49 protein-coding genes, 2 tRNA genes and 1 pseudogene (1 of these 52 only partly in view) are annotated in these 57,328 nt (G+C 62.7%); 28 read left to right on the plus strand and 24 right to left on the minus strand.

Annotated elements, in window-relative coordinates; all coding sequences use genetic code 11:
- Positions 1–63: 63 nt before the first annotated feature.
- The 6 genes from lon to FN835_RS04685 form a co-directional block, all read right to left on the minus strand.
- A complete protein-coding gene (gene lon / locus FN835_RS04660) occupies positions 64–2,481 on the minus strand; it encodes an endopeptidase La (RefSeq protein WP_142662036.1) in 2,418 nt (805 codons plus the stop codon).
- A gap of 203 nt (positions 2,482–2,684) precedes the next feature.
- A complete protein-coding gene (locus tag FN835_RS04665) occupies positions 2,685–2,885 on the minus strand; it encodes a CsbD family protein (protein ID WP_142662037.1) in 201 nt (66 codons plus the stop codon).
- 115 nt (positions 2,886–3,000) lie between these two features.
- On the minus strand, positions 3,001–3,819 hold the full coding sequence (locus FN835_RS04670; protein WP_142662038.1) for a glycosyltransferase: 819 nt from the start codon (positions 3,817–3,819) through the stop codon (positions 3,001–3,003).
- Positions 3,820–3,890: 71 nt separating this feature from the next.
- A tRNA-Leu gene (locus FN835_RS04675) sits at positions 3,891–3,974 on the minus strand.
- Between the two features lie 50 nt (positions 3,975–4,024).
- Positions 4,025–4,981 carry a lipoyl synthase gene (gene lipA / locus FN835_RS04680; RefSeq protein WP_142662039.1) on the minus strand — a complete coding sequence of 319 codons (957 nt, stop codon included), beginning with the start codon at positions 4,979–4,981 and terminating at the stop codon, positions 4,025–4,027.
- Positions 4,982–5,122: 141 nt separating this feature from the next.
- On the minus strand, positions 5,123–5,869 hold the full coding sequence (locus FN835_RS04685; protein ID WP_142662040.1) for a TerC family protein: 747 nt from the start codon (positions 5,867–5,869) through the stop codon (positions 5,123–5,125).
- A 195-nt stretch (positions 5,870–6,064) separates the two neighbouring features.
- Between FN835_RS04685 and FN835_RS04690 the strand changes: the two genes are divergently transcribed.
- Positions 6,065–6,610 carry a peroxiredoxin gene (locus tag FN835_RS04690; RefSeq protein ID WP_142662041.1) on the plus strand — a complete coding sequence of 182 codons (546 nt, stop codon included), beginning with the start codon at positions 6,065–6,067 and terminating at the stop codon, positions 6,608–6,610.
- A 76-nt stretch (positions 6,611–6,686) separates the two neighbouring features.
- On the opposite strand, the gene FN835_RS04695 is transcribed toward FN835_RS04690, so the two are convergent.
- Positions 6,687–7,880: a DUF6456 domain-containing protein gene (locus FN835_RS04695; protein ID WP_142662042.1), complete on the minus strand. Its 1,194-nt coding sequence runs from the start codon at positions 7,878–7,880 to the stop codon at positions 6,687–6,689.
- Between the two features lie 203 nt (positions 7,881–8,083).
- On the opposite strand from FN835_RS04695, the gene FN835_RS04700 reads away from it, so the two are divergent.
- Positions 8,084–8,428: a DUF6477 family protein gene (locus tag FN835_RS04700; protein WP_142662043.1), complete on the plus strand. Its 345-nt coding sequence runs from the start codon at positions 8,084–8,086 to the stop codon at positions 8,426–8,428.
- Here the strand turns inward: FN835_RS04700 and FN835_RS04705 are convergent.
- Positions 8,391–9,992: a helicase HerA-like domain-containing protein gene (locus tag FN835_RS04705; protein WP_142662044.1), complete on the minus strand. Its 1,602-nt coding sequence runs from the start codon at positions 9,990–9,992 to the stop codon at positions 8,391–8,393. The genes FN835_RS04700 and FN835_RS04705 overlap by 38 nt on opposite strands.
- A 453-nt stretch (positions 9,993–10,445) precedes the next feature.
- On the opposite strand from FN835_RS04705, the gene FN835_RS04710 reads away from it, so the two are divergent.
- Positions 10,446–11,216: an invasion associated locus B family protein gene (locus FN835_RS04710; RefSeq protein ID WP_142662045.1), complete on the plus strand. Its 771-nt coding sequence runs from the start codon at positions 10,446–10,448 to the stop codon at positions 11,214–11,216.
- Between the two features lie 78 nt (positions 11,217–11,294).
- Here the strand turns inward: FN835_RS04710 and FN835_RS04715 are convergent, their stop codons facing one another.
- From FN835_RS04715 to FN835_RS04740, 6 genes are all read right to left on the minus strand, one after another.
- Entirely contained in the window at positions 11,295–12,863 is a 1,569-nt protein-coding gene (locus FN835_RS04715) for a DegQ family serine endoprotease (protein WP_142662046.1), read from the minus strand.
- Between the two features lie 233 nt (positions 12,864–13,096).
- Complete coding sequence (locus FN835_RS04720) at positions 13,097–16,681, minus strand: vitamin B12-dependent ribonucleotide reductase (protein WP_142662047.1); 3,585 nt, start codon at positions 16,679–16,681, stop codon at positions 13,097–13,099.
- A gap of 400 nt (positions 16,682–17,081) precedes the next feature.
- On the minus strand, positions 17,082–17,630 hold the full coding sequence (locus tag FN835_RS04725; protein WP_142662048.1) for a 5-formyltetrahydrofolate cyclo-ligase: 549 nt from the start codon (positions 17,628–17,630) through the stop codon (positions 17,082–17,084).
- Positions 17,627–19,012 carry a magnesium transporter gene (gene mgtE, locus FN835_RS04730; RefSeq protein ID WP_142662049.1) on the minus strand — a complete coding sequence of 462 codons (1,386 nt, stop codon included), beginning with the start codon at positions 19,010–19,012 and terminating at the stop codon, positions 17,627–17,629. Before mgtE ends, FN835_RS04725 begins: the two co-directional genes overlap by 4 nt.
- 78 nt (positions 19,013–19,090) lie before the next feature.
- Positions 19,091–19,912 (minus strand): inositol monophosphatase family protein, encoded by an 822-nt coding sequence (locus tag FN835_RS04735; RefSeq protein ID WP_142662050.1) that lies wholly within the window; start codon positions 19,910–19,912, stop codon positions 19,091–19,093.
- 103 nt (positions 19,913–20,015) lie between these two features.
- Positions 20,016–20,375, minus strand: a complete 360-nt coding sequence (locus tag FN835_RS04740; protein WP_142662051.1) for a helix-turn-helix domain-containing protein — start codon at positions 20,373–20,375, stop codon at positions 20,016–20,018.
- Between the two features lie 165 nt (positions 20,376–20,540).
- On the opposite strand from FN835_RS04740, the gene FN835_RS04745 reads away from it, so the two are divergent.
- Together FN835_RS04745 and FN835_RS04750 are read left to right on the plus strand one after the other, a co-directional pair.
- Complete coding sequence (locus FN835_RS04745; protein ID WP_142662052.1) at positions 20,541–21,509, plus strand: NADPH:quinone oxidoreductase family protein; 969 nt, start codon at positions 20,541–20,543, stop codon at positions 21,507–21,509.
- A gap of 123 nt (positions 21,510–21,632) precedes the next feature.
- Complete coding sequence (locus tag FN835_RS04750) at positions 21,633–22,376, plus strand: Bax inhibitor-1/YccA family protein (RefSeq protein ID WP_142662053.1); 744 nt, start codon at positions 21,633–21,635, stop codon at positions 22,374–22,376.
- A 70-nt stretch (positions 22,377–22,446) separates the two neighbouring features.
- Here the strand turns inward: FN835_RS04750 and FN835_RS04755 are convergent, their stop codons facing one another.
- Entirely contained in the window at positions 22,447–24,084 is a 1,638-nt protein-coding gene (locus FN835_RS04755) for a hypothetical protein (RefSeq protein WP_142662054.1), read from the minus strand.
- 208 nt (positions 24,085–24,292) lie between these two features.
- Between FN835_RS04755 and FN835_RS04760 the strand changes: the two genes are divergently transcribed.
- Both FN835_RS04760 and FN835_RS04765 read left to right on the plus strand, forming a co-directional pair.
- Positions 24,293–25,510, plus strand: coding sequence for a Hint domain-containing protein (locus tag FN835_RS04760; protein ID WP_142662055.1), 1,218 nt, complete (start codon positions 24,293–24,295; stop codon positions 25,508–25,510).
- Between the two features lie 261 nt (positions 25,511–25,771).
- A tRNA-Ile gene (locus FN835_RS04765) sits at positions 25,772–25,847 on the plus strand.
- A 184-nt stretch (positions 25,848–26,031) separates the two neighbouring features.
- Here the strand turns inward: FN835_RS04765 and FN835_RS04770 are convergent.
- Positions 26,032–28,227, minus strand: coding sequence for a ComEC/Rec2 family competence protein (locus tag FN835_RS04770; protein WP_246098651.1), 2,196 nt, complete (start codon positions 28,225–28,227; stop codon positions 26,032–26,034).
- Between the two features lie 118 nt (positions 28,228–28,345).
- Here FN835_RS04770 and gltX point away from each other — a divergent pair, with 118 nt between their 5' ends.
- The 4 genes from gltX (at position 28,346) to FN835_RS04790 (ending at position 32,271) form a co-directional block, all read left to right on the plus strand.
- Positions 28,346–29,752 (plus strand): glutamate--tRNA ligase, encoded by a 1,407-nt coding sequence (gltX, locus tag FN835_RS04775; protein WP_142662056.1) that lies wholly within the window; start codon positions 28,346–28,348, stop codon positions 29,750–29,752.
- Between the two features lie 57 nt (positions 29,753–29,809).
- Positions 29,810–31,102 carry a citrate synthase gene (gltA, locus tag FN835_RS04780; protein WP_142662057.1) on the plus strand — a complete coding sequence of 431 codons (1,293 nt, stop codon included), beginning with the start codon at positions 29,810–29,812 and terminating at the stop codon, positions 31,100–31,102.
- A gap of 71 nt (positions 31,103–31,173) precedes the next feature.
- Positions 31,174–31,551 carry a DUF1284 domain-containing protein gene (locus FN835_RS04785; RefSeq protein ID WP_142662058.1) on the plus strand — a complete coding sequence of 126 codons (378 nt, stop codon included), beginning with the start codon at positions 31,174–31,176 and terminating at the stop codon, positions 31,549–31,551.
- A 66-nt stretch (positions 31,552–31,617) separates the two neighbouring features.
- A complete protein-coding gene (locus tag FN835_RS04790) occupies positions 31,618–32,271 on the plus strand; it encodes an SDR family NAD(P)-dependent oxidoreductase (RefSeq protein WP_142662059.1) in 654 nt (217 codons plus the stop codon).
- Here the strand turns inward: FN835_RS04790 and FN835_RS04795 are convergent.
- Positions 32,268–33,701: a cobyric acid synthase gene (locus FN835_RS04795; RefSeq protein ID WP_142662060.1), complete on the minus strand. Its 1,434-nt coding sequence runs from the start codon at positions 33,699–33,701 to the stop codon at positions 32,268–32,270. The genes FN835_RS04790 and FN835_RS04795 overlap by 4 nt on opposite strands.
- Positions 33,702–33,755: 54 nt before the next feature.
- Here FN835_RS04795 and secG point away from each other — a divergent pair, with 54 nt between their 5' ends.
- The 11 genes from secG to FN835_RS04850 all read left to right on the plus strand — a co-directional run bounded on the left by secG (position 33,756) and on the right by FN835_RS04850 (position 43,231).
- Positions 33,756–34,316 (plus strand): preprotein translocase subunit SecG, encoded by a 561-nt coding sequence (gene secG, locus FN835_RS04800; protein ID WP_142662061.1) that lies wholly within the window; start codon positions 33,756–33,758, stop codon positions 34,314–34,316.
- Positions 34,317–34,464: 148 nt separating this feature from the next.
- Entirely contained in the window at positions 34,465–36,108 is a 1,644-nt protein-coding gene (locus FN835_RS04805; RefSeq protein WP_142662062.1) for a CTP synthase, read from the plus strand.
- Positions 36,109–36,153: 45 nt separating this feature from the next.
- Positions 36,154–36,606, plus strand: coding sequence for a hypothetical protein (locus FN835_RS04810; protein WP_246098652.1), 453 nt, complete (start codon positions 36,154–36,156; stop codon positions 36,604–36,606).
- Between the two features lie 68 nt (positions 36,607–36,674).
- Positions 36,675–37,583: a polyphosphate kinase 2 gene (gene ppk2 / locus FN835_RS04815; protein ID WP_221930397.1), complete on the plus strand. Its 909-nt coding sequence runs from the start codon at positions 36,675–36,677 to the stop codon at positions 37,581–37,583.
- Positions 37,584–37,679: 96 nt separating this feature from the next.
- Complete coding sequence (locus tag FN835_RS04820; RefSeq protein WP_142662064.1) at positions 37,680–37,982, plus strand: DUF1330 domain-containing protein; 303 nt, start codon at positions 37,680–37,682, stop codon at positions 37,980–37,982.
- A 73-nt stretch (positions 37,983–38,055) separates the two neighbouring features.
- Entirely contained in the window at positions 38,056–38,517 is a 462-nt protein-coding gene (locus FN835_RS04825; RefSeq protein WP_142662065.1) for a tellurite resistance TerB family protein, read from the plus strand.
- A 78-nt stretch (positions 38,518–38,595) separates the two neighbouring features.
- Positions 38,596–39,399 carry an ABC transporter ATP-binding protein gene (locus tag FN835_RS04830; RefSeq protein ID WP_142662066.1) on the plus strand — a complete coding sequence of 268 codons (804 nt, stop codon included), beginning with the start codon at positions 38,596–38,598 and terminating at the stop codon, positions 39,397–39,399.
- Between the two features lie 18 nt (positions 39,400–39,417).
- Positions 39,418–40,146, plus strand: coding sequence for a transporter substrate-binding domain-containing protein (locus tag FN835_RS04835; protein ID WP_142662067.1), 729 nt, complete (start codon positions 39,418–39,420; stop codon positions 40,144–40,146).
- Positions 40,147–40,193: 47 nt separating this feature from the next.
- Positions 40,194–41,072, plus strand: a complete 879-nt coding sequence (locus tag FN835_RS04840; RefSeq protein WP_142662068.1) for an ABC transporter permease — start codon at positions 40,194–40,196, stop codon at positions 41,070–41,072.
- On the plus strand, positions 41,069–41,896 hold the full coding sequence (locus tag FN835_RS04845) for an ABC transporter permease (RefSeq protein ID WP_142662069.1): 828 nt from the start codon (positions 41,069–41,071) through the stop codon (positions 41,894–41,896). The genes FN835_RS04840 and FN835_RS04845 overlap by 4 nt, the downstream gene beginning before the upstream one ends.
- Before the next feature lie 3 nt (positions 41,897–41,899).
- A complete protein-coding gene (locus FN835_RS04850) occupies positions 41,900–43,231 on the plus strand; it encodes a glutamine synthetase family protein (RefSeq protein WP_142662070.1) in 1,332 nt (443 codons plus the stop codon).
- Between the two features lie 30 nt (positions 43,232–43,261).
- Here the strand turns inward: FN835_RS04850 and FN835_RS04855 are convergent, their stop codons facing one another.
- The gene (locus FN835_RS04855; RefSeq protein WP_142662071.1) at positions 43,262–44,389 is read right to left on the minus strand and encodes an aminotransferase class V-fold PLP-dependent enzyme; all 1,128 of its coding nucleotides are present in this window, start codon (positions 44,387–44,389) and stop codon (positions 43,262–43,264) included.
- Between the two features lie 140 nt (positions 44,390–44,529).
- On the opposite strand from FN835_RS04855, the gene FN835_RS04860 reads away from it, so the two are divergent.
- The 3 genes from FN835_RS04860 to FN835_RS04870 are packed head-to-tail and all read left to right on the plus strand — an operon-like array spanning position 44,530 to position 47,887.
- On the plus strand, positions 44,530–45,228 hold the full coding sequence (locus tag FN835_RS04860) for a type 1 glutamine amidotransferase (protein ID WP_142662072.1): 699 nt from the start codon (positions 44,530–44,532) through the stop codon (positions 45,226–45,228).
- The gene (locus FN835_RS04865; protein WP_142662073.1) at positions 45,225–46,583 is read left to right on the plus strand and encodes a glutamine synthetase family protein; all 1,359 of its coding nucleotides are present in this window, start codon (positions 45,225–45,227) and stop codon (positions 46,581–46,583) included. Before FN835_RS04860 ends, FN835_RS04865 begins: the two co-directional genes overlap by 4 nt.
- Positions 46,580–47,887 (plus strand): NAD(P)/FAD-dependent oxidoreductase, encoded by a 1,308-nt coding sequence (locus FN835_RS04870; RefSeq protein WP_142662074.1) that lies wholly within the window; start codon positions 46,580–46,582, stop codon positions 47,885–47,887. Before FN835_RS04865 ends, FN835_RS04870 begins: the two co-directional genes overlap by 4 nt.
- On the opposite strand, the gene FN835_RS04875 is transcribed toward FN835_RS04870, so the two are convergent.
- From FN835_RS04875 to folK, 3 genes are all read right to left on the minus strand, one after another.
- Positions 47,884–50,001, minus strand: coding sequence for a RelA/SpoT family protein (locus tag FN835_RS04875; protein WP_142662075.1), 2,118 nt, complete (start codon positions 49,999–50,001; stop codon positions 47,884–47,886). The two genes, FN835_RS04870 and FN835_RS04875, sit on opposite strands and share 4 nt — an antisense overlap.
- Positions 50,002–50,026: 25 nt before the next feature.
- Positions 50,027–50,383 (minus strand): DNA-directed RNA polymerase subunit omega, encoded by a 357-nt coding sequence (gene rpoZ / locus FN835_RS04880; RefSeq protein ID WP_142662076.1) that lies wholly within the window; start codon positions 50,381–50,383, stop codon positions 50,027–50,029.
- A 68-nt stretch (positions 50,384–50,451) separates the two neighbouring features.
- Positions 50,452–51,042 (minus strand): 2-amino-4-hydroxy-6-hydroxymethyldihydropteridine diphosphokinase, encoded by a 591-nt coding sequence (gene folK, locus FN835_RS04885; protein ID WP_142662077.1) that lies wholly within the window; start codon positions 51,040–51,042, stop codon positions 50,452–50,454.
- Between the two features lie 12 nt (positions 51,043–51,054).
- On the opposite strand from folK, the gene FN835_RS04890 reads away from it, so the two are divergent.
- Together FN835_RS04890 and FN835_RS04895 are read left to right on the plus strand one after the other, a co-directional pair.
- The gene (locus FN835_RS04890; RefSeq protein WP_142662078.1) at positions 51,055–51,609 is read left to right on the plus strand and encodes a LabA-like NYN domain-containing protein; all 555 of its coding nucleotides are present in this window, start codon (positions 51,055–51,057) and stop codon (positions 51,607–51,609) included.
- A gap of 78 nt (positions 51,610–51,687) precedes the next feature.
- Positions 51,688–52,662 carry a glycosyltransferase family 8 protein gene (locus FN835_RS04895; protein WP_142662079.1) on the plus strand — a complete coding sequence of 325 codons (975 nt, stop codon included), beginning with the start codon at positions 51,688–51,690 and terminating at the stop codon, positions 52,660–52,662.
- Here FN835_RS04895 and FN835_RS04900 read toward each other — a convergent pair.
- The 3 genes and pseudogenes from FN835_RS04900 to FN835_RS04910 form a co-directional block, all read right to left on the minus strand.
- Positions 52,659–54,116: a peptidoglycan -binding protein gene (locus FN835_RS04900; RefSeq protein WP_142662080.1), complete on the minus strand. Its 1,458-nt coding sequence runs from the start codon at positions 54,114–54,116 to the stop codon at positions 52,659–52,661. The genes FN835_RS04895 and FN835_RS04900 overlap by 4 nt on opposite strands.
- A gap of 571 nt (positions 54,117–54,687) precedes the next feature.
- Positions 54,688–55,581, minus strand: a pseudogene (locus FN835_RS21865) (hypothetical protein); the annotation flags it as partial.
- Positions 55,582–55,920: 339 nt separating this feature from the next.
- A complete protein-coding gene (locus tag FN835_RS04910) occupies positions 55,921–56,481 on the minus strand; it encodes a gamma-glutamylcyclotransferase (protein ID WP_142662081.1) in 561 nt (186 codons plus the stop codon).
- 81 nt (positions 56,482–56,562) lie between these two features.
- On the opposite strand from FN835_RS04910, the gene FN835_RS04915 reads away from it, so the two are divergent.
- Positions 56,563–57,328, plus strand: partial view of a DUF2125 domain-containing protein gene (locus tag FN835_RS04915; protein ID WP_142662082.1) — the 5' portion only. 308 nt of this gene lie beyond the right edge of the window; only the first 766 of its 1,074 coding nucleotides appear in the window; its start codon is at positions 56,563–56,565; its stop codon lies beyond the right edge, outside the window.

The raw sequence follows: 57,328 nt of genomic DNA on the forward strand, positions 1-57,328 counted from the left end.
GGTTGAACGCAGCATACTGGTTAAAAAGAACCGCGCGAGGCTTCCCCCGCGCGGTCCATTGGCTCAATGAGCGACCTTACTGCCGCCGCTGCCCTGATCGCGGGCCGCGGCGAGTCTACTGGCCTCGGCTGCCTCTTCGGCGGCTTCGTCCCATTCGATCGCCTCGGGCTTGCGGATCAACGCATGTGCCAGAACTTCGCGCACATGGCTGACCGGAATGATCTTTAGCCCTTCCTTCACATTGGCCGGAATGTCGGCCAAGTCTTTTTCGTTATCTGCCGGGATCAGCACCGTCTTGATGCCACCGCGCAAAGCGGCCAGCAGTTTTTCCTTGAGCCCGCCAATCGCCAGCGCATTGCCGCGCAGCGTGACCTCGCCCGTCATGGCGACATCCTTGCGGACCGGGATCTGCGTCAGCACCGACACGATCGAGGTGACCATGGCCAGACCAGCCGAAGGACCATCCTTGGGCGTCGCGCCTTCGGGCACGTGGACGTGGATGTCCACCGTTTCGAACTTGGTGGGCTTCACGCCGATTTCCGGGCTGATCGAGCGGACAAAGGACGACGCGGCATCGATCGATTCCTTCATCACCTCGCCCAGCTTGCCGGTCGTCTTCATGCGGCCCTTGCCGGGCAGTTTCAGCGCCTCGATCTGCAGCAGATCGCCGCCGACCTGTGTCCAGGCCAGCCCCGTGACCACGCCGACCTGATCGTCTTTTTCGGCCAGACCATAGCGGAAGCGGCGGACGCCCAGATATTCCTCGGCCTTTGCCTCATCCACGGCGACCGAGGTGACCTTACCTTTCAGGATTTCGGTCACGGCCTTGCGGGCCAGCTTGGCGATCTCACGCTCCAGCGACCGCACACCGGCTTCGCGGGTGTAGTAGCGGATCACATGGGTCAAGGCTTCGTCGCTGACCGAGAATTCGCCCTTGCGAAGACCGTTGGCCGTGATCTGCTTGGACAGCAGGTGGTGGCGCGCGATCTCGCGTTTCTCATCCTCGGTATAGCCGGACAGCGAAATGATCTCCATGCGGTCCAGCAGGGGGCCGGGCATGTTATAGCTGTTGGCCGTGGTCACGAACATCACGTTCGACAGGTCGTATTCCACCTCAAGGTAGTGGTCCACGAACGTCGCGTTTTGTTCCGGGTCCAGCACCTCCAGCATCGCCGAGGCCGGGTCGCCACGGAAATCCTGCCCCATCTTGTCGATCTCATCGAGCAGGATCAGCGGGTTCGTGGTCTTGGCCTTTTTCAGCGCCTGAATGATCTTGCCGGGCATCGAGCCGATATAGGTCCGGCGGTGGCCGCGGATCTCGGATTCGTCGCGCACGCCGCCAAGGCTGATGCGGATGAATTCGCGACCCGTTGCCTTGGCGACCGAACGCCCCAGCGAGGTCTTGCCGACACCCGGAGGGCCGACGAGGCACAGGATCGGACCTTTCAGCTTGGCCGAACGGTTCTGCACGGCCAGATATTCGACGATCCGTTCCTTGACCTTTTCAAGGCCATAGTGATCGGCGTCCAAAACCTCTTCTGCCTTGCCCAGATCCTTGCGGGTGCGCGACTTCACGCCCCACGGCAGCGCCAGCAGCCAGTCCAGATAGTTGCGCGACACCGTGGCTTCGGCCGACATTGGCGACATCGACTTCAGCTTTTTCAGCTCGGCATCCGCCTTTTCGCGGGCTTCCTTGCTGAACTTGGTCGCGGCGATCTTTTCCTCAAGCTCGGTCAGCTCGTTCGAGCCATCCTCGCCATCGCCCAGTTCCTTCTGAATGGCCTTCATCTGCTCATTCAGATAGTATTCGCGCTGCGTCTTCTCCATCTGGGTCTTGACGCGAGATTTGATCTTCTTCTCGACCTGCAGCACGGACATTTCGCCCTGCATCAGGCCATAGACCTTTTCCAGACGCTCGGCAGTGTTCAGCGTCTCAAGCAATTCCTGCTTTTTATCCAGCGAGATACCCAGATGGCCGCTGACCAGATCGGCCAGACGCGCAGGTTCGCGCGCTTCGGCCACGGCCGAGACGACTTCTTCGGGGATGTTCTTGCGGACTTTGACGTAACGCTCGAATTCCTCGGCCACGGCGCGGGTCAGCGCGGCGCGGGTATCGGGATCGCCATCCTCCTCGGAAAGCGGCTCGCAGCTGGCTTCGAAGTAATTTTCATTCGACACGAAATCGGTGATCCGCACGCGCTCGCGCCCTTCGACCAGCACCTTGACGGTGCCATCGGGCAGCTTCAGCAGTTGCAGCACATTGGCCAGAACGCCAGTGCGGAAGATTCCGTCATCTGCGGGCTCATCGACCGCAGCGTCTTTTTGCGCCGCAAGCAGGATCGGACGATCCTGCTCCATCACGGCTTCCAGTGCCCGAACGGATTTCTCGCGCCCCACGAAAAGCGGCACGATCATGTGCGGGAAAACCACAATGTCCCGCAACGGCAGGACGGGATGGGTGGTTTGGGCGAATTCGTTCATGGAATCAGTCCTTTCTCGCCAGAAGACGTGGCCCCGGAATAGGCAGCACAGGTCTCCTGCTTTGAGACAAGATAAGAAGGCCGGGCTTCGGGTTCAATGGCTTCTTGGTTCCCCCTCTGTTCGTTCGCTTTTTGCCAATGAAACAGGCCCCCGGCGGAACCGGGAGCCTTGCAATACTCCGAAACATGATTGCTGCGTTCAGATCAGACTTTTTCGCGGAAGAAATCGTCCACCTGACGTTCGGCCTCTTCCTTGGTCCAGCCGTATTTCTCTTGCAGCTTGCCTTCCAGACGGTCGCGGCGTCCGCCCATTTCGGTCAGTTCATCATCGGTCAGGTCGCCCCATTTCTCTTTCACGGAGCCTTTGACCTGATTCCATTTGCCTTCGATAATATCCCAGTTCATCGCGCATTCCTTTCCGTTGCTGGATCGTTTGCGATCATGGAAAGAAAACGCCCGCGACCGGGTGGGGTTCCAGCCGTTTCGCACCAGACAATCACGCCCGCGCGAGGTGTGCTGGTCAACCGGCGACCAGATCGGACAGCACGCCAGCGGAAAGGAACGGGAAATCGCGTTGCAGGATGCGGGCGAAACGCGCGTCATCCATTGGTGCGATGCCCGCCACGGCATTTTCGCGGATTTCCAGCGAATCGTGCCCGGAAAACTTGGTTTGCAACGATCCATAAGGCACGGGGTCGCACAGGCTGGGAAAGCGGCGCCCCAGCCCATAATGGCCAAAGGCAAAGATCGGCTTGCGATCCGGCAGACGCGCCGCGACCCCTGCCCCGTGGAACGGTTTCAGCAGCTCATATCGTTGCAGCCCGTTGCCGTAGTGCGTCGCCAGCAAGGCACGCGGCAGCGAATAGGCAAAGGCCGCATAATCGCGCATGACGACCGACGCACGGCGAAGACGGGCGATGTAATCCACCGACAGGCAATCATCATCATCCAGGCGGAACTGCACCAGCGGGCCGGGATATTCCGCCAGCACGGATTGCAAGGCACGCCCGATGTCGTTGGCGTCCGAGACCCGCAACTCGGCCTGCGGCACCGCATCACACAGCGACCGAAGCCGCGCCAGCCATTCCGGCGGCAATTCGGGCGAGGTCAGGACCAGAAAGCGAAAATCACCATCCGTCTGCGCCGCGACCGAGGGCAGCGTCAGCGTCTCGAAGCTGCGAAAGCGTGCCACCAGACGTTCGGTCCGGTATAGTGCGCGGGCGACGTCCTGGCGTGCCGCCTCCTGCTCGGGCGAATCCGGTGCGGTGCCTTTATAAGCACCCCAATCCCCCCGCCCCAGAAAGGAAAATCGGCAAATGCCAAGAATGGGTTCAGCCAATTAAGCAATACCTTGCGGGGAAAATCGAAGCCAATTCCAATCAACGGCGCCGCGCGCCGCATATGGTATTGTGGTACCCGAGGTCGGACTCGAACCGACATGCCTTGCGGCGGCGGATTTTGAATCCGCTACGTCTACCATTCCGTCACTCGGGCCTTCTGCATTCCGCCCTAAGGCGCAATGCGGGGGTTTGCAAGGGGTCGGATCAGGCCCGGCCCAGTTTCTTCAGGCGCGCGTCGCGCAATTGCGCGAAATCGTCGCCTGCATGATACGAAGAACGCGTCAAAGGCGTTGCCGACACCATCAGGAAGCCCTTGCCATAGGCGGCCTTTTCATAGCCCGCGAATTCTTCGGGCGTGACGAAACGGTCCACGCGGTGGTGCTTGGGCGTCGGCTGCAGATATTGCCCGATGGTCATAAAGTCGATGTCGGCAGCGCGCATGTCATCCATGACCTGCAGGACGCTTTGCCGATCCTCGCCCAGTCCGACCATGATGCCCGACTTGGTGAACATCGCGGGGTCCAGTTCCTTGACCTTTTGCAGCAGGCGCAGCGAGTGGAAGTAGCGCGCACCGGGCCGCACGGTGGTGTAAAGATGCGGCACCGTCTCAAGGTTGTGGTTGAAAACGTCGGGACGTGCCTCGACCACGGTTTCCAACGCGCCGGGCTTGGATTTCAGGAAATCCGGGGTCAGCACCTCGATGGTCGAGGAAGGTGAGCGATGACGAATCGCGCGGATGGTCTGGGCAAAGTGATCAGCGCCGCCATCGTCCAGATCGTCGCGATCGACCGAGGTGATGACCACATGGTTCAGCCCCAGCTTTTGCACGGCATGGGCGACGCGGCCCGGCTCGAACACGTCCAGCGCATTGGGCTTGCCGGTGGCAACGTTGCAGAAGGTGCAGCCGCGCGTGCAGATCTCGCCCATGATCATCATGGTGGCGTGGCCTTGGGACCAGCATTCACCGACGTTCGGGCAGCCGGCTTCCTCGCAGACGGTGGACAGGCGGTTTTCCCGCATGATGTCGCGGGTCTGCTTGTAGCCTTCCGAAGTCGGCGCCTTGACCCGGATCCAGGAAGGCTTCTTTGGCTGTTCCTGATCGGGCCGGTGGGCCTTTTCGGGATGGCGTTGATCGGGCATCCGAAGATCGCGCAAGGTCATGGTCCTTTCGGTCGCGGTTCCATGACAGATAGACCCTCATATCCCGGAACGCAACGCCATGCCGATATGCGAAAAAGGCGGGGATCGACCCCGCCTTTTCATCTTTGTGACCGGGCCACAGGCCCGCGTCGGAAAAGGGCCTCAATGGCCCGCGTTCCGGCGCGCCTTCCTGCCGTTTCTGGCCCACATGTTCAGCGCCTCGACGATGGCCGAGAACGCCATGGCCGCGTAGATATAGCCTTTGGGCACATGCACCCCGAAGCCTTCGGCGATCAGCGTTGTGCCGATCAGCAGCAGGAACGACAGGGCCAGCATCACGATGGTCGGGTTCTTCTCGATGAAGTTCGCCAGCGGGTTCGCGGCCAGCAGCATCACCGTGACGGCGGCGACGACGGCCACCACCATGATCTCGACATGCGGGGTCATGCCGACCGCCGTGATGATGCTGTCGATCGAAAAGACCAGATCCAGCACAAGGATCTGCACGATCGCGGCGCCAAAGGTGGCCGTGGCCGTGCCCACCATGCTGTCCTCGTGATCGGTGGGATCGACGTGGTGGTGGATTTCCTTGGTCGCCTTCCAGACCAGAAACAGGCCGCCCGCGATCAGGATCAGATCCTTCCACGACAATTCGTTGCCAAGGATGGTTATGACGGGTTCGGTCAGCCGGACGATCCATGCGACCGTCGCCAGCAGGCCAAGCCGCATGATCAGCGCAAGACCGATGCCGATGCGGCGGGCGCGTTCGCGCTGCGACTCGGGCAGCTTGTTCGTCAGGATCGAGATGAAGATAAGGTTGTCGATGCCAAGAACCACCTCCATGACCACAAGCGTGGCCAGCGCCACCCAGGCGGCGGGGTCCTGCATCAGGGCAAGAATATTCTCCATTGGTCCTTTTCCGGTTTCAGGTCCGCGACATGCGTGACGTCAAACCCCTAATACGGCATGGCTTGTTTAGGTTCCATGTCGCTTGTACGGAACATGCTGCCATGCGGCGTTGCGCATTCTGCGTCGCGGCACTAGGTTGCGCGCGAACAGCCGCAAAGAGGCGCGGGACCGCCCGCGCCGAACCAGGAGAATGACATGCAAATCGGTAACAAACTGCCGCAAGTGACCTTCCGCACCCGCGTCCGCGACGAATCCATCGAGGGGCCGAACCCCTATCGCTGGCAGGACGTGACCAGCGACGAATATTTTGCGGGCAAGCGCGTCATCCTGTTCTCGTTGCCGGGTGCGTTCACGCCCACCTGTTCGACCTACCAACTGCCGGGCTTTGAAAAATCGGCTGCGGAAATGGCGGGTCTGGGCATCGACGCGATCTACTGTATGTCGGTCAACGACAGCTTCGTGATGAACCAGTGGGCCAAGTCGCAGAACCTTGAAAACGTCTCGGTCATCCCGGACGGCTCGGGCGAATTCACCGACAAGATCGGTATGCTGGTGCGCAAGGACAATCTGGGCTTCGGCGCGCGCAGCTGGCGCTATGCCGCCGTCGTCAAAGACGGCGTCATCGAAGCATGGTTCGAAGAGCCGGGCCGCTGCGACGATTGCGGCGACGACCCCTACAGCGAAACCTCGCCCGAAACGGTCATGGCTTGGCTGAAGGCCAATGCAAACGTGGCTGCATGATCGGCTGCAAGCTGCATCTACATGCGAAAGGGCGCCCGGTCTGGGCGCCCTTTTTCGTTTACAGCGTTCCGGCGCGTCAGCCGATCAACGGCGCGCCCAGGCCATAGTTTTCGCGGTAATGCCGCTCCAGCCGCATCAGCGCCAGCCGCAGCACGATCTTGCCCGAACGTGCCGACCATCCCAGCCGCCGCTCGGTCATCTCGATCCCTTCCAGAAAACAGCAGACGCGCAGGCACATATCGCCCAGCCCCGGACCCAACTCGCGCAGCGCCGAGGCGACGCGGTTGCGCGCACTGTCCGAACCGCCACCAAAGCCCGCCCCGCCCCGAGACACATCCACGCCCGAGGTCAGAAAGCCGTCCCAGTTCTGCGTGACACGCGGCCCCATCTGCGCCAGCTCGAAATCCTCGCGCAGCCGCTCGCCGGCCGACACCATGCCGGCGGTCAGGAACGGGCTGCCATCCGGCTCGCGTCGGCGGGCCAGCATCAGCAGCGGGCTTTCCGCGATGTTGATGCGCGCGCGGCGGCGACGGCCGTCTTCGGGATCGTTGATTTCACGCGCGTCCCAGATGCGATGCTTGTCGGCATGATCAAACCCTGCGGCTTCTTCGGCCATGCCGGCGGTCTTGGGTTGCACTGGCTCGGCCAAAGCGAAATCCCGGCCCTGCGGCAATGGCCCGCCACGACGCGCGGCCAGCAGACCCCGCAGCGCCTCGCGCCCCTGCGACGAAATCACATAGCGCCCCATCCGCCCTTGCGCGACAAGCTGGACCCATCCGCGGATCGCCATATGTTCGGCCAGCGCGCGGTCAAGGATCGCGGTGCGGATTTCGTCGCGGACCACGATGGCCTTGTCCATGCCATCGGCCACGACAAGCTGCGCGCCGGGTTCGGCAAGGCGGCGCAGAATGCGGGCGATCAGGTTCATGCCGGTGCGCCCCAGCGCCACCCCTTCGGTTCCCGGAGCGGCGGGCTGCGGCTGCAGCGCCGCGCGTTCCACGCCCTGATCGACCAGCGGATCGTCGCGCCGCATCTCGAACCGGCGAATGCGGCGCATGACGGTCGAGGCGTGGCAACCCAGATCGCGGGCGATGGCGCGGATCGACTCGCCGCCTTCGACATGACGCAGATACAGACCCAGATCGCCGTCATTTTCTGCATCGGGGGCTGCGATGGGCTGTTCAGGCGCGTCGCCCAGCTTGACGCGCAGATCGCCGGGAAGCCCGGCCAGCATCGCGCCATGGGCGAACTCTCCCGTCTGAATCGTCATGGTCTTTCCTTCGTTTCCTAAGGGAGAGCGGATCGGCACTCACCCATCAATTTGCCCGAGACTGTGGGCCCGGCTTCCGATGGTTGAGTATTTGCTAAGAATTCCTAATGAATCCTTGCCAAGCCGCGCGGAGCTTGCCCGCTGCGCGCAACACACGTTCCAGTTGCAGATATTCCGCTGGCCACCCCTTCAGGAGCTTGCCCATGATGATGCAGCCGAACGTGATCTTTTTTCAGCCCCGCCCGCGCCAACCCGGCTTTCGCCGCCCGCGGGTGCTGGTGCAGGCCGCACGGATCGGGCTTCGCGGATGGAACCGCGACCGTGACCTGCGCCGGTTGCTACGGTGCGAGGAACTGCCGATGACAGGCGCAGCCCTGCCCCGGCTGCGCACCGAAGAAGAGCGGCTGAACCACGCCCGTTGCGAAAGGCAGGCCGATTACGACCTGCAACGCCACGTGCTTTTGCTTATCGCGATCATGGCAGAAACGGCTGCGGCTGCGCCGCGCCCGGTCATTTTCCCCGGAACAGCGATCCAAGCACGCCCCTGACCAGCGCCTGTCCGGTCTTGGTGCCCAATTGCCGCGCAAGGCTTTTGCCGAAAGCCGTGGCGATGGTGTCGCTTGATGACGCCCGGCTGGTGCGCTGACGTGGCGCAGGCGCTTCGTCCCGGATCTGGATCGAGGCGTCATAGCGCCGTCCCCGGTTGTGTTCGCGCGGGATGGCAAAGATGTCGTCGTTCCCCTTGGCCGTGCCGGTTTCCGCCGCAGCCTTGTCGGCGGCCTCCTGCGCGGCAAGCTCGGCCCGCTTGGCCAGCAATTCGGCAGCGGATTCGCGGTCCAGCGACTTGCCATATTTCAGGCCCATCGGTGAGGCGGCGATGATTGCCGCACGTTCGGCATCGGTGATCGGACCGTTCTGCGCCAATGGCGGGCGGATCAGCGTGCGCTGCGCAATACCGGGCACGCCCTTGGCTTCCAGAAGCGAGGTCACCGCCTCACCCGTGCCGACCGCCTGAATGGCCTCGGCTATATCGAAATCCAGGTTCGGACGATAGTTCTGGGCGGCCAGCCGCAGCGCCTTTTGATCCTTGGCGGTAAAGGCGCGCAGCGCGTGCTGCACGCGGTTGCCAAGCTGTCCCAGCACCGATTCCGGCAGATCGGCGGGGTTCTGGCTGATGAACCAGATGCTGACGCCCTTGGACCGGATCAGCCGCGCCACCTGTTCGATCTTGTCGATCAGCGCGGCGGGGGCATCGTCGAATAGCAGATGCGCCTCGTCGAAGAAAAAGGCGATGCGCGGTTTGTCGGGATCGCCCACCTCGGGCAGCTGCTCGAACAGTTCGGACATCAGCCACAAAAGGAATGTCGCGTATAGCCGGGGCGAGTTCATCAGCTTTTCCGCCGACAGGATATTCACCATCCCCTTGCCCGAAGCGTCCAGCCGCATCATGTCGGCCAGTTCCAGCGCCGGTTCCCCGAACAGCAGGTTGCCCCCCTCGTTCTCCAGCACCATCAGCGCGCGCTGGATCGCGCCCACCGATGCGGTCGAGACATTGCCATATTTCAGGCTAAGATCCTTGGCGTTCTGGCCGACCCAGACCAGCATGGCCTGCAAGTCCTTCATGTCCAGCAGCGCCAGACCTTCTTCGTCCGCCACGCGGAACGCGATGTTCAGCACGCCTTCCTGCGCATCGGTCAGGTTCATCAGCCGCGACAGCAGCAGCGGCCCCATCTCGGCAGGCGTAGTGCGGACAGGATGGCCACGCTCACCCCAGATGTCCCAGAACGTGACCGGAAAAGCCTGATAGTCCAGCGTGATGCCAATCTGCGTCGCGCGTTTCTGGAAAGGTTCGTTCAGCGGCGCGTCAACGCTGCCCGCTTTTGCGATTCCCGCCAGATCGCCTTTCACATCCGACAGGAAAACTGGGATGCCTGCGCGCGAAAACGATTCGGCCAGCGTCTGCAGCGTCACGGTTTTGCCGGTCCCGGTGGCGCCCGCAATCAGGCCGTGGCGGTTTGCGTATTTCAGCAGCAGCTTTTGCTGGGTCGCGTAATCCGCGCCGCCACCCCCGACGACCACGGTTCCAGCATCCAGATCGACGATATCGGCCATGATGTCCCTCGGCATGACAAACAGAAAACAAGGCAATACCAAAGGACAATACAAGCGAAACAGATTTGCGCCAGTGTTCGACTGCCCAGCGGCCTCAGTTTGCGGTGCAGGTCGCACAGATGAAATCCGAACGATTCAGTCCAGACAAATGACAGCCTTATGACGAAAGATGACGATTCGGACAGTTGACGCCGCTCTCGGCGCATTCTAGCTTCCGAGGCAATGACGACCGGCCAGTCCGGCAGGGATGTAAATCTTGGAAACCCGGCGCGCGGAAAATCGCGTTCCGGGTTTCTTCGTTTCTGGCGATCGGCATCGGCACGGTCCCGCTTGTGGGCGGCTATCGCACGGCAAGGAAACATAAAGTTGACAGTTTCGCGGGGGATCGCCCCTGACAAGCCGCAGGCCGCGTGTTACCACCACCGCGACAACTTGGACCAAAGGAAGAGAACCATGGCCAACAGGACGTCCGCGGCACTGCTCGCCGCCATCTTCACGATCGCCGGGGCTGCCGGCGCGATGGCGCAAACCTCCGAAGCCCCCGCTGCGCCCGCAGCCGAAGCTCCCGCCGCCGAAGCGCCTGCAACGCCCGCTCCGGCCGCCGAAACATCCGCTGCGCCCGCAGCAGGTGCCGAGGCCGCCGCTCCTGCTGCGCCGGGCACCACCGCCCCCGCCAATGGCGAACCGCAGCCGGGCCAGACCTATGCCAAATCGACGCATGGCGACTGGACGCTGCGCTGCATGAAGACGCCGGACGGGAAAGACCCGTGCGAGCTTTATCAACTGCTGAAAGACCAGCAGGGCTCGGCCGTTGCTGAAACCTCGATCCTGCCGATGACCGGCAACGTCAAAGCCGTGGTCACCTTCGTCGCGCCGCTGGAGACCGATCTTCAGGCGGGTATGGGGCTTCAAGTCGATACGGGCGAAGCCCGCCGCTATCCCTTCATGCTGTGCGCGCCGGTGGGATGCATTTCGCGCATCGGGCTGACCGATGCCGAACTGGCCCCGATGAAACGCGGCAAGACCGCAGCAGTGACCCTGCTGCCGTTCGGCGCGCCCAAGGATCAGCCGGTCCGGCTGAACCTGTCGCTGTCGGGCATCACCGCCGGTCTGGACGCGCTGGCCGAAGCGAACAAAGACCTGCCCGCCGCCGCACCGGCTGGTGCAGCACCCGCAGCCGCCCCGGCAGCGCCCGCGGCACCGGCAGCACCGGCCCAGCCGTGACGCAAAAGGGGCGCCGCAAAGGGCGCCCCGATCGGACCAGTAAGAAAGGCCGGGCATCGCGCCCGGCCTTTTTCGTCATCAGTTCTGCTGAACAGGCAGCGCGACAAAGCGCGGCTCACCCGCGCGGCGCACCATCATCAGGATCGACTTGCGGCCTGCATCGCGGGCATCCTTGATGCGTGCCTCCAGATCGGCCAGCGTGGTCACGGGTTGCTGGCCCGCCTCGGTGATCACGTCGCCCGTGGTCAGGCCCTTGTCGGCGGCGGCACCTTCGGGATCGACCGATTGCACCACCAGCCCGGTCATGTCCCGCGACACGCCCAGTTCACCGGCGATTTCCGGCGTCATCGGCACGACGCTCATGCCCAGCAGTTCCGATGTGCTTTCGCTGCCCGATTGTTCGCCGTTCCCCTTGCCGACCTGCGCACCGCCGCCTTCGGCCAGTTCGCGACGGCCCAGCGTGATCTTCAGATCGACCGGCTTGCCATCACGCTGAACGGTCACATCCACGGCCTCACCCACCGGGGCATCTGCGACGCGGCGCACCAAATCGCGCGGATCCTTGACCTCGCCACCGGCGAAGCTGGTGATGACGTCGCCCGCCTTCATGCCCGCATCAAGCGCCGGACCTTCGGGAACATCGGTGACCATCGCGCCATCGGCATTGGCAAGGCCCAGCGATTCGGCGATGTCCTGCGTGACGGGCTGGATCTTGACGCCCAGCCAGCCGCGACGGGTCTCGCCAAATTCCTCAAGCTGCTCGACGACCTTGCTGACGACATTCGACGCCATCGAGAAGCCAATCCCGATCGAGCCGCCGTTGGGCGACAGGATCGCGGTGTTCACGCCGATCACCTCGCCGTCCATGTTGAACAGCGGCCCGCCCGAGTTGCCGCGGTTAATGGCTGCATCCGTTTGGATGAAGTCATCGTAAGTTCCTGAAAGCGCACGGTTCCGCGCCGAAACGATCCCGGTCGAGGCCGAAAAGCCCTGACCCAGCGGGTTCCCCAGCGCCAGCACCCAGTCGCCGACGCGCGAACGGTCGCTGTCACCGAACTTGACGAAAGGCAGCGGGTCTGCGCTTTCGACCTTGAGCACGGCGATGTCGGTCTTTTCGTCCTTGCCCACGACCTTGGCAGGCAGGGTCTTGCCCGAGAAGAATTCGATCTCGATCTCGTCCGCGCCGTCGATGACGTGGTTGTTCGTGACGATCAACCCGTCCGCCGAAACGACAAACCCCGAACCCAGCGCGTTAGAACGCTGCTCTTGCTGGGGTCCGCCGCGACCAAAGGGCTGCTGCCCATCCGGGCCCTGCGGCATACCGGGAAAACCGAATTCACGGAAAAGATCGCTGAAGGGGCTGCCCTCGGGGATCTGCAGGCCCCCCGCCAAAGGCGAGGAAACGGTCGATGTGGTGGTGATGTTCACGACGGCCGGGCTGACCTGATCGACAAGGTCCGCGAAGGTCTCGGGCATCACCTGCTCGCGCCGCGCCTCCGAGTTCGGGGCGGCAAGCGGCTGGTTGTTATTCGCAGCTTCCTGCGGGTTCTGCGTCGCGGGTGCCTGCGCGAATGCCGCAGAGGACGCGGCAATCGCAATGGCCAGCCCCGAGGCGGTCAGGAAATGACGGGGTGACAGGTTTTTCATCTGGATGGTCTCCTTCGCTGCCAGTCGTTCTTGGCCCACGCTGGCAATATGCTCATGTTGAAGGGGATTTTCAGGGGCGTTGCAAATGAACCACGCTCGCAAGGAATGAACTGATCGTGACTTGCCGCACAGGCGGGGTCAAGGCGTTGAAACCGCGTGGGTTCCGCCATCTACCGCGCAAGCATTAAAAAAGGCCCGGAAAACATCCGGGCCTTGCGCACATGCCAATGGTTTCAACTGCAACCGCTGGTGCCGCCGCAGGTGTTGCACTTCATGCAAGTGCCGTTCCTGACCAGCGTGTAATTGCCGCATTCGCCGCAGGGATCGCCCTCATATCCCTGCATCTTCGCTTTGGTGCGATGATCCAGCTGCGCGACCGCCGTGGCCGAAACCGAGCTTTGCAGCACCATCAGATCCTGCGGCAGGCGTTTGCGCAGATACCCCGTCGAGCTGATCTGCTTCAGCATCTCCAACGAGCGGGAGCCCGTGGCGCTGACGGGCGTGATGTTCGCCTGCCCTTCGGCCTCGCCATCGCCCATGTCATCGAACCGGGCGCCTTGCGGCGCGACATGGGCCAGATCGGTGCGGTCCAGATAGCTGACCGCGAGTTCGCGGAACACGTAATCAAGGATCGAGGTGGCATTCTTGATGCTGTCATTGCCCTGCACCATGCCGGCAGGTTCGAACCGGGTAAAGGTAAAGGCATCGACGAATTCATCCAGCGGCACGCCGTATTGCAGGCCGACCGACACCGCGATGGCAAAGTTGTTCATCATCGCGCGGAAGCCCGCGCCTTCCTTGTGCATGTCGATGAAAATCTCGCCCAAGGCCCCGTCGTCATATTCCCCCGTCCGAAGATAGACCTTGTGCCCACCCACGATGGCTTTCTGCGTATATCCTTTGCGGCGTTGCGGCAGCTTTTCGCGGTGGCTGCGCACGGCCTCTTTGACGATGATCTTTTCGACGATCTTTTCGGCGATCACCGCGACTTTTTCCTGCGGGCTGCCGGTTGCAAGAATGTCCTCGGCCTCCTCGTCATCCTCGACCAGCGCGGATGCCAGCGGCTGCGACAGTTTCGAGCCGTCGCGGTAAAGCGCATTCGCCTTGATCCCCAGTGACCAAGAAAGTTCATATGCGGCCAAGGCGTCGGAAATCGTGGCGTTGCTGGGCATGTTGATGGTTTTGGAAATCGCGCCCGAGATGAAGCTTTGCGCCGCCGCCATCATGCGGATATGGCTGTCCACCGACAGGAAGCGCGTGCCACGCTTGCCGCAGGTGCTGGCGCAATCGAACACGGCGTAATGCGCGGGCTTCAGATGCGGCGCACCTTCCAATGTCATCGTGCCGCAAACATGGTCGTTCGCCGCATCGATCTGCGCCTTGGTAAAGCCCAGATGGCGCAGCAGATCGAAGGTCGGGTCCAGCAGCTTGGCGGCGGGGATGCCCAGTGTTTCGCGGCAGAACTCCTCGCCCAATGTCCATTGATTGAAGACGAAGCGAATATCGAAAGCCGAGGCCAGCGCGCCTTCGATCTTTTTCAGTTCCCGCGCACCGAAACCATGGCCCACAAGGCTGGAATGGTTGATGCCGGGGCAGTTGCCAAGGCTGGCATGGCCCACGGCATAGGCGACGATCTCTTCGATCTGGGCCGGACCATAGCCCAGCGTCTCCAGCGCCGCCGGAACCGAGCGGTTGATGATCTTGAAGTAACCGCCACCCGCCAGCTTCTTGAACTTGACCAGCGCAAAGTCCGGCTCGATCCCGGTGGTATCGCAATCCATCACCAGACCGATGGTGCCGGTCGGCGCGATGACCGAGGTCTGGGCGTTGCGGAAGCCATGCTCCTCGCCCAGCGTCAGCGCCTCGTCCCATGCGCCTTGGGCCAGCGCCACCAGACGCGGATCGGGGCAATTTGCAGCGTCCAGTTCCACCGGACGCACGTTCACGCCATCATAAGCGCCCGTGCCATGCGCGGCGGCGCGGTGGTTGCGGATGACGCGCAGCATCTGATCGGCATTGCGCGCATAGCCCGGAAACGGCCCCAGCCGCGCGGCCATTTCAGCGGATGTCGCATAGGCCACGCCGGTCATGATCGCGGTCAGCGCGCCGCACAGCGCCCGGCCGGCGGCGGAATCGTAGCCAAGCCCCATATTCATCAGCAGCCCGCCGATATTGGCGTAGCCCAGACCCAGCGTGCGGAAATCATAGCTGCGCTGCGCGATCTCCTTGGACGGGAACTGCGCCATCAGCACACTGATCTCCAGCGTCACGGTCCAAAGGCGGCTGGCATGGACATAGGCGCCCGCGTCGAACTCGGCACCGTCCCAGAAGGTCAGCAGGTTCATCGACGCAAGGTTGCAGGCCGTATCATCCAGAAACATGTATTCGCTGCACGGATTGCTGCCCCGGATCGGGCCATCCGCCGGGCAGGTATGCCATGCGTTCACCGTATCATGGAACTGGATGCCCGGATCGGCGCAGGCCCAGGCTGCATGGCCGATCTGGTCCCAAAGATCGCGCGCCTTGACGGTCTTGGCGACCTTGCCGTCGGTGCGGCGCAGCAGCTCCCAATCGGCATCCTCGCGCACGGCACGAAGAAAGCTGTCGGTCACGCGCACGGAATTGTTGGAATTCTGGCCCGAGACCGACAGATAAGCGTCACTGTCCCAATCGGTATCGTAAGTCGGAAATTCAATCGAATCAAAACCCTGACGGGCGTATTGCAGAACCCGGTTGACATAGGTCTCCGGGATCATGCTGCGTTTTGCGGCGCGGATCGCCGATTTCAGCGCCGCGTTCCGGGCGGGATCGGTGGCCGCGTCAGCCTCCCCGTCCCATTGCCGGATCGCGGCGAAGATCTCGTTCAGCTGCCGTTCGTGCATCTTGGAACCAGCCACCAGTGAGGCGACCTTTTGTTCCTCGATGACCTTCCAGTTGATGAACTGCTCGATGTCGGGGTGATCCATGTCGCAGATCACCATCTTTGCCGCGCGTCGGGTCGTTCCGCCCGATTTGATCGCTCCGGCTGCCCGGTCTCCGATCTTCAGAAAGCCCATGAGCCCCGAAGATTTGCCGCCGCCCGACAGTTTCTCGCCCTCCCCACGCAGGGACGAAAAATTGGTGCCCGTTCCCGAGCCGTATTTGAAAAGCCGCGCCTCGCGCACCCACAGGTCCATGATGCCGCCTTCGTTCACCAGATCGTCGCTGACGGACTGGATGAAACAGGCATGGGGCTGCGGGTGTTCATAGGCGCTGTCGGATTTCACCAGCTTGCCGGTCTGGTGATCGACGTAGAAATGGCCCTGCGACGGGCCGTCGATGCCGTAGGCCCAATGCAGGCCGGTGTTGAACCATTGCGGGCTGTTGGGTGCACCCATCTGACGGGCCAGCATGAAGCGCATTTCGTCATAATAGGCACGGGCGTCGGATTCGTCGGTGAAATAGCCGCCCTTCCAGCCCCAATAGGCCCATGCCCCCGCCAGACGGTCAAAGACCTGCCGGGCCGAGGTTTCACCCACCAGCCGCTGATCTTCGGGAAGCTTCGCCAGCGCCTCGGTATCGGGAACGGACCGCCACAGGAACGCGGGAACGTCCTTTTCCTTGACACGTTTCAGCCGTGCGGGGACGCCAGCCTTGCGGAAATACTTCTGCGCGATCACATCCGATGCGACCTGCGACCAGCCCTCGGGGATTTCCACGGCATCGTTCTGGAATACGACCTTGCCGTCGGGATTGCGAATCTCGCTCGCGGTCGAGGCAAAGGAGATGTCGCCATAAGCCTCGGATTTGTCGGTGGTAAAGCGCCGCTCGATCCTCATGCCTTCGCCCCTGCTAGGTTGCGGCCAAGCCTCATCCGCCGACGGAAACGTGCCCCGCCAGCAGCTGTCCGGCAGCCACTTGACTAATTGATTGCTGGCCTGCGTCGCTACCTATCCGGGGTGACCACTAGATTTGGTGGAACGCCAAGCGTGGGATACAAACTGCCGTAGGTTCAAGCGTGGTTCAACGCAAATATTTAAGCCGCTGCATCAGTCTTGCGTTGACAGCGGACTGTGGCTGACGCCCGCCAGATTCGGACGAAAGCCCCTGTTAATATAAGCGTTTTTCAAGGAAGGCGCGAAATCTCGTGCGATCCGGCGGGGTTCGTGAAGTCCGTTCAGGTGTTTTCCACAGGTATACCCACAGCTTTGCGGGCAAAAGGTTACGCTTCCGTTCCGCTTAGACGGTAGCGCGGTTTTTCGGATCAAATGACAGGATTTCGCGATCGGTGACGATGAAATCCAGCGGTTGATCGGTGGCTTCTGCGGGAATTGCCCGAATCTCTTGCACGGAATAGGCGAATCCGATCGCCGTGACAGGGCCTTTTGCCCGCAGCACTTCCAGCGTGCGGTCATAAAAGCCACCGCCATAGCCCAGCCGGTTGCCCGCGCGATCGAAACCGGCCAGCGGCACGATCAGAACCTCCGGCGTCAGTTCCTCGGCCTCGGCGGGCGGGTGGCTGGTGCCGAAGCTGCCCTGTTCCAGCGTGCCGTCAAAGCGGCGAAAGACCAAGGGACGGGCGGGACCAAGCACCACAGGCAGACAGACCGGGCCGTCATGCATGGCCATTGCGGGGCGCGGATCCGCCTCGCCGCGCATGGGCCAGTATCCGGCCAGCACCTTGGCACCACGCCCGGCCAGAATTTCCGACAAATGCCGCGTCAGCGCCGCATCGTCACCGCCCTGCATCCGCGCCGCAAGCGCCTGTTTGCGAAGATCGGCCTTCATAGCAGGATCACCGAAGCGAGGCCGAGAAACGTGAAAAAGCCGACCACATCCGTCACCGTCGTCACGAATGTCCCCGAGGCCAGCGCCGGGTCCGCCCCGGCCTTTTCCAGCCCCAGGGGGATCAGGATACCGCCAAGCGCTGCAACGAAAAGATTCACGATCATGGCCATGCCGATCACAAGGCTTAACGCGGGATCGCGAAACCACGCATAGGTCACAAGTCCCATCGTCAGCCCGAACAGCGTGCCGTTCAGCAGTCCGACCGCCATTTCGCGGCGCACGACGCGCATCGTATTGGCCCGCGTCAGGCTGCGCGTTGCCAGACCGCGCACGGCGACCGTCAGCGTCTGCGTGCCCGCATTGCCGCCCATCGACGCCACGATCGGCATTAAGACGGCCAGCGCCACCAGCTTGGAAATCGCGCCCTCGAACAACGCGATGACGGATGCGGCCATCAGCGCCGTGCCGATATTGATCGCAAGCCACGGCACGCGTTGCCGTGCGGTTTCCATGATCGTGTCGGAAATCGAGCTGTCATCGCCGACACCTGCAAGGCGCAGGATGTCTTCTTCGTGCTCTTCGTCCAGAACCGACATGGCATCGTCGATGGTGATGATGCCGACCAGCCGGTCGTGGTCATCGACCACCGGGGCCGAAATCAGGTGATACTTGTTAAAGGCATGTGCCACATCGCCTTCGTCCTGCCGGGCCGAGATTGTGCGGAAGCTGTCTTCGGTAATCTCGCGCAGCGGCATGTTCCGGCGCGAGGCCAGCAGCTTGCCCAGCGTCACGTAGCCCTTGGGGTGGCGACGCGGATCGACCAGCACCACGTGATAGAACTGATCGGGCAGCCAGTCTTCCTGACGCAGAAAGTCGATCGTTTCACCCACGGTCCAATGTTCGGGCGCAGTCACCACCTCGGACTGCATCAGGCGGCCCGCCGAATATTCGGGATATGTCAGCGACTGTTCGACCGCGGCCCGGTCGCTGTCGTCCAACGCCGCAAGGATCGCCTGCTTTTCAGGTTCCTCAAGATCCTCGATCAGGTCAACAACGTCATCGCTGTCCATCTCGCGGACGGCTTCGGCGACGACTTCGGGGGGCAGCTGTTCCAGCACCTCCTCGCGGATCGACTCGTCGATCTCGGTCAGGATTTCGCCGTCCATCTCGCCGGAATACAGGTCAAGGAACTGACGGCGGCGCGGCGCCGGAAGCTGCTCGATCAGGTCGGCAATGTCGGCGGCGTGGACGGGCAACAGCATCGCGTCCAGTGTGGCGCTATCGCCCGTGTCGATGGCGCGGCCGATCACCTCCATATCCTGCTGACTAAGCTGAAGCTTGTCCTCGGGGGCGTCAGTCTCGGCTTGGCGGTGCTCGGTCATGGCTGGCTCCTTTCGGACGGGCATTCATCTTGACGGCACCATAAGCCATGGTGCCGGGCAGCCTCAATTATCGGGCTTTCATTCTGCCAGCAATTCCAAAGCCTGCGCATGAAGGTCTTCCGAACCTGCTGCGACAATTCGTCCACCCTGATGCGCCGGACCGCCAGTCCAGTCGGTCACGATACCGCCCGCGGCCTGCACCACTGCGATGGGGGCCGCGACATCATAGCTTTGCAGCCCGGCCTCGATCACCAGATCGACATGGCCCGCCGCCAGCAGCGCATAGGCATAGCAATCCAGACCATAGCGCGTCAGCCGCACACGGTCGGCAACGCGGCGGAATGCGGCATATTCCTGCGGCGATCCAACCTCGGGGTAGGTCGTCATCAGCGTGGCCTGTGACAGATCTACGCCCCGCCGAACCGCAAGCGGCGTTTGCATCCCGTCGCGCGCCGTCAGCAAGGCACGGCCAAAACCGCCTTCGAAGCGTTCGCCCAGATGCGGCTGATCGACGATGCCATAGATCGGTCCCTGATCGTCGGCCAACCCGATCAGCACGCCCCAGCTGGGCGCCCCCGCCATAAATGCGCGCGTTCCGTCGATGGGATCAAGCACCCATGTCAGCCCGGAGACACCGGGCTGCGCGCCATATTCTTCGCCAAGGATCGCATCCTCGGCCCGTTCGCGCGCAAGGATGGCGCGCATCGCGCGTTCGCTGGCGCGATCCGCCTCGGTCACGGGGTCAAAGCCCTGTGTCAGTTTGTTATCGGGACGCAGATCTGGGCTGCGGAACAGGCGCAGGGTTTCACCACGCGCCGCATCTGCAAGCCGGTGGGCCGTAGCCACGATCTCTGCGACGGTTTCCGCCGGGATCGCGGCGCCCTTACGGCCAACGGCCATTTCGCGATCCTGACCCATCCCAACCCCCAAAGCGACATTGCAATGGGGCCAGACTTAGCCGTTGGACAGCAAAAGAGAAAGCCGATACTGCCGGGGTCGCGCCTTATGCGGCGTCGGAAAGCACCCGTGCCAGTTCGAAGATCTGGCGGCGCTGTGCCTCGGGCATGGCGTAATAGGCGCGCACCAGTTGCAGCGCTTCTTTATCGGCCAGAATATCGCCTTCGACGGCATCGTGCAGTTGACCGTCCTCAAGCCCTTCGAAGAAGAAGCTGACGGGCACATCGACTGCCTGCGCAATGTCCCAAAGCCGCGATGCCGAAACGCGGTTCATGCCGGTTTCGTATTTTTGGATCTGCTGGAACTTGATGCCGACCTTCTCGGCCAGCTGCTGTTGTGTCATGCCAATCATCCAGCGGCGGTGCCGGATGCGCTTGCCCACGTGGACATCGACATTGTGCTTCATGGTAACACCTCACTCAATCTATACGTGCGCTATATTAGTCCAGCGCAATTTTCGAGCATCAACTTGCCCACTTGACCAAAAAGACAATGTCTCGGACGGTCCTGAGTGCAACATTCAGATACCGGGCCCCAATTGTTGCCTGAGGACTGTATGACAGGGGGAAACATGCCTGAATACTGGAAAGTGACAAGGTTGTCCGAAAAGGCAGTTTCGCCCGCCATGGGCGAGCGGGTGCTGGAATCGCCGGGCATGGGCGAGGTGCTGGTCCGAATGCACGCAGCCGCCCTGAACTTTGCAGATATTCTGATGCTTCAAGGCACTTATCAGGATACGCCCACCCGTCCCTTCGTCCCTGGCCTGGAAGGTGCCGGAGTGGTGATGGCCGCCGGTCCTGGCACCGATCTGCCCCCGGGCACACGTGTCGCCGTCCACGCGCAGGGCACCATGGCCGAGGCCGGGATATTTCCCGCCTCGCGCTGCATCCCAATCCCCGACAACCTGGGTTTTCAGGAAGCGGCCGGTTTTTCCATCGCCTATGGCACTAGCCATCTGGCACTGACGCATCGCGCGAGCCTGCAGCGCGCCGAGACGCTGGCCGTGCTGGGCGCGGCGGGCGGCGTGGGACTGACTGCGGTGGAAATCGGCGCCGCGCTGGGGGCGCGGGTCATCGCGATTGCGCGCGGGGCCGAAAGGTTGCAAGCAGCGCGCGATGCCGGGGCCACGGAGCTGATCGACAGCGCCACCTGCCCCGACCTGCGCGCCGCGCTGCGCGATCTGGGTGGTGTGGATGTGGTCTATGACCCGGTGGGCGATGCGCCGGGTGCTGCGGCCTTCGGTGCGCTGAAACCCGGCGGGCGCTTTCTGGTCATCGGCTTTGCGGGGGGGCAGCCACCCGCGCTGCCCCTGAACCATGCGCTGGTCAAGAACATCTCGATCCTTGGGCTTTACTGGGGCGGGTATGAAAAGCTGGCCCCCGAAATCCTGCGCACCAGCCTTGTCGAACTGATGGAGCTTGCCCGCCAGGGCCGTCTGCGACCCCATGTCGGTGCCACCCTACCGCTGGAGCGTTTGCCCGAGGCATATGAGCTGCTTGCCAGCCGCCGCGCGATTGGCAAGGTCGTGGTCACTATGTGAATTTTTCGTCAGCAGGCCGTTCTTTTACGCCCTGCCGCATTGAAAAAATCGCTATCTTTGACAATATGTTTGGCGATGGTGGGCCGATAAGGCTGCACCGCGATTTTCGACCGGGGAGAACCTATGCAAGATTACAATTCGATCCGCACGGCCGGGACCGCGACGCGCTCGGCTGCCGTGGATGAGGGCCTTCGCGCCTATATGAACAAGGTCTACAGCCTGATGGCTGTGGCAATGCTTGTGACCGCAGGCGCCGCCTGGGGCATCGCCGGTCTGGCGATGAACGCAGATGGCACGCTGTCGCCGTTTGGCGCTGCGATCTACACCTCGCCGCTGAAATGGCTGATCATGTTCGCGCCGCTGATCATGGTCTTTGCGTTCGGCGCTGCCGTGAACCGTCTGTCGGTTTCGGCTGCGACCACCGTGTTCTATTTCTTCGCCGCCATCATGGGCGTGTCGATCAGCTGGATCTTCATGGTCTACACGTCGTTCTCGATTGTGCAGACCTTCCTGATCACCGCGATCGCCTTTGCTGGCCTGTCGCTTTACGGCTATACCACCAAGCGCGACCTGTCGGGCATGGGCACATTCCTGATGATGGGCCTGATCGGTCTGATCATCGCCTCGATCGTGAACATCTTCCTGAAATCAAGCGCGATGCAATTCGCCATCTCGGCGATCGGTATCCTGATCTTTGCCGGCCTGACCGCTTTCGACACGCAGAACATCAAGAACACTTATCTGCAAATGGCGAATTCGGACCGCGACTTCCTTGGCAAAGCCGCCATCATGGGCGCGCTGCAGCTGTATCTGGACTTCCTGAACATGTTCATGTTCCTGCTGCAGTTCATGGGCAACCGCGACTGATCGCGCCAAAGCCCAGAAAACAGAAAGGCCGGGCATCCGCCCGGCCTTTTCATTTGCGCGGCAGCTCTGGCTAGCGATCCGAAATCTCATAGCTGCCGATAAAGCTGCCCTCAGGGCGGTCTGCGGCCCCGGCATTTTCGCGGTTCCACAGCTCGACCACGCCCCAGCGCGGATTTTCGTCACCGACATGGCGCTGCAAGCCCCAATAGCCGAAATCCGCAACCCTTGCGCATTCGACGAACAGGTTGAACAACGCACCGCCCGCCGCCCGCCATTCGGTCAGCGCGGCTGCATAGACCTGCGCCATCTCGGTCGAATAATTGAATTGTTCATAGAAATGCCGCAGCGCGGGATCGGCACGGACCTCGGCAGGCGGAACGATATGCGTGCCGCCTTCATACATGATCAGGCTTAGGCCGCGTTCCTTGGCAATCGTGGCCTGATAATCCCACGTCTCGCGCAGGTTCGCGACGGTGCGCCCACTTTCGGGCCAGCCGCCTTGCAGCATCTGCGTGCAAAGCACCGTCCGGGCCTTGGCGGCAGACCCCTGAGCCAGCAAATCCCGCACCCGCGCCACATTCTCATCGCGGTCCAGCCCGCCGTCGAAATAGCCCGATACGGCATAGGCATCGAAATACTGATAGGGCGCGCGCCGCATCGGATCCCCGGCCCGCCAATTCGGCGCCTCAAGGATCGCCCATTCCAGCCCCTGCCAATGCGTGTGGGTCGAGATGATGCGAACGCAGCCCGAGGGATCGTCCTCATGCGCCTGCCCAACGATCTGCGCCATGCGGACCGCACCGGCAGCATACCATTGCACGAAGCCGTCACCCTGATCCGGCCAGACCTCTCGTGCGCGTTCGATGGCCCATTGGGTCTGGTCGAACTGCATGTTCCACATCTCGTTGGAATATTCGTAATGCGCACGCAACCCCGGCTTCAGATAGCGCCGCACATAGGCGGCAAAACTGCGCATATATCCGTCGCTGGCCAGATGCGCCATGTTGAACCACGGATCCGCGCCAATGGCGTTGGCCAGCCGCACCATCACCTCAACGGGCGCACCGCGCCACGTGTAAAAGGCATCGCTGACCCTGGGCCGGTCGCGCCATTCCGATTGCTGCGAATTATTCGTCAACATCCAGTCCATGAAGCGGACCAGACGATAGTTCCGCACCATGTCCAGCCATTCGATGCGAAAGATATTGCCCGCATCGTAACGCCTTTCGTTGTCCAGCTTGATGACGCGGATATTGCGGATCGGCTGTTCGACCTGCGTGACTCGGATTTCCACCAGACGGCCCCATCCGGGGATGAAATCGAATTCGATGCGGTTCCCGATGCGCTCAAGCTCGGTCCCGCCAAGAACGTTGATCCGGCCCTGCCCGTCCCACGTCATCGCATAGCGCCCTGCCAGATCGGTGGCATTCGGGTCAAGCTCGGTCAACAGAACGACGCTGACGCCATCGACATCTTCCGGCACCCCCAAAAGCCAGCCCGAGCCGTCGATATATCCGCCCGCCTGCAATTCCTGAAAACTGACCGCGCCGAAAGTGTCACCCTGCCGCCCGGTCCAGGGTCGGGCCATCTTGAAGTGGTCCAGAAATGGCTGCGCCGTGCTCCAGTCATGCAGACCGTTCAGCCCGACCCCCAATGAGGGGTTCGTTACAGTGCCGTTGACGGCTTCGTCGAATTGGTTGTCGCGCATCGCAGGCTCCGTTCCGATTGCGGCAAAGGCTGCCCCAATTCGGCAGCAGCAGCAATGTCCGCCGCACGGCCAAGTGCCGCCGATGGCGCGACGATCTTGTTGATTTCGGTAAGAACTGCTGCAAAAATCGACAAATTCGACAATAAAGAACGGGCTTACAAAACAACTGATAGGCGACAACCAAGCATATTGAAAATGGGAGGGAGCGATGGCCGATGCACTTCGAGGCGGTCTGGTGATAAACGAGATTTATCCACAGCCGATCGTTGCCGGTGGCGGTGGCTTTGACAGCGATCAAAGCGGCACTGCAGATCCGACGGATGAGTTTATCGAGTTCTTCAACAGTTCAGACGATCCGATCGATATGTCCGGGCTGGAGCTTTGGGATCCCGGCACCGGAAACTGGTTCACCTTTCCGCAAGGCGCAATTCTGCCAGCAGGTGGCTATGCCGTCGTCATCACCAATGTCAGCCCAGGCGGCACGCTTCCCGATGCCGATCTTTCCTATAGCGCGGGGCGTCCGGGCCCGTTGATCAACAATCCGGGCGACAACATCATTCTGCACGACCCCGCCGCCAGCGAATTCATCGTCGCGGCGTTTGGAAACTGGCCCATCGCCGATCCTCATGATCCGACCACCGCACCCGGCGGCGCACCGGGTCTTGCCGCGTTTCCGCCCGACGCCACGCAGGTCGGAACGGGTGAGCATTTCGGCCCGCTGATCCCCGGTCAGTCGATACAGCGCATCCCGAATGGCGGCGACAGCTTTGACAATGACACGCCGCCGACGCCCGGATCGGTCAATCTGTGCTTCGTCTCTGGCACGATGATCGAAACACCGGATGGGCCGCGCCTGATCGAGACGCTGGCGGTGGGTGATGCGATCTGCACCGCGTCGGGCGGCAGAACCGTGATCCGCTGGATCGGTCTGCGGCGGATGCTGGCTGCAGGATTGCGCGAGAATCCGCAGCAATGGCCCATCCGTTTCGCTGCGGGTGCGCTGGCCCCCGGTCTGCCCGATGCGCCCCTGCGGTTGTCGCCCCAACACCGCATCATCGTCAGCGGCCCTATCGCGCGGCGCATGTTCGACACAAATGAAGTGTTGGTTGCCGCCAAGGATTTTCTGGACCTGCCGGGCGTCGACCGCGAGATGCCAGAGCAGGATTTCTGGTATATCCACCTGATGACCGACCATCATGACATCGTTCTGGCCCAAGGTGTCGCGGCGGAAACGCTGTATTTCGGAAAGGTTGCCCGCGACAATCTGCCGGTCGAGTCTATCGCTGAAATCCTTGCGATCTTTCCCGATCTTGCCGGGCAGATCGATCCGCAATCCGCCCGCACTCTGGCCAAAGGCAGACCCGCCCGCCGCCTGATCGAGCGCCATCTGCTGAACGAAAAACCTTTGCAGCGGCCCTTGATCTGAGGGGTCATAGAACAAGGGACGCCTTCGGATAGCCTAGACACTTGGCAAGGATCAGCAACCGTGCCCTGACATGAAGGTTCGGGCAACTGCAGTGCTGGGCCGTTCGCGTATCAGGCACCAGCAACGATGATACGATCAATCCGACCCCGGATGATGATGCCATGACTTGACGTTGGCCTATGATCCAAGCGGATCGGGTGCAAATTGTCGCATCGCGCTTGACCTTTCCGTGTCATTGGCCATAGGTCATTCTCGGTTTGGGGGCGTGTAGCTCAATGGTTAGAGCCGGGCGCTCATAACGCCTTGGTTGGGGGTTCGAGTCCCTCCGCGCCTACCAGCCCCCATCTTTCGGCCTGGCCTGCAGCAACAAGCGATCCGCATATAATGCGCGAGACGCGGGTGCATTGGCTGATGGCTGATGGCTGATGGCAAGCATAACCGCATGGGCAAGCCCGCCAGATCAGATCGTCGCAGCGCCAGTCAGGAACCATCGGACGCACCGCTGATCGGCAGGGACGACCTCAGCGTCCGCCCCCCGACCATGCACGTTCGCCAGCCCTGTCGCGCACTGTAACAACGCGATAGCTGAGTTCGTCGTCAGCAAACAGCGCCAGCGCGCCGGTTCGACGCAGACGCTGGCTGTCAAAGACCCGGCATGGGGGTTTCGGTCCAAGCAGGTCGGACAGCGGCAGGTTTGCGATCAATATCGCGCCCTGCTGGCACAGCATCCCCGCCCGTTCGGCACCGCGTTTGCCCATCAGGTGATGGATTGCCACCTCGGCTGTCGGCAAACGCAAAAGCGCGGTTCGCACGGCATTATCTCCGGTCCAAAGCGGCCTTGCTGCTGCTTGTTGCTGATCGGCCCTGTCACCATCCGCCTCAAGCCAGTTCGCAGCGGTGAAGCTGCCGCCCCTTGGCCGCGACAAGGCGCGACCATCCGGGGTCATGATACCCACAGCGTCCCCCTCGTGCGAAACAAGCATCAGCGGGCGGCGATCGCATGCCCAGATTGCGGCCCCCGCCACCAGACATGCCACACCAATCAAACGGTGCGGCGAATGACGCATCTGCGCGCCCATCGCAACCGCCACGGGGGCCAGCACCATCAGGCATCCCCCGATCCCGATCAGGGGCAGCACGATCCCCGGCGGCGCGGGCAGAACCGTCACCGCGCCCCCCAGACCCGCGACCCATTCCGCGACGAACAGCATCCATTTCGTGCCAAGCCCCATGCACCATAGCGCGGGCTGCGCCAGACCCAGCAAAGCAAGAACCGCCGCAATCACGCCCGCAGGCATCACGACCGCCCCGACGACCGGCACGACCAACAAATTCGCCAACATCCCGTATTGCGAAATGCGCCCGAAATGCGCGGCAGCAATGGGTGTGGTCGCAAGACCAGCGATCAGCGATGACAGAACCAGCATTCCCGCAGGTTTCAGCCACCAAGGCAGATGTGGCGAGATCTGCGACCATGGCCCCTGCGACAGGATCAGCGCCACTGTCGCGGCGAAGCTCATCTGGAAACCCGCCGATCCCAGCGCCTCGGGCGTCCATGCAAGGATCAGGGTCGCAGCGACCGCGACTGTTCGCAGCGAAATGGCGCGTCTGTCCGCGATGATCGCGAACAACATGACTGCAACCATGATGAAAGAACGTTCGGTCGCGACGCCCCCGCCCGACAGCCACAGATAAACCAACGAGGCCAGCAGCGCCCCCCCGGCCGCCCATTTATGCATCGCCCGCGGCATTGCGCCCGCCAGTTGCAAAACCACGCCTGCAAGCCGCAGCGCCGCATAGACGAACCCCGCCAGCATCGTCATATGCAGCCCCGAAATCGAGATGATATGATATAGGCTGGAGGCGCGCATCACATCATTCGTGGCCTCGGTTATGGCCGAGCGGTCCCCGGTCATCAGGGCCGACGACACCGCCCCTGCCTGGCCGCCGATGGCCGAAACGATCCCCTCGCTCAATCTCATGCGCAGACGGTGCAGGGCCAGCGCACCGCCGCTTTCGGGCGGGGCCACCGTCATCACCGGCGTGCGGGAATAGCCCACCGCTCCCAGGCCGTCGAACCATGCCATGCGGCGAAAATCGAAACCTCCGGGCTCAGAGGGACCGTTGGGTGGGCCCAGATGCGCCGTCAACATGACGCGCTGTCCGGGAACGGGCATCGGATCGGTGACGAACAACGAGATGCGGACACGTTCGGGCATCCGCGACGGCGGCGTGTTTTCCAGAACCACCCGGTCCAGCGTCAGGCGCAGGCGATCACCGGATGATCGATCGATCTGGACCACGCGCCCCTCGACCCCGCCGTAATAGCGAAATTTCAGCACCGGAGCCTCGACGATGGCCGCGCGCATGCCGACGGATAGAAATCCCAGCGCAATCAGCAGAAATGCGACAGCACCAAGGCGCGCAGCGTCGGCCCTGTCCCATGTGATCCGTCCCCGCGCGGCAAGCCCGACACTTGCAAAACGCACCGTCAGACAGCCGACAACAAGCAACGCGGCAAGGCCGTAGTGCAACGGACCGGGATCAAAGGGCAGCGCGAACCAACCCCCGATTCCCAGCGACATCCAGAAAGGCACCCAAGGCAGCAGCCCCGCCCGGACGGCGATCGGAACGCGGACCGTGGTGCTGACCGCACGTGCCCCGCCGCCGCCGGGTGCAATGACCTGCCCGTGCATTGCGGCGGGTTGCTGCGTCACCAAAACTTGTCCTTCCACCACGGCTTGCGTATCTCTGTCACCGAGATTGGCATACCGCCCCTTTCGAAAGGATTAACGGTATCTGCCCCAACCCTGAATTTCTGGACTGTTTGGCCCCATGACCGATTCCCGCCCCGTCGTGACCCGCTTCGCCCCGTCGCCCACCGGATACCTTCATATCGGCGGCGCGCGGACGGCGCTTTTCAACTGGCTTTATGCCCGTGGTCGCGGCGGCAAGTTCCTGCTGCGCATTGAAGATACCGACCGTGCCCGTTCAACCCCGGAAGCGACCGAGGCAATCCTGAAGGGTCTGACCTGGCTGGGCCTTGACTGGGACGGCGCGCCGGTCAGCCAGTTCGAAGGGCGCGAGCGTCACGCCGAAGTCGCGCGCCAGATGCTGGACAATGGCAGCGCCTATAAGTGCTTCTCGACCCAGGACGAAATCGAGACGTTCCGCGAAACCGCGCGGGCCGAGGGGCGTTCGACGCTGTTTCTGTCGCCCTGGCGGGACGCCGACCCCTCGACCTATCCCGATGCGCCGTTTGTCATCCGCCTGCGTGCGCCGCGCGAAGGCCAGACGGTCGTGCGCGATGCGGTGCAGGGCGATGTGGTTTTCGGCAACGACCAGTTGGACGACATGATCCTGCTGCGTTCGGACGGGACGCCGACTTATATGCACGCGGTCGTAGTGGACGATCACGACATGGGCGTTACGCATATCATCAGGGGCGACGACCACCTGACCAATGCCGCCCGTCAGCAGCAGGTCTATCAGGGCATGGGCTGGGATGTTCCGGTCTTTGCCCATATCCCGCTGATCCACGGTCAGGATGGGAAAAAACTGTCCAAACGCCACGGCGCGGTGGGCCTGCATGAATATGCAACCGCTGGTTACCCTGCCGCTGCGATGCGGAATTATCTGGCCCGTCTTGGCTGGAGCCATGGCGATGATGAGCTGTTCGATGACGCGCAGGCGATGGAATGGTTCGATTTGTCTGGAATAGGAAAAGCACCTGCCCGTCTGGATTTCAAAAAACTGGAACATGTCAGCGGTTATCATATCGGCCAGATGAACGATGCCGACCTGATGGAAGAAATCGCGGCCTATCTGCGCGAAACCGGACAAAACCCTTTGGAAACCGTGCAGATTGCGCGACTTGAGGCGATTCTTCCGGTGCTGAAAGCCAAGGCGAAAACCCTGCCCGCATTGCTGGAACAGGGTCATTTCGCGCTGGTCGCCCGCCCGCTGGAGGTTGAAGAAAAAGCGGCAACTGCGCTGGATACGGTATCCCGTGGTATACTAGTCGAATTGACTGCCGCATTGCAGCATGTTAGCTGGGTGCGCGAAGAGCTTGAGGCGGCCGCCAAACAAATTGGCGAGTCTCATGGACTGGGGCTTGGCAAGATCGCGGCGCCGCTACGCGCCGCTTTGGCAGGTCGCAGCTCTACCCCGAGCGTTTTCGATATGATGTTGGCGCTTGGCCGCGATGAGACGCTGGCCCGGTTGCAGGATCAGGCGGGCTGATCGCCCGTGCCCATCATCCGGCAACAAGCCGGAGACAGGTGTTATAGGAGACTGGGAATGGCAGAAAGCAAATCCGCAAAACTGCTGGTCGAAGGCAAGGAAATCGAACTTCCGATCCTTAGCCCGACGGCAGGCCCGGATGTCATGGACATCCGCAAGCTTTATGGTCAGGCGGACGTCTTTACCTACGACCCCGGCTTCACCTCGACCGCATCCTGTGATTCGACGATCACCTTTATCGACGGCGACAAGGGCGAGCTTTGGTATCGCGGCTACCCGATCGAACAGCTGGCCGATCAGTCGAACTATCTGGAAGTCTGCTACCTGCTGCTTTACGGCGAGCTGCCCACCGCGGCGCAGATGAAGGATTTCGAAACCCGCGTCACGCGCCACACCATGGTGCATGAGCAGATGCACAACTTCTTCCGTGGTTTCCGCCGGGACGCGCACCCAATGGCGACCATGGTGGGCGTGGTCGGCGCAATGTCGGCGTTCTATCACGACTCGACCGACATCTCGGACCCCCAACAGCGCGAGATCGCCTCGATCCGCCTGATCGCGAAGCTGCCGACCATTGCCGCGATGGCCTATAAATATTCGATCGGCCAGCCCTTCGTCTATCCGCGCAATGACCTGAGCTATGCGGCGAACTTCCTGCACATGTGCTTCTCGGTCCCGGCCGAGCAGTATCGCGTGGAACCGGCGCTGGCCAAGGCCATGGACCGGATCATGACGCTTCATGCCGACCATGAACAGAACGCCTCGACCTCGACCGTGCGTCTGGCGGGTTCGTCGGGTGCCAACCCCTTTGCCTGTATCGCAGCGGGCATCGCCTGCCTTTGGGGTCCGGCACATGGCGGCGCAAACCAGGCATGTCTGGAAATGCTGCGCGAAATCGGCAGCGTGGACCGCATTCCCGAATATATCGCCCGCGCCAAGGACAAGGACGATCCGTTCCGCCTGATGGGCTTTGGCCACCGCGTCTACAAGAACTTCGACCCGCGCGCCAAGGTCATGAAGGAATCGGCAGACGAGGTGCTGGAGCTTCTGGGCATCCACGACAACCCGACGCTTCAGGTTGCCAAGGAACTGGAAAAGATCGCGCTGGAGGACGATTACTTCGTCTCGAAAAAGCTGTATCCGAACGTCGATTTCTATTCGGGCATCATCCTTGAGGCGATGGGCTTCCCGACCGCGATGTTCACCCCGATCTTTGCGCTGTCGCGCACCGTCGGCTGGATCGCACAGTGGAAAGAGATGATCTCGGACCCGCAAAACAAGATCGGCCGTCCTCGCCAGCTTTATGTCGGCTCGCCCCGTCGCGACTATCAAGACATGGGCGAGCGCTGAGCGCGCGCCACGACCATCAGGACACACGGCCCCGGAGCGATCTCGGGGCCGTTCTTCTACGGCCCCACCACGTGCTTTGCGCGATCGGCTGGCAGGGTCGCGGCTATACGCCGGATTTCAGCCGGAACATGGACGCGGTGGTCAACGACCGGCTGCGCGCCGATCCGGCGACACCCGTGACCTTCACCTGGCAGGCGGATGCGATCTGCGCGCCCTGCCCCTCGCGGCGCGGCGACAGCTGCGTGTCGGCCCAGCGAATCTGGGGGCTGGACAGCCGCCATGCCGACGCGCTGGGGCTGGAGGGCGGCGAGACGATCACATGGGCCGAGGCGCAGGGCCGCGCCACATCGCGCCTGCGTCCCGATGATCTGGATTATCTGTGCCACGATTGCCGCTGGCTGGAACTGGGCATGTGCAAGTCCGCGCTGGCCGCGCTGCAAAGCCGCTGAACCACAGACCCGCCCCCCGCAACAAAGCCGCTTGCCTGAACGCAGGATGGGTGCGACATCAGGCACATGGATGACACATCGAAGATTGCGCTGATCACCGGCGCCTCGCGCGGGTTGGGTGCCGCATTGGCTGAAACGCTGGCGGCGCGGGGCTGGCACGTGCTGGCCGTCGCCCGCACCACCGGCGCGCTAGAGGAGCTGGACGACCGCATCCGCAGCGCGGGCGGCACGGCGACGCTGGCCCCGATGGATGTGGGCCAGCCCGAGCCGATGATGAAACTGGCCGAGGCGGTGGCCGGGCGCTGGGGTGGGCTGGACCTGTGGGTGCACACCGCGATCCATGCCGCCCCGCTTGCCCCGGCGGGCCATGTCGATGCCAAGGACTTTCAGAAATCGGTCGATCTGAACATTGTCGCCACGCGCGGCCTGATCACGCTGTTCGAGCCGCTGCTGCGCGCCCGCAATGGTGCGGCGCTGTTTCTCGACGACCCGCGCGCCGGTCAGAAATTCTTCGGCAGCTACGGCGCGACCAAATCCGCACAGATCGCGCTTGCCCGCAGCTGGCAGGCCGAGAATGAGGCGATTGGCCCCCGTGTCCACATCGCCACGCCCGCGCCGATGCCCACCGCAACCCGCGCCCGCTTTTTCCCCGGCGAGGATCGCGCAACCCTGACCCCCTGCCGCACCGAGGCAGAGCGGATCATCGCCTCAATCCTTTAACGCGCCAGCGCAAAGATGCGGTCGACATCCAGATGCGTTCCAAGATGCTGGGCCAGATGGTCCAGCACATCCTCGACGCCCGCGCCGTAATCCAGGGCTGACGACACACCCAGCCGCGCCAGCCATGCCGCGCGAAACGCATCGCTGGCAAACAAACCGTGCAGATACGTGCCCGCAACCCGGCCATCGGCGCGGGTTGCACCGTCGGGTTCGGGGATATGGGCAAAGGGGCGCGCGCAATCGGGGCCGTGGCTGCGGCCCATGTGGATCTCATACCCCTCGATCTGCGTGCCAAGCGCGGTGCCTGCAATGCGTGTCAGGCGCTTGTCGGGGGACATATGCGTCTCGATCTCCAGCAGACCAAGGCCGGGATCGCTGCCCGCCAGCCCGTCATGGCCCTGCGGGTCGTGCACCCATCTGCCCAGCATCTGATAGCCGCCGCAGATGCCCAGCACATGCCCGCCGCGCCGGATATGTCCGGCAAGATCGATGTCCCAGCCCTGCGCCCGCAGGAAAGCCAGGTCGCCGCGCGTGGATTTCGTGCCCGGCAGGATCACCACATCCGCGTCGCCCGGCAGCGGCTGCCCCGGCGCAACCATGGTCAGGCGCACGCCCGGTTCCGCCGCCAACGGGTCAAGATCGTCGAAATTCGCGATGCGCGACAGCATCGGGCAGGCGATATGCAGGGCGCCCGTGCCTGCCGCGCGGCGCAGGTCCACCGCATCCTCGGCGGGCAACAGGCTTGCATCGGGAAACCACGGCACCAGACCCAGATCGGGCCAGCCCGTCCGCTTGGCGATAAAGCTGCGGCCCCCGTCGAACAGCGACGGATCGCCGCGAAAACGGTTGACGATAAAGCCACGGATCATCGCGGCGTCGTCGGGGTCAATGACCGCCTGCGTCCCGACAAGCTGCGCGATCACGCCGCCCCGGTCGATGTCGCCCACAAGGATCACCGGCACATCGGCGGCACGGGCGAATCCCATATTGGCGATGTCGCGCGGACGCAGGTTCACCTCGGCGGGGCTGCCCGCGCCTTCGACGATCACCAGATCGTGCTGCGCCTTCAGCTGGCCGAAACTGTCCAGCACCGCGCCCATCAGTTGGGATTTCAGCCCGCCGTAATCCGCTGCCGCCGCCCGCGCCACCGCACGCCCCTGCACGACGACCTGCGCGGCCCGGTCTGTCTCGGGCTTCAGCAGCACGGGGTTCATATGGACCGAAGCAGCAAGCCCAGCCGCACGCGCCTGCAGGGCCTGCGCGCGGCCGATCTCTCCGCCGTCCGCGGTGACGGCGGCATTGTTCGACATATTCTGGGGTTTGAAGGGCGCGACACTGATTCCCCGCAGTCTTGCTGCACGGCAAAGCCCCGCCACCAGCAGCGATTTCCCGACATTTGAGCCGGTTCCCTGAATCATCAGCGCCCGCATGGAAGCCTCCGCTTGCCAATCCCGCCCTTGGTGACTAGATAGGCCCGTCGCTGAATGAAAGGCCCCGTGGTGGAAAACGTCGTCCTTACCGTGCATCTGATCCTTGCTGTCCTGCTGATCGGGGTCGTGCTGCTGCAACGGTCCGAAGGCGGCGGCCTTGGCATGGGCGGCGGTGGCGGTGGCAACGGCGTGATGACCGGGCGTCAGGCGGCGAACGCGCTGACCCGCATCACCTGGGGTCTGGCCGCAGCATTCCTGATCACCTCGCTTGCGCTGACGGTGATCGCGGCACGCAATTCCTCGAACGGCTCGATCGTCGATCAGCTTGGCCTTGGCGGGAATGATGAACAACCCACGACCACGCTGCCCGGCATCGGCGAATATGCGCCGCCGCCTGCGGCTGGCCAGCCCGTCCTGCCGCCGGTTCCGGGTGGCGCACAAGCGCCCGCAGGCAATGCCGCCGCACCCGCAACCGCACCTGCGGCGTCCGAGCCTGTGACGCCGCCGGCAGCGCAAACCCCTGCCCAGCCTGCGCCTGCGACGCCTGATGCGGCTGCACCCGCAGCCCCGGCCACCGAAAGCCCGGCAACCCCGGCGCCTGCTCCGGCCAACTGACACAACAAATAGGGGTGCCCTTTGGCACCCCATACGACAACTTGCGGTCCGTTGCGGCCACGGGGTTTATCGGTTATAACCTGACTCCCGTGATGCTGGCTTTTTTCGGGCCGCTTTCTCTATTTTGACAGACTCACGGGGGCCTCGGATGGCGCGCTATATCTTCATCACCGGCGGTGTTGTTTCTTCGCTTGGCAAGGGGCTGGCATCGGCGGCGCTGGGTGCGCTGTTGCAGGCGCGCGGCTATACGGTGCGGCTGCGCAAGCTGGACCCCTATCTGAACGTTGATCCGGGCACGATGTCGCCTTTCGAACATGGCGAGGTTTTCGTCACCGATGACGGCGCCGAAACCGATCTGGATCTGGGGCATTACGAACGTTTCACCGGCGTGTCGGCGCGCAAGACCGACTCGGTATCGTCGGGCCGGATCTATTCCAACGTGCTGGAGAAAGAGCGCAAGGGCGCCTATCTGGGCAAGACCATTCAGGTCATCCCGCACGTCACCAATGAGATCAAAGACTTCCTTGCCGTGGGCGAGGATGAGGTCGATTTCATGCTGTGCGAGATCGGCGGCACCGTCGGCGACATCGAGGGCCTGCCCTTTTTCGAGGCGATCCGCCAGTTCGCTCAGGACCGCCCGCGTGGCCGCTGCATCTTCATGCACCTGACGCTGCTGCCATATCTGGCGGCCAGTGGCGAGTTGAAGACCAAGCCGACGCAGCACAGCGTCAAGGAACTGCGCTCGATCGGGTTGCAGCCGGACGTGCTGGTCTGCCGCAGCGAACAGCCGATTCCGGAAAAGGAACGTGCCAAGATCGCGCTGTTCTGTAATGTCCGCCCCGATGCAGTGATCCCGGCCTATGACCTGAAGTCGATCTATGAAGCGCCGCTGGCCTATCACCGCGCCGGTCTGGATCAGGCCGTGCTGGACGCCTTCCAGATCAGCCCCGCGCCACGCCCCGACATGTCGCGTTGGGAAGACGTGATGGACCGGCTGAACAATGCCGAGGGTCAGGTCAAAGTCGCCATCGTCGGCAAATATACCCAGCTTGAGGACGCCTATAAGTCGATCTCTGAGGCGCTGACCCATGGCGGCATGGCCAACCGAGTCCGCGTCAAGTCCGATTGGGTGGACAGCGAAAAACTGGAGGGTCAGGGCGCGCATCTGCTGGACGGCTATGACGGCATCATCGTGCCCGGCGGTTTCGGCGAACGCGGGACCGAAGGCATGGTGGCGGCCGCGAAATATGCCCGTGAAAAGAAGGTGCCCTATCTGGGCATCTGTCTGGGGATGCAGATGGCCGTGATCGAGGCTGCGCGCAATCTGGCCGACATGCCCGATGCCGGATCCGAGGAATTCGACCATGAAGCCGGCGAAACGCGCTTTACCCCGGTGGTCTATCACCTGAAGGAATGGGTGCAGGGCAATTACACCGTCCAGCGCAAGCTGTCCGACGACAAGGGTGGCACGATGCGTCTGGGTGCCTATACGGCGGTGCTGACGCCCGGCTCAAAGATCTCGGAAATCTATGACGGTGCGACCGAGATCGAGGATCGCCACCGCCACCGCTACGAAGTAGATGCGAAATATCGCGAGCAGCTGGAATCGGCTGGCATGTCTTTTTCGGGGATGTCGCCGGACGGGCGCCTGCCCGAAGTCGTGGAATATCGCGACCATCCGTGGTTCATCGGCGTGCAGTCGCATCCCGAACTGAAATCCAAGCCCTTTGAACCTGCGCCGCTTTTCGCAGGTTTCGTGCGCGCGGCGATGGAAAGCGAACGGCTGGTCTGATCGCGCCAATTGCGGCATCATGGCGGCACCGAACCGATGGTCCCCATGATGCGTCTTGCCCTGATCCTTGCGCTGTTGGCCAGCCCCGTGCTGGCCGATGCGCCACTTTTCCTGCTGGACCAGACGCGCCTGCCCTTTGACCTTGGGCCGGGTGCGCCGCAAAACTCGCCCTCGCGCCAGTCGAATTCGCCCAATGCGGCCGCGAATTCATCGGCCAGTGCGGCGAATTCATCGGCCAGCTTTTCCAACTCCCCCCGCAACCCTGCCAATGAAAAGCGTGTCATCTTCACCTCGGACGGCGAGGTGGTGGGATATTACGTCCGCAACGATGCGGGCACGCTGAACCTGTTCGACCTGAACGGCAAACGTGTGCTTTACCGCCCCAAATCAGGCAAAAGCCTGTTTTCGGGGGATGGGCGCTGGTGCGGCACGGTGGCCGATGCCGAAGCCGGAAATTTCGCCTTTGGTGTCACGCGGGCCTGCGCAGGCTTGTTCTAAGTCTGCAATACGATACGCAATTGTCACACGGCCTCGCTAGACCGCGCACAAGAATGCAGGAGATGGACATGCAGGACGAAGCCCCGAAAAGCTGGCTTGAGGCAGAACTTGAAGACACGCTCGACGAAGATATTGAGATCGAGCTTGAAGATTCCATTCTGTCGCAGGAAATCGCCCGCATCTACCGCGACGCGCATCCCAACCAGATGCAGCGCAAGGAATATCTTGGCGAACTTCTGCGCCTGCAATCCGAACTGATCAAGCTGCAGGATTGGGTCAGCTATCACAAGGAACGGGTCGTCGTTATCTTCGAAGGTCGCGACAGTGCCGGGAAAGGTGGCGCGATCAAGCGCATCACCCAGCGCCTGAACCCGCGCGTCTGCCGCGTCGTGGCGTTGCCCGCGCCGTCGGATCGCGAAAAGACCCAATGGTATTTCCAGCGTTATGTGCCGCACCTGCCCGCGGGTGGTGAAATCGTCCTGCTGGACCGCAGCTGGTATAACCGCGCCGGCGTCGAGCGTGTGATGGGCTTTGCGACCGAACCGCAGGTCGAACAGTTCTTTAACGATGTCCCGGAATTCGAGCGTATGCTGGTGCGTTCGGGCATCCGCGTGATCAAATACTGGTTCTCGATCACCGACGAAGAACAGCAGATGCGCTTCCTGATGCGTATTCACGACCCGATGAAGCAGTGGAAACTGTCGCCGATGGACCTGCAGTCGCGCGTCCGCTGGGAAGACTATACCAAGGCCAAAGAGGAGATGCTGGAGCGCACCAACATCCCGGAAGCGCCGTGGTATATCGTTCCGGGCAATGACAAGAAACGCGCGCGCCTGAATTGCATCAGCCATCTGCTGAGCCTGATCCCCTATGAACCCGTTCCGCATGATGAAATCACGCTGCCGGATCGTGTGTTCAACCCCGACTATGAACGCGACATCCTGCCGCCGGAACTTTACGTCCCGCAGCGTTACTGATCGCACCGATCTTGCTTCGTCCCCGGTCAGGCTTGCGCCCGGCCGGGGATTTGTCATGACTGGGTTCCTGATATTTGCCAACGGAAAGGCCCGTCCATGCCCAAAGCCTATTGGATCGCCCATGTCTCGGTCGATGATCCCGCCGCATATGAGGCTTATCGCAGCGCCAATGCTGCGGCGTTTCAGAAATACGGCGCGCGCTTTCTGGTGCGGGCTGGCGCGCAGGATCAGCGCGAAGGCGCGCTGCGTCCGCGAAGCGTCGTTCTGGAATTCACCGATCTTGCGACGGCCCGCGCCTGCTATGAAAGCCCGGAATATCAGACGGCCCTGAAACTGCGTCAGCCCTGTTCGACGGCGGACCTGATCATCGTCGAAGGATATGACGACCAAGGCATGTGACGAATGCGTTATGTTTCGGGTGAACAACGCTTATTCGCTTCTGTCGGGGGCCGACTTGCCCTAGGATAAGGGTATGTTTCGCAATCTGCTCAGCCGCCTTTTCACCGACACGCCAAATACGGCAACGCTTTCCGCGCAGGATAGCGAAGTGGCCATCGCGGCCTTGCTTGTGCGGATCGCGCGGGCCGATGACCGCTATTCGGAAACCGAAAAGCGGCGGATCGAAGCCGTGCTGGCGCGTCGCCGTGGCCTGAACGCCGATGAGGCCGCCGAACGCCGCGCCGCAGCCGAGATGATCGAGGCCGAGGCCCCCGATACCGTGCGCTTTACCCGCACCATCAAGGATCGCGTAGATCTGGACGACCGCCAGAACGTCATCGCCGCCATGTGGGAAATCGCGCTGGCCGATGGCAGGCGCAGCGCGGAAGAAGACAGCATGGTGCGCCTTGTTGCCGGACTTCTGGGCGTGAACGATCGCGATTCGGCCTTGGTGCGTCAGCGGGTGCTGGACGATCTGGGCATTACGGGTCATTAGCAGGCACGTTGCGTCCCTGCCCGGAAAGTCAGGTAGGAAAGCGTTGCAATCCCGTAGCAAATAAAGCCTGATTAAGGCATGAGCCAAGCTAAGACCAATACCACCACAGCCGCCGACACCCCGGTGATCGAGATCAGAAACCTTCACAAGGCCTATGCCCAGCTGGAGGTTCTGAAGGGTGTCAGCCTGACCGCTCCGCGGGGGCATGTCATCAGCCTGATCGGCTCCTCGGGTTCGGGGAAATCGACGCTGCTGCGTTGCTGCAACCTGCTGGAAGACAGCCAGCAAGGCGAAATCCTGTTCGAGGGCGAGCCGGTGCGCTGGCGCGGCGAAGGTCTGGCCCGCGTGCCCGCCGATCGTGCACAGGTGACGCGGCTCCGCACCAATCTTTCGATGGTGTTTCAGCAGTTCAACCTGTGGTCCCACATGACCGTGCTGCAAAACGTCATGGAAGCCCCCGTCCATGTGCTGAAACGCGACCCGGCTGCGGTCGAAAAGCGCGCCCGCGAACTGCTGGCAAAAGTCGGAATCGGGGACAAGGCCGACAACTGGCCCGCCCAGCTTTCCGGCGGTCAGCAGCAGCGCGCCGCCATTGCGCGCGCTTTGTGCATGGAACCCAAGGCGCTGCTGCTGGACGAACCAACCAGCGCACTGGACCCCGAGCTGCAAAAAGAGGTCGTGCGCGTCATCAAGGATCTGGCCACGGAACACCGCACCATGCTGCTGGTGACGCATGACATGCGCCTTGCCGCCGATGTCAGCGATCACGTCGTATTCCTGCATCAAGGCCGGATCGAAGAAGAAGGCCCACCCGCACAGCTTTTCGGCGCCCCGCGATCCGAGCGTCTGCGCCAATTCCTAAGCGCCACAATGGCCGAATAAGACCAACAGGAGAGAATGATGAAGAAACTGATGCTTGCCGCCGCGGCGCTGGCGCTGACCACCGGGATGGGCATGGCGCAGAACGTGCGCCTCGCGACCGAAGGCGCCTACCCTCCCTATAACCTCGTCAACGACAAGGGCGAGGTGGACGGCTTCGAAATCGAGCTGGGCAACGAACTTTGCAAGCGCGCCGAACTGCAATGCACCTGGGTCAAGAACGACTGGGACAGCATCATCCCGAACCTGAACAGCTCAAACTATGACGCGATCATGGCGGGCATGAGCATCACCGAGGAACGCAAGAAGGCCGTGCTGTTCAGCCAGAACTACCTGCCGCCGACGCCTTCGGCCTATGCCGCGCCCGAGGCGGATGTGGACGTGACCCAAGGCATCGTCGCAGCCCAGACCAACACCATTCAGGCCGCGCATGTGGCAGAATCGGGCGCGGAACTGCTGGAATTCGCCACGCCCGACGAAGCTGTCGGCGCCGTCCGTAATGGCGAGGCCGAGGCGGTCTTTGCCGACAAGGACTTTCTTGCGCCGGTCGTGAATGAATCGAATGGCGCGATGGTCTGGGTGACGGGTCAGGACAACATCCCGCTGGGCGAAGGCATCGGCATGGCGCTGCGCCAATCCGACACCGCGCTGAAAGAGAAATTCGACACGGCCATCACCTCGATGAAGGAAGACGGCTCGCTGAATGAACTCATCAAGAAATGGTTCGGCGACGGCGCCGAGTATTTCTAAGAAAACAAGCCCCGCCCGTCCTGTCGGGCGGGGCGATTTGGTGACCCATGTTCGCATCCTGCGCCGATCCGAAAACGCTTGAAGGGCTAGCGTGGCTGTTTTGCTACCTCGGCTCGGGCAAGCATGTCCTGTTTTACCTGTCCTTTGGGACGGTGCTGCTTTTGCTGGCGATCACCGCACCGGCGGCGCTGCTTTTCGGCTTTGGCGGGGCGATGGCGTCGCGGTCGCGCATTGCACCCGTTCGCTGGTTCGGCAAGACCTACACCTCGATGGTCAGGGGCGTGCCTGACATCATCTTTTTCCTGTTCGTGCCGATCGCGCTGGACCAGGGCCTGGAATGGCTGCGCGCGCAAGCGTTCTGCGACCCATCGGTCCCGATCCGGCAGGGCAATGAATTCGTGGTCTGCGCTGCGGCCAAGCTGCCGCTTTCCACCTCGCCCGAATGGGTACACGAGATTTATGGCGTGGCGCTGGCGGTGATCGCATTCGCCATCGTCTTTGGCGCATTTGCCGCGAATGTGCTTTACGGCGCGATGAATGCCGTTCCCCGCGCCCAGATCGAAACGGCCGAGGCTTACGGCATGTCGCAGCGTCAGGTGAACCGCCGCATCCTGATCCCGCAAATGTGGACATATGCCCTGCCCGGCCTTGCGAACCTGTGGATGATCCTGATCAAGGCAACGCCGCTGCTGTTCGTTCTGGGGGTCGAAGATATCGTCTATTGGGCGCGCGAATTGGGCAGCGCCAAGACCAGCGCCTATTCCTATCCGCACCCGGATTGGCGGCTTTACTATTTCCTTGGAATTCTAGTGTTCTATCTGCTGATGACTTGGGGGTCGGAACGTATCTTCGACCGCATCCGCGCCCGGCTTTCTGCGGGTCAGGCCACCATGGCCGGTGAGGCCATGCGAAAGGCCGCGACATGAGCCAATGCCTGCAAACGCTGCAAGATTACGGCCTGCGCTCGCTTGGGATCGGGGAACGGTTGCTGCCGCGCACCGGCTTTAGCCTGTGCGAACATTTCGCGCTGATCGGTTCGGGGCTGATCTGGAACATCTATTTCGGCGCGCTGGCGCTGTTCTTTGGCTTCTTTCTGGCGAATGGGCTGGCACTGGCCAAGATCAGCGAAAACCCCATCCTGCGCAAACCTGCGGAATGGTTCATCTTTCTGTTTCGTGGCAGCCCGCTGTTCATCCAATTCTTTGTCGCGTATGAGGCGCTGGTCCAACTGCCCCGCGCCGGCATCGACATCTTCGGCCTGACTGTTGAAACCGGCTGGATCACGCGGGCATGGGCCGGGGCGCTGTTCGTGCTGACGCTGAACACTGCCGCCTATTCTGCCGAGATCTTCTACGGCGCGCTGCGCAACCTGCCCAAGGGCGAGCTTGAGGCGGCGGATGCCTATGGCATGACCGGCTGGACCCGCTATCGGCGCGTGGTCTGGCCCAATGCGATGCGGCTGGCATGGCCCGCCTATACGAATGAGGCGATCTTTCTGTTTCATGCCACGACGCTGGTGTTCTTTTCCAGCTTTCCGGCATTCCGCCAACAGGGCGACGCGCTGTATTACGCCAGCTTTTTTGCCGACAAGACCTTTAACCCCTTCATCGCCTATCCGATCGTTGCGGGTTACTTCATCCTTCTGACCCTGTGCCTGATTTCACTGTTTGGGGTCATCAACCGGCGGCTGAACCGCCATTTGCCGGGCGCGGTCAGGCGCATCCGCTATCGGCCAAATCTTCTCAGGTGACAAATGGACTGGTTGCGCGAGCATCCCGAAGTCAAAACCATCCGCGTGGCCGCTGCCGATCTGAACGGCATGGCCCGTGGGAAACGAGTTCCGGCACGTTTCGCCGATAAGATATTGACCGAAGGGACGAAATTCCCCTTCTCGGTGCTGAACATGGACATCTGGGGCGAGGATGTCGAAGACAGCCCGCTGGTCTTTCAGTCCGGCGACCCTGATGGGCTGCTGCTGCCCACGGAAAGGGGCTTCATGCCGATGCCTTGGCTGGAAGCTCCGACCGGCCTGCTGCCCCTTTGGATGTTCCATCCCGATGGCCGCCCCTATGATGGCGATCCGCGTCAGGCCCTGGCCCGTGTCGTTGAACGCTACAAGGCGGCGGGCCTGACCCCTGTTGTCGCCACCGAACTGGAGTTTTTCCTGATCGACGACAGCGGCGGCCAGTTGCGCGTGCCACCCAGCCCGCGTTCAGGCAAGCGCCGCACCGGGGCTGAAACCCTGTCGCTACGGGCGCTGGACGCCTTTGACCGTTTCTTCACCTCGCTTTACGATGCGTGCGAAGCGATGGACATTCCCGCCGATACCGCGATTTCCGAGGCCGCACCGGGGCAGTTCGAAATCAACCTGATGCACCAGTCGGATCCAATGAAGGCCGCCGATGATTCATGGCTTTTCAAGCAGTTGGTCAAAGGACTGGCGCGGCAATACGGCTTTGCCGGGTCGTTCATGGCCAAACCCTATGAAGAATGGAACGGCTCGGGGATGCATATGCACTTCTCGATTCTGGACATGCACGGCAACAACATCTTTGACGATGGCGGCGATCTGGGGACCGACAAGCTGCGCCACGCGGTCGCGGGTTGCCTGAACGCCATGCCCGGTTCGACCCTGCTGTTTGCACCGCATGAAAACAGCTACGACCGTCTGGTGCCCAACGCCCATGCGCCGACGGGCATCGGCTGGGCTTATGAAAACCGCACCTCGGCCATTCGCATCCCGTCATCTGGCCCCAAGGCGCGCCGGATCGAACATCGCGTGGCAGGCGGGGATGTGAACCCCTATTTGACGGTCGCCGCGATCCTTGGTGCCGCGCTGAACGGGCTGGAGGACGGCGTTGAGCCGCCCCCGCCGATCCAGGGCAACGCCTATGAACAGGGTCTGGCCCAACTTCCTGCGACATGGGGCGAGGCGATCGACACCTTTGCTACCTGCCCGCAGATCAAGCGCATCTTCCCCGCGCATCTGATCGAGAATTTCGTGATGACCAAGCGGCAGGAACTGCATTACATGGCCGAATTGTCCGACGAAGAAACTGTCGAACTTTATCTTGATACCGTTTGAAAAGGCGCGGGTTTTCCCCGCGCCCTAACCTTACAGGACCGCGTCGAAGGCCGGGATCAGCCGCGCCAGCGTGCCGTCTACGTCTGCCAGCTTGTCTAACCCGAACAGGCCAATGCGGAAGCTGCGAAACCCCTCGCCTTCGCCGACTTGCAGGGGCACGCCAGCTGCGATCTGATAGCCTTGGGCAAGGAATTTCTTGCCGTTCTGGATGTCGGGGTCGTCGGTATAGCAGACCACCACGCCCGGCGCGGCAAACCCATCCGCCGCGACCGAGCGCAAACCGCGCCGTGCCAGTTCCGCGCGGACGGCGTTGCCCAGCTTCCACTGCGCATCGCGCGCAGCCTCGAACCCCAGCGCCTCGGTTTCCTGCATCGCGGCGTGCAGACCGACAATCGCATCGGTTGGCATGGTCGCATGATAGGCGTGGCCGCCATCCTCATACGCCTTCATGATTGCGCGCCACTTCTTCAGATCCAGCGCGAAGCTGTTGGAACTGGTCTCCTCCAGCCGCGCGGCACCCCGCGCCGACAGCATCACCATCCCGGCCGAGGGCGAGGCCGACCAACCCTTTTGCGGCGCCGAGATCAGCACATCAACACCCGTTGCCGCCATATCCACCCAGACCGCGCCCGATGCGATGCAATCCAGCACCATGATGGCGCCGACCTCATGCGCGGCATCGGCGATCGCGCGGATATAGTCATCGGGCAGGATCATTCCCGCCGCCGTTTCGACATGCGGCGCAAATACGGCATCGGGGCGGGTTTCGCGGATCTTGGCCACCACTTCCTGCACCGGGGCCGGGGCAAAGGGGGCCAGCGGTTCGTTGCCCGCACGCTGCGCCATCATCACCGTGGTTTCGCGCGCAAAGCCGCCCGCCTCGAAGATCTGGCTCCAGCGGAAGCTGAAAAACCCGTTGCGCACGATCAGCGCATGGGCGTCGCGCCCGAACTGGCGGGCCACCGCCTCCATCGCGCAGGTGCCGCCGCCGGGGACCAGCGCCACGGCATCCGCCGCATAGACCTGCCGCAGCTTGGCCGAGATGTCGCGCATCACGCCCTGATATTTCTGCGACATGTGGTTCAGCGAACGGTCGGTGAACACGACCGAGAACTCTTGCAGGCCATCTGGATCGACATCGGGGCGAAGTCCGGGCATGGCTGTTCCTTTCCTGCTGCGGATATTTGCGGCCAGCCTAGTGCGGCCCGAAGTCATGGGCCAGCCCCACGAATTGGCTAGGGCTTGCCCGCCCGCGCATCGGCGATTACCTTGATGCCACACAATCTTTAAGGCCAATCATGCGTATCGGCATTTTGAAATGCGGCCAGTCGCCCGAAACCATTCGCGGCGAATTGGGTGACTACGACACCATGTTCCAGCGGATGCTTGCCGGACGTGGCTTTGAATTTACCAGCTATCACGTCGAGGGGATGCAGTTTCCCGCAAGCGTCCATGACGCCGACGGCTGGCTGCTGACCGGATCGCGCCACGGCGCTTACGAAGACCACGCCTTCATCCCCCCGCTTGAGGCATTCATCCGCGACGCCTATGCCGCGCATATCCCCATGGTCGGCATCTGTTTCGGCCACCAGATCATCGCGCAGGCGCTTGGCGGCAAGGTCGAGAAATATGCCGGCGGCTGGTCGGTTGGCGCGCAGGATTACGATTTCGGCGGAGAGCCGGTGACGCTGAATGCTTGGCATCAGGATCAGGTCACACGCCGCCCGACAGGGGCGCAGATTGCCGCGACCAACGGCTTTTGCGAAAATGCGGCGCTGGTCTATGACGACCGCGCCTTTACCGTGCAGGCCCATCCCGAGTTCGGCGACGACTTTATTCAGGGTCTGATCGACACACGTGCCAAGGGCGTCGTCCCCGACGATCTGCTGGCCCGCGCCAGCGCCCGGATGGGCGGGCCGCGCCAGTCCAGTGCCATTGCCGACCGGATCGAACATTTCTTCAAGGCGCCCCGCGCCCACAAGCAAGGTGCCGCATGAAAGCCAGATGGATCGAAGAAACGCCGCAGGCCGCGCAGGATTACGTGCAGGGCCGCCGCCTTGATGAGGTTGAGTGCATAGTCGCCGACATCGCGGGCGTTGCACGCGGCAAGGCCATGCCTGCATCGAAATTCGCACATCAGGAACGGTTCTACCTGCCGAACTCGATTTTCCTGCAGACGATTACCGGCGATTGGGCCGACAATCCGACCGGCGCCTTTACCGAGCCGGACATGATCCTGACACCGGATTTCTCGACCGCGACGGCAGCGCCGTGGACGGCGGATGTAACCTTGCAGGTCATCCATGACGTGACGAACCAGTCGGGCGATCCGGTCCCCACAGCGCCGCGCAACGTGCTGAAGCGCGTATTGGAGCTGTATCGCGAAAAAGGCTGGAAACCCATCGTCGCGCCGGAAATGGAGTTCTTCCTTGTCGCGCGCAATATCGACCCGAACCAGCCGATCATCCCGCCCATGGGCCGCTCGGGGCGTCGCGCGGCGGCGAAACAGGCCTATTCCATGTCGGCGGTCGATGAATACGGCAAGGTGATCGACGACATCTATGATTTCGCCGAGGCGCAGGGCTTCGAAATCGACGGCATCCTGCAAGAAGGCGGCGCCGGTCAGGTGGAAATCAACCTGAACCACGGCGATCCGGTGCATCTGGCCGACCAGATCTTCTACTTCAAGCGCCTGATCCGCGAAGCCGCGTTACGCCATGATTGTTTCGCCACCTTCATGGCCAAGCCGATCGAGGATGAGCCGGGCAGCGCCATGCATATCCACCACTCGGTCGTCAGTCTGGAAACCGGGCGGAACATCTTTTCGGACGAACAGGGGCGCGAGACGCCTGCCTTCATGCATTTCATCGGCGGGATGCAGCGCCACCTGCCTGCGGCCATCGCGCTGCTGGCACCTTACGTCAACAGTTACCGCCGCTATGTCCCTGATTTCGCTGCACCCATCAATCTGGAATGGGGTCGTGACAACCGCACCACAGGCTTGCGTGTGCCTATTTCCGGGCCCGAGGCACGGCGCATCGAAAACCGGCTGGCGGGCATGGATTGCAACCCCTATCTCGGCCTCGCGTCCAGCCTTGCCTGCGGTTATCTGGGTCTGGTCGAACAGGAAATGCCCCGCGCCGAATGTCTGGGCGACGCCTATATGTCGCAAGATGAGCTGCCCTATAACCTTGGCGATGCGCTTGACCTGATGGAGGAGAACGCGGCCATGCGCGACGTGCTGGGGGCCGAGTTCTTTGCCGTCTATCAATCGGTCAAGCGCAATGAATACAAAGAGTTCCTTCAGGTCATCAGCCCGTGGGAACGCGAACATCTGCTGCTGAACGTATGAACCTTCTGCACTCCAACGACCGGCTGGGGGAATATCCCCCCAGCCTTTACGCCGCAACGCGGGCGGATTTGCGCGCATTCCCCCCACTTGTGGGCGAGGCGCGGGCCGATGTCGTGGTGATCGGCGGCGGCTATACCGGCCTGTCCGCCGCGCTGCACTTGGCCGAGGCGGGGCGCGACGTCATCCTGCTGGAAGCACATCGGGTTGGCTTTGGCGCATCGGGTCGCAACGGCGGGCAACTGGGTTCGGGCCAACGGCTGGAGGTCGATGATCTGGAAGCCATGGCCGGACGCGAAGCCGCGCGCAGGCTGTGGGACATGGCCGAAGCGGCAAAGACGCTGACCCGCGATCTGGCCGCAATATCCGGCGTGCCGGTGGCCGATGGCATCGCACACGCCTTTCGCAAACCTGCCGAATTCGATCATGCGAAAGCGATGATCGACCGGCTTGCGCGGGACTACGACTATCACGCGATCAAGGCTCTGGACCGCGATGCGTTCCGGGCGCTGCTGCCTTCGGACGCCTATGTCGCGGGTGAATTGGACATGGGCGCGGGGCATCTGCATCCGCTGAACCTTGCGCTGGGAATCGCCCGCCTTGCCGATGCTGCCGGTGCGTGTATCCATGAATTGTCCGAAGTCACGGCGATCCAGCACGGCAACGCCACGCAGAAAACCGTGGTTACGACCGCGCAGGGCCGCGTCACCTGCGATCACCTGATCCTTGCCGCCAATGCCTATCTTGGCGATCTGGAGCCGAAGGTCGCGGCCCGCGTCATGCCGATCAACAATTTCATCGTCGCGACCGAGCCGTTGGGCGCGCGCCGGGCGCAGGTGCTGACCCGCGACATCGGTGTGCATGACACGAAATTCGTGGTGAACTACTGGCGCATCGACCCCGAGGGGCGGCTGATTTTTGGCGGCGGCGAAAATGTCAGCTACAGCTTTCCCAATGATATTTTCGCCAAGGTTCGCAAGCCCTTGCTTGAGATATATCCCGCATTGCATGATGTGCGCATGACCCATGCTTGGGGCGGCACGCTGGCGATCACCATGAACCGGATGCCGTGCTTTATACGGCCCGCGCCGAATTGCCTGTCGGCCAGCGGATATTCCGGGCACGGGCTGGCGATTGCGAACCTTGCAGGCAAGCTGATGGCACAGGCCGTCGCAGGTCAGTCCGAAGGGTTCGACGCCATGGCCGCCCTGCCCCAGAAGCCGTTCCCCGGCGGGGCCATGCTGCGCTGGCCGCTGCTTGTGGCGGGCATGTCCTGGTATTCGCTGCGCGACAGGCTGGGGATTTAGGCGATATGCGCCAGCGGGTCGCGGATACGTGCGACCTGCGCCACATCGCTTTCCGCCTCTAGCGCGGTCAGCAGCGCGTGCAGATGCTCGCGGTCACGCAGCTCGACCTCGACCCGCAGGCGGTAGAAATCGGGTTTGCGATCAACGAATTCCAGATCCGAGATATTCGCACCCTGCAAGCCGATCAGCGTGCAGATACGCCCCAGAACCCCCGCATCATGGCGGATGGTCAGCGACAAGTCGGTCGAATAGGCCGCAGGATGCTGACCTTCGCGCCAATGCAGATCGACCCAGCGTTCAGGACTGTCTTCGAACTCGGCCAGCACGGGGCAATCGATGGCGTGGATAACGACACCCTTGCCGCGATAGGTGATGCCGATGATCCGTTCGCCGGGCAACGGGTTGCAGCAGGGCGCTCGGGTGAATTCCTGATCCGCCTCAAGCCCGGCAACGGCGCGTTTGGCGTCGATCTCGCTGCGCTTGGCGGCAAGTTCGGGGTAAAGCGCGGACAGCACCTCATGCGCAGAAATCTCGGCGCTGCCGATGCGGGCCAGCAATTCGTCCGTATCCCCCAGCGCCATCGTCCGCGCCGCCGTGCGCAGCGCCTTGTCGGTGACGCGCCGCCCGACATGTTCGAACGCCACACGCACCAACTCTGATCCAAGCCGGATAAAGCGCGAGCGGTCTTCCTGACGCAGGCTGCGGCGGATCGCTGCCTTGGCGCGGCCCGTGACCACGATGTCCAGCCATGTCGGCTGCGGACGCTGACCCGAGGCGGCGATGATCTCGACCGACTGCCCGTTCTTCAACCGGGTCCACAGCGGCACACGGATACCGTCCACCTTGGCGCCGACACAGCTGTTACCCAGCCGGGTGTGGATCGCATAGGCAAAATCAATCGGCGTCGCGCCCTTGGGCAGCGGGATCACGTCGCCCTTGGGCGAGAAGCAGAAGACCTGATCCGAATACATCTCAAGCTTCACATGCTCAAGGAATTCGTCGTGGTCCTCCTCGCCGAAACGCTCGGTCAGGCTGGCGATCCATTCGCCCGGATCGACGGCAAAGGGGTTTTCCGTCCGCGCGCCGTCGCGATAGGCCCAATGCGCCGCAACGCCCGATTCCGCGACTTCGTGCATCTGGCGGGTGCGGATCTGAACCTCGACCCGCTTGCCGTCGCGGCCCGATACCGTGGTGTGGATCGAGCGGTAGCCGTTGGCCTTGGGCTGGCTGATATAATCCTTGAACCGACCCGGCACGGCGCGCCAACGGTGGTGGATCACGCCCAGCGTGCGATAGCAATCCGCCTCGGTCCGGGTCAGGATGCGGAAGCCGTAAATGTCAGAAAGCCGCGAAAAGGACAGCTGCTTTTCCTGCATCTTGCGCCAGATGCTAAAGGGCTTTTTCGCGCGACCGTAAACATCGGCCTCGATCCCCTCACGCTCAAGCTCGCTGCGAATGTCGGCGGTGATCTTGGGGATCACATCGCCGGATTCGCGTTGCAGGCTGACAAAACGGCGGATGATCGAGTTGCGCGCTTCGGGGTTGATGACCTTGAAGGCAAGGTCTTCCAACTCTTCGCGCATCCATTGCATACCCATGCGCCCGGCCAGCGGGGCATAGATGTCCATGGTTTCGCGCGCCTTTTGTGCCTGCTTGTCCGGGCGCATCGACTTGATCGTGCGCATATTGTGCAGACGGTCGGCAAGCTTGACCAGGATCACGCGAAGATCGCGCGACATGGCCATGAAAAGCTTGCGAAAATTCTCGGCTTGTTTGGAATGTGCGCCCGAAAGCTGCAGATTGGTCAGCTTGGTGACGCCATCGACAAGATCGGCAATCTCGCGCCCGAACATCTGCGACACCTCGCCCCAGGTCGAGCGGGTGTCTTCGATCGTGTCGTGCAAAAGCGCGGTGATGATCGTCGCATCGTCCAGCCGCATTTCGGTCAGGATGGCGGCCACGGCGACGGGGTGCGTGAAATACGGTTCGCCCGAGTGGCGGAACTGCCCTTCGTGCATACGACGCCCATATTCATAGGCGTCGCGGATCAGGTCTGCATTGGTGCGCGGGTTGTAGTTGCGAACAAGCGCGATAAGGTCTTCGACGTCGATCATCTCAGTGCCGAAAACCTCTATCGACTTAGCCGCGGCCTTGCGCTTCAAGCATCATGCGAAGCATGCGCTCTTCGGATTCTTCATCGACAGGCTTCGGACGGTCGATTTCGGCGCCAAGCAGCAGCGCCATCGCGTCCTCCTCCGGCTCATCGACTTCGATCTGGGTCTGGGTCGCTTCGATCATCCGCTCACGCAGGTCATCGACCGGCTGGGTTTCATCTGCGATCTCGCGCAGCGACACGACCGGGTTCTTGTCGTTGTCGCGATCGACGGTCAGCGGGCTGCCGGCCGCAATCTCGCGGGCGCGATGGGCTGCCAGCATCACGAGATCGAAACGGTTCGGAACCTTGTCAACGCAATCTTCGACTGTAACGCGGGCCATCGGTCACCTTTGGCTAGGAATCAGGGATCTGGGCGAAGCCGAATAGTTGGGCAATCGCCGCCGGAATGTCAAGTTGTGACGGGCTTTATACCCGCTCGCGCGGACGGTGGCAAGTCGGCCAGCATCTGCGTGACGGTGCGGCCCAATCGCGGGTGCAGCCAGTTCGGCGCGACCTCGGCCAGCGGCACCAGCACGAAGCCCCGATCCTGCATGCGGGGATGCGGCAGGATCAGCGTTTCCGGGGCAATCTGGGCCTGACGTTCTGCCGCAAGATTGCGCCAGTGGTCCTGGGTCGCGGCATCGGGCAGCACGGAATCGCCGTAAGCGATCAGGTCAAGGTCGATCCCGCGGGCCTGCCAGCGGCCATGACGCTCGCGGCCAAGCTCTGTTTCGACGTCATGCAAAAGATTGATCAAATCATAGGCAGAAAGGCTGGTTCGCAACGCAAAAGCCGCGTTCACGAATTCTGGACCGCTTTCTGCGGGATAAGCGGGTGTCCGCCAAAAGCGACTGATGCAAGTCACTGTAATATTGCTATATTGTGCAATTCGGGCGATTGCTGTGCGCAAGGTCTCGCTGGGCGAACCTGCCGAACTTGGCAGGTTTCCGCCCGCCGCGACCAAGGCTAGGTTCCCGTTTAGTAAAGATTTCTCAGTCATATCGAGGGTATCGTGTTTTACAAGGACGACCGGCTGGCGCTGTTCATAGACGGATCAAATTTATACGCCGCCGCCAAGTCACTGGGTTTCGACATAGATTACAAGCTCCTGCGGCAGGAATTCGAACGCCGCGGGAAGCTGTTGCGAGCCTATTACTATACGGCATTGCTGGAGAATGAGGATTATTCGCCCATCCGTCCGCTGGTGGACTGGCTGCATTACAACGGCTTTTCCATGGTGACCAAGCCTGCGCGCGAATACACCGATGCCATGGGCCGCCGCAAGGTCAAGGGCAACATGGACGTGGAACTGGTCGTGAACGCGATGGAGCTTGCGCCGCGTCTGGACCATGCCGTCCTGTTTTCCGGCGATGGCGACTTTCGCCCGCTGGTCGAGGCATTGCAGCGTCAGGGCGTCCGCGTCTCGGTCGTATCGACCATGCGCAGCCAGCCCCCCATGATCGCGGATGAACTGCGCCGTCAGGCCGACAACTTCATCGAGTTGGACGCGCTGCGCGACGTGATCGGTCGCCCGCCCCGCGAAAATAGCGCGGCACAGGAAAGCTGAACGCCGCCTTGAGGTTGGACAAGCACGCGCCCCGGTCATAAGACTGAAGGCCCGTCCCGACCGCAAGGAGAGCGCAATATGGGCCTGACGCCGATCTTCAACCCCGGCTTTGCGCCCCGCTCTGATCTGGCCGTCGTGATTGCCTGCGACGCCAATTACCTGCCCTATGCGGCGGTCCCAGCCCTTGCCATGGCTGCGGCCGCGCATGGCCATGACATCCTGATCGGCGGTCCCGAGCCCGTCGAAATGCCTGATGTGCTGACGCGCCAGGGCATCGGCCACGTCGCCGCACGGGACGAGGCATTGCTGGACGCCCTGCCCCTTGATGCCCGCCGCTCGCTCGCGACCTATATGGAGCTGTTTCTGGGCAATGCGCTGCGCGGCCATTACCGTCGGATTCTGGTGATTGACGCCGATATTCTTTACGAACGCGGCGATCCGGCGCGCCTGCTTTCGGCGGATATGCTGGGCCATGCCGTGGCCGCCGTGCGCGACAACCGGCAATGGCGCACACCGGGCCGCAAGGTGCGCGAATTCAAGATGCTGGGCGAACCCGCCCACCCCTATTTCAATGCGGGCGTCGTGATGATCGACACCGAAGGCTTTGCGACCCAAGACCTGCCCGCCCGCGCCGCCGATTTTGCCCGCAGCAAACTGGCCGGGCTGGGACGTGATCAGGCGCTGATGAACGGCATCCTGAAGGGCGACTGGGCCGAGATCAGCCCGCTTTGGAACTGGCAATTCACCAGCGCCTCGGCGCATCTGACGTCGATGGTGGATCCCTGCCTGATCCACTTCATCGGCACGCGTAAACCCTGGCTGGAAACGTCGCAGGGCATCGTTCCCATGCGGATGCGCGAGGCATTCGGGCGGGTGCTGTCGCAGCACTTTCCCAATGCGCCGCAGGTCGCGCGATCGGGCCGCAGGCATTGGCCGGAACCCGCCGCGCTGCGCGGTGCGCTGTTCCGCCAATGGCGAGCGGCGGGACCAATGCTGCGTTATCTGAACCGCTTTGCCGACCAATATACCATGGTCGATCCTCGGTCCTATTAGCGCTCGGTCAGCTTAAGCTCGATCCGGCGGTTCTGGGCATTCGCCTCGGGGCTTGTGCCCTCGGCAACCGGGCGCGTATCGGCAAAACCTGCAGGCAGCAGTCGTGCCGCCGGAAAGCCCAGATCATCGACCATATAGCGCACGACCGACAAAGCCCGCGCTTGGCTAAGCTCGCGGTTGTCGCGATAGCGGCCCTGACCCGATAGCGGCTGGCTGTCGGTATGGCCATCGACCCGGATGATCCAGTCGATTTCGGGGGGAATTTCCGCCGAAATCTGCTTCAGCGTTTCCGTCACGCGGGCGATCTGCGCCTGCCCCTCAGTGGAAAGCGTCGCCTCGCCCGTTGGAAACAGCACCTCCGAGGAAAAGACGAAACGGTCGCCCACCACCCGGATGCCTTCGCGCCCCTGCAAAATCTGCGAGATGCGGCCAAAGAATTCCGAGCGATAGCGCGCCAGATCGCGCGCCTCGGCCTCGGCCTTGGTCCGCGCCTCCTCCTCCAGCGTGCGGCGCTGGCGTTCCTCATCTGCGGCACGAACCAGCGCGACGTTCAACTGCCGGCCCAGATCCTCGACCTTCAAATCGGCAGCGCGTTTGTCATCCCCCGTGCTTTGCAGCACGACCTGCAACCGGCCCAACTGATCATTCAGCCCCGCGACCTGTTCGTTCAGCAGCGCGACCCGGCGCTGCTCCTCGGTCGAAAGCGCCTGTTGCTGCGACAGCTTTTGCTGGGCTAATGCCAGCAGCCCCGCCTGCCGTTCGGCCTCGGTCGCCTGCGTATCGGCGCGATTGCCCAGTTCGGTCTTGGCGGCTTCGGCGGCGGCCAGCAGGGTCAGCGTCTCCTCGGCCTTCTTGCGGGCGGCATCCAGCGCCAGAGCCGTGGCATTCAGTTCCGCATCCGATTTCGACAACCTTTCCTGCAGGGCGGCGGCGGCGGCGTCATCGGCCAACTTCTCGGCTTCGGCATCGCTCAGCTGTTTTCGCGTCGTGGCAAGTTGCGTGCCCGATTCCTCGTTCCGGCGACGCAGATCGGCAATCAGCGTCTCCAACGCTTCGCGCCGTGCTGCAGCCAACCGCGCCGCTTCGGTCTGGGCGTCGATCTCGGTCCGGGCATCGGCCACGGCAGCCTCGGATGCGCGCAGCCGCGCCCGCTCCGACGCCAGATCGCGATCCAAGACCTGAGCCCGGTCCTCGGACGTGGACAGCGCATCGCTCAGCGTTGCCATGCGCTGGCCCAATTGCTGCAATTCGCTTTCGCGCGCCGACACCTGATCGCCCAGCTGCTCAAGCTCACTGTCCTGCGAGGTGATGCGTTCGCGCAAGACAGATTGCAGCACCATGAAGATGGTCAGCGCAAAGATCAGCACCAGCAAAAGCGTGGACATGGCATCCACGAATCCCGGCCAGATCGTGGTCGAGAAACGGTCCCGCCCGCTGTTGCGGCTAAGCCCCATCACGAGCCTCCAGCGCACGGATGGCGCGGGTCAGTGCGGCCAGATCCTCGCGCAGTTCAGCAATCAGGCCGTCGCGACCGCTTGCAGCTTCCTCGACCAGACGGCCAAGCTGCACGTCGATCGAACGCAGGCGCATCCGCGCCTCGGGGTCGTCCTGCGCGGCAGGGGGATGGCCCGGCGCAGTCCGCGTCTCGGCCAGTTCGACCAGCCGCGCCTGCCCGTCCGCCAACCGCGCCAAAACCCGCGAGGTCGCACCGTCATCGGCGTGCGGCTGCGGCGCGGCCAGTGCCAATCGTTGCTGGCTTTCGGTGATCCGCAGCAGCGCCTGCGACAATTCATCGGGCATGGCGGCGGGCCGCGCCGACAGCGCAATCAGCCGGTCCTGCCCCTCGGCCAGCCGGGCGAAAGCCTGTTCCAGCCCGGCGGTCAATTCCTCGACCCGCGCATCTGTGGCGGACTTCGCCTGCGCCGCGGCGATCAGACGCTCCTGCCCGCTGGCAAGGCGATCCAGCATATCCGCCAACCGCCCCTGCGCGTCGCTGACGCTCTGCCGCTCCAGCGCGATCTGGCCCGCAATCGCATCGCGGTCCGAGCCGATGATCTGGCTCAGTCGCTCGACCCCACCTGCCAGCGCAAGGGAACGCGCGTCGGCCTCCGATGCCTCTTCGTCGCGCAGCATGTCGCGGCTGGCATAGAAATCCTGCAAACCCGCAAGCTGTGCACCAACCCCTTGAACAAACTCAGCCAGCGCCGCCTGATCCAACCCGTCGCCGCCCGAAACCCCGATGCGGGTAAAGCCCGAAAGCCATTCCTCAAGCTCGCGGTAAAAGCGGTTCTGACCATGGCCCGCGAACAGTTCCAACAGGCCGACGATCAGCGACCCGGCCAAACCCAGCAGCGAGCTGGAAAACGCGGTAGCCATGCCGCCCAGTTGCGTTTCAAGCCCGTGCATCAGCTTGTCGAAGACCTGAATGCCGCTTTCGCCCTGATCTGGGGCCAAGGTGCGGATCGTTTCCACAATGGCCGGCACGGTCGTCGCCAAACCGTAAAACGTGCCCAGCAAGCCAAGAAAGATCAGCAGGTTGGCCAGATAACGCGTGATGTCGCGCGCTTCATCGATCCGCGTCGCAACCGATTCAAGGATCGAGCGTGACGATTCGGTCGAAATCGCCCCACCCATAGGTCCACGCGCGCCCAGCAATGCGGCCAAGGGCGCCAGCAGGCGCGGCGCGCGGTCAGGCGCGGTCTGATCCATCGGTCCATAGCCGAACTGGCCCGCAGCAAACCGCTCGATCCAGCTGACCGAGTGCACAAGCTGCCCCACCTGCCAGAAACAGGTCAGGACGCCCAGCACAAAGACCAGCAGAATCGCACCGTTCAGCGCTGGGTTCGCGGCAAAGATCGGCAGGATCTGGCGATAAGCGAACCACGTCCCGATGCCCACCAGCACCAGCACGATCAGCATCAGGACGATCTGGCGAACCGGCTGCGAAAAATGCGGCTCGGCCGGTTCCTGATGGCTTGGCGGACGCTGTGCCGCCAGCCGCGCCGCGCGGGATTTGCGCGCCTTGCCCTGCATCTCGGTCGGCACCGGGCCGTCCACGTCTTCCGCCGATGATTGGGACAAGTCGGACCCCCGTAACCTTCATACCGCGCGCGAGTGTAAACCCGGCCCGCCGCGATGCAAGCGGATCGGAAGCATTTGCCGCGAAAGACTTATGCCTGCGCCCCTTCCAGCTTCTCGGTTCCCCAAATACCCTGGGGGAGTCCCGCAGGGACGGGGGCAGCGCCCCCCAACGCAAAACTAGCCGTCGCCTTGCGGCGGCGCGATCAGCTTGCGAACCTGCAGCGCCAGCGCCGCAATATCGACATCATCGACCCCGATCTCGACCAGATGGCTGGCGGTGTTGAAAAGATAGTCGGCGTTTGGCCCGCGGCCACCCGTCGCGCGCGCGATCATCCGGGCCTGCGCATCCAGGTCCAGCCCGCCCGCATATTGGTCATGGTCGCGCTTCGTGACATAGGCCACCGCCTCCACCCTGCGCCCGTCGGGCAAATCCAGAACCACCATCCGCTCCTGATAGGCATTGGTGGTCAACTCGCGGGCACGCAATCCGGCCAGAACCTCGGGCCAGTCGGCGGCATCGACGCGAAGCGCAAGCCCCATGCAATGCGCGTCTGCCTCATGATCCAAGGCCAGCACCAACCCCGGAACCTCAACCGTGCCGCGATACACGACCGAGAGCAGACAGAACCGGCGGGCATAGCCGTCAAGCCGCGCAAGGACCCGCTCGGCCACCACAAAGCCGGGGTCCCACATCAGCGAACCATATGCAAAGACCCAATATTGCGGCACTTCGGTCACGTGTCGGCTGCCCTTTCCCTTGCCTAAGACTTAGGACAGGATGGCGACCGATCCAAGCACGATGCAAGCCACGAGGGAAACATGCGCCGATTGATCACCCTGCTGGTTCTGCTGGCCCTGATAATCGGCGGCCTTTGGCTGGGTGGCGAAACCCTGATGGCCCGAGAGTTGCGCAAATTCTCGGCACAAGGGCTAGGTTTCAGCGCCGGGCAGATCACGCCCCTGCGCAATCCGGGCCGGATGGGTGTCGCTCTGCGCGACGCCGAGATCCAGACCGCCGCACTGCGGGTCACGGTGCCGCAGGCCACGCTTTCCGTGCTGCCCGCCGTGCCGTTGCGCGCACGCCTCGACCTGCCGACGACCGCCTCGGTCGATATGGGGAACGGTCCGATGCCGCTGGAGCTGACCGACCCTCAGATCGATGCGCGCTTCCTCGCACTCTCGGGTTTCGTGCCGGAACGCGCGCATATCTCCTCGGGACCGATGCGGCTGGACGATGCGCCATTGGCAGATGCGCTGCGGCTGGATGCCGAGCTCACAACACTGGGCGCGGATGCCCCGCGTGTCGCGGCGGCAGCCTATGACGTGAACTGGCAGTTGCAGGGTGTCAGCCCCTCGGCCATGCCGCAGCTTGCGCAGATCGCGCGGGCGATCGATGCCGCAGGTCCGCTGACATTCACTGGCAATGGCCGGGTCTGGCTGGATACCTCGCCCACGCCCACGGCGTTGGCCGCCGACAGGCCGCCGCTGCCGACGGGCATCCGGCTGGAACAATCGGAACTTCGCATGGGCAATGTCACCGCCCGCCTGATCGGCCGGATCGAGGCGGACGCAGATGGCCGCGCCG

The organism is Paracoccus laeviglucosivorans (assembly GCF_900182695.1).
Taxonomy (GTDB): Bacteria; Pseudomonadota; Alphaproteobacteria; order Rhodobacterales; family Rhodobacteraceae; genus Paracoccus; species Paracoccus laeviglucosivorans.

Excerpts from the sequence above, each read along its gene's own strand:
- secG (WP_142662061.1), top strand. The coding sequence starts at position 33,756 with ATGAAAGGCCCCGTGGTGGAAAACGTCGTCCTTACCGTGCATCTGATC.
- FN835_RS04790 (WP_142662059.1), top strand. The coding sequence starts at position 31,618 with ATGGATGACACATCGAAGATTGCGCTGATCACCGGCGCCTCGCGCGGG.
- FN835_RS04870 (WP_142662074.1), top strand. The coding sequence starts at position 46,580 with ATGAACCTTCTGCACTCCAACGACCGGCTGGGGGAATATCCCCCCAGC.
- FN835_RS04900 (WP_142662080.1), bottom strand. The coding sequence starts at position 54,116 with ATGGGGCTTAGCCGCAACAGCGGGCGGGACCGTTTCTCGACCACGATC.
- FN835_RS04760 (WP_142662055.1), top strand. The coding sequence starts at position 24,293 with ATGGCCGATGCACTTCGAGGCGGTCTGGTGATAAACGAGATTTATCCA.
- mgtE (WP_142662049.1), bottom strand. The coding sequence starts at position 19,012 with ATGACCGAGCACCGCCAAGCCGAGACTGACGCCCCCGAGGACAAGCTT.
- FN835_RS04700 (WP_142662043.1), top strand. The coding sequence starts at position 8,084 with ATGATGATGCAGCCGAACGTGATCTTTTTTCAGCCCCGCCCGCGCCAA.
- FN835_RS04855 (WP_142662071.1), bottom strand. The coding sequence starts at position 44,389 with ATGCCCGGACTTCGCCCCGATGTCGATCCAGATGGCCTGCAAGAGTTC.
- FN835_RS04665 (WP_142662037.1), bottom strand. The coding sequence starts at position 2,885 with ATGAACTGGGATATTATCGAAGGCAAATGGAATCAGGTCAAAGGCTCC.
- gltX (WP_142662056.1), top strand. The coding sequence starts at position 28,346 with ATGACCGATTCCCGCCCCGTCGTGACCCGCTTCGCCCCGTCGCCCACC.
- FN835_RS04710 (WP_142662045.1), top strand. The coding sequence starts at position 10,446 with ATGGCCAACAGGACGTCCGCGGCACTGCTCGCCGCCATCTTCACGATC.
- FN835_RS04735 (WP_142662050.1), bottom strand. The coding sequence starts at position 19,912 with ATGGCCGTTGGCCGTAAGGGCGCCGCGATCCCGGCGGAAACCGTCGCA.
- FN835_RS04695 (WP_142662042.1), bottom strand. The coding sequence starts at position 7,880 with ATGACGATTCAGACGGGAGAGTTCGCCCATGGCGCGATGCTGGCCGGG.
- FN835_RS04690 (WP_142662041.1), top strand. The coding sequence starts at position 6,065 with ATGCAAATCGGTAACAAACTGCCGCAAGTGACCTTCCGCACCCGCGTC.
- FN835_RS04835 (WP_142662067.1), top strand. The coding sequence starts at position 39,418 with ATGAAGAAACTGATGCTTGCCGCCGCGGCGCTGGCGCTGACCACCGGG.
- rpoZ (WP_142662076.1), bottom strand. The coding sequence starts at position 50,383 with ATGGCCCGCGTTACAGTCGAAGATTGCGTTGACAAGGTTCCGAACCGT.
- FN835_RS04895 (WP_142662079.1), top strand. The coding sequence starts at position 51,688 with ATGGGCCTGACGCCGATCTTCAACCCCGGCTTTGCGCCCCGCTCTGAT.
- FN835_RS04820 (WP_142662064.1), top strand. The coding sequence starts at position 37,680 with ATGCCCAAAGCCTATTGGATCGCCCATGTCTCGGTCGATGATCCCGCC.
- folK (WP_142662077.1), bottom strand. The coding sequence starts at position 51,042 with ATGACTGAGAAATCTTTACTAAACGGGAACCTAGCCTTGGTCGCGGCG.
- FN835_RS04830 (WP_142662066.1), top strand. The coding sequence starts at position 38,596 with ATGAGCCAAGCTAAGACCAATACCACCACAGCCGCCGACACCCCGGTG.
- FN835_RS04860 (WP_142662072.1), top strand. The coding sequence starts at position 44,530 with ATGCGTATCGGCATTTTGAAATGCGGCCAGTCGCCCGAAACCATTCGC.
- lipA (WP_142662039.1), bottom strand. The coding sequence starts at position 4,981 with ATGACCTTGCGCGATCTTCGGATGCCCGATCAACGCCATCCCGAAAAG.
- FN835_RS04865 (WP_142662073.1), top strand. The coding sequence starts at position 45,225 with ATGAAAGCCAGATGGATCGAAGAAACGCCGCAGGCCGCGCAGGATTAC.
- FN835_RS04825 (WP_142662065.1), top strand. The coding sequence starts at position 38,056 with ATGTTTCGCAATCTGCTCAGCCGCCTTTTCACCGACACGCCAAATACG.
- FN835_RS04725 (WP_142662048.1), bottom strand. The coding sequence starts at position 17,630 with ATGAAGGCCGATCTTCGCAAACAGGCGCTTGCGGCGCGGATGCAGGGC.
- FN835_RS04720 (WP_142662047.1), bottom strand. The coding sequence starts at position 16,681 with ATGAGGATCGAGCGGCGCTTTACCACCGACAAATCCGAGGCTTATGGC.
- FN835_RS04705 (WP_142662044.1), bottom strand. The coding sequence starts at position 9,992 with ATGGCCGATATCGTCGATCTGGATGCTGGAACCGTGGTCGTCGGGGGT.
- FN835_RS04685 (WP_142662040.1), bottom strand. The coding sequence starts at position 5,869 with ATGGAGAATATTCTTGCCCTGATGCAGGACCCCGCCGCCTGGGTGGCG.
- gltA (WP_142662057.1), top strand. The coding sequence starts at position 29,810 with ATGGCAGAAAGCAAATCCGCAAAACTGCTGGTCGAAGGCAAGGAAATC.
- FN835_RS04875 (WP_142662075.1), bottom strand. The coding sequence starts at position 50,001 with ATGATCGACGTCGAAGACCTTATCGCGCTTGTTCGCAACTACAACCCG.
- FN835_RS04755 (WP_142662054.1), bottom strand. The coding sequence starts at position 24,084 with ATGCGCGACAACCAATTCGACGAAGCCGTCAACGGCACTGTAACGAAC.
- FN835_RS04810 (WP_246098652.1), top strand. The coding sequence starts at position 36,154 with ATGATGCGTCTTGCCCTGATCCTTGCGCTGTTGGCCAGCCCCGTGCTG.
- FN835_RS04850 (WP_142662070.1), top strand. The coding sequence starts at position 41,900 with ATGGACTGGTTGCGCGAGCATCCCGAAGTCAAAACCATCCGCGTGGCC.
- FN835_RS04750 (WP_142662053.1), top strand. The coding sequence starts at position 21,633 with ATGCAAGATTACAATTCGATCCGCACGGCCGGGACCGCGACGCGCTCG.
- FN835_RS04715 (WP_142662046.1), bottom strand. The coding sequence starts at position 12,863 with ATGAAAAACCTGTCACCCCGTCATTTCCTGACCGCCTCGGGGCTGGCC.
- lon (WP_142662036.1), bottom strand. The coding sequence starts at position 2,481 with ATGAACGAATTCGCCCAAACCACCCATCCCGTCCTGCCGTTGCGGGAC.
- FN835_RS04795 (WP_142662060.1), bottom strand. The coding sequence starts at position 33,701 with ATGCGGGCGCTGATGATTCAGGGAACCGGCTCAAATGTCGGGAAATCG.
- FN835_RS04740 (WP_142662051.1), bottom strand. The coding sequence starts at position 20,375 with ATGAAGCACAATGTCGATGTCCACGTGGGCAAGCGCATCCGGCACCGC.
- FN835_RS04745 (WP_142662052.1), top strand. The coding sequence starts at position 20,541 with ATGCCTGAATACTGGAAAGTGACAAGGTTGTCCGAAAAGGCAGTTTCG.
- FN835_RS04845 (WP_142662069.1), top strand. The coding sequence starts at position 41,069 with ATGAGCCAATGCCTGCAAACGCTGCAAGATTACGGCCTGCGCTCGCTT.
- ppk2 (WP_221930397.1), top strand. The coding sequence starts at position 36,675 with ATGCAGGACGAAGCCCCGAAAAGCTGGCTTGAGGCAGAACTTGAAGAC.
- FN835_RS04805 (WP_142662062.1), top strand. The coding sequence starts at position 34,465 with ATGGCGCGCTATATCTTCATCACCGGCGGTGTTGTTTCTTCGCTTGGC.
- FN835_RS04840 (WP_142662068.1), top strand. The coding sequence starts at position 40,194 with ATGTTCGCATCCTGCGCCGATCCGAAAACGCTTGAAGGGCTAGCGTGG.